The sequence below is a fragment of the Pseudomonas sp. KUIN-1 genome, from assembly GCF_009176725.1.
Taxonomy (GTDB): Bacteria; Pseudomonadota; Gammaproteobacteria; order Pseudomonadales; family Pseudomonadaceae; genus Aquipseudomonas; species Aquipseudomonas fragariae.
In genome coordinates, this window is sequence record NZ_AP020337.1 from 5,165,278 (window position 1) to 5,220,881 (window position 55,604).

The window sequence follows — 55,604 nt, forward strand, 5'->3', positions numbered from 1 at the left end:
TAGCTCCACTGGGTGGAAAGCCAGCCCACCTTCGAGAGCACTTCGTTGAATTTGTCATACCACTGATCGCCCTGGGTTTCAGAGCTGAACGCCTTGTTGGCCACGAGGGTGGCGAACAGAAAGGAATTCATGACGTCCTGCTTGCTCTGCGCCGAGATACCGCTGGCAAATGCCAGCAGACTGCCTGCGACCACCGCGCCTTCATTGCCGGAGTTTGCGTCAGTGACGTCACGTGCCTCAAGTAACCCGGGGGTTGCTGCGGCCGCATAGGCGGCCAACAAAGGAGGGCATTCAGCCAGCTCGCAGGCGGCGATGTAATCGAGGTTGTCAGTGCTGTTCATGGTTTTTTCCTGTGTCATTTCATTAGTCCTTTAATTCATGAGTCCTGATGGACTGAATCGAGACTAACGAAATAACTCAGGCCGTTTTTTCGGCGCTTTCCGGTTGTCCTCTGATGCCTTCCAGGCACCTGGCGGTTGCGCTCGATACGCAGAACAAAATTCGACCCGCCGCCTGCCTCCCGGTATACCGCAGGTGAGCGAACATTCCCGGGAGGTTTCTGGAATCGGACTACGGCCGACGCAGGTTGGAGAGCGCCGATTCGCTCAGGCCTGTGAGCCGATACACAGGCCCACAGGCTTGAAGTGACATCGACACTTCAGCACTTTCCCGCGATAGAGAGCTGCAGGTATGACACGCGGGCGCGGTCACGCTGTAGGCTTGTTGCCGTACCAACGCGGCGTATAGACCCAGTTGCCGCCTTCGTGGCGAGGAAAGGTGCACGTCAGGGAAGAGCCGATCAACACCATGGTGCGCATGTCCACCTGTTCCGGGGTCAATTCGCCCAGCGTGATAACCCTCAATGTCTGCCCGGGACGGCCGATATCGCGCCCCAGCGTCACGGGGGTTTCAGGGATGCGATGCTGGCGGACAATCTCCAGCGCACGCCCCAGTTGCCAGGGCCGGGAGCGGGATATCGGGTTGTAGAACGCCAGCGCCAGATCGGCCTGGCAGGCGAGGTCCAGACGCTTTTCGATGATGTCCCAGGGCTTGAGGTTGTCGGACAGCGACAGCACACAGAAATCATGCCCCAATGGCGCACCGGCCTGGGCTGCGGTGGCCAGAGAGGCCGAGACACCGGGCAGAATTTCCAGCTCGACCGCATGCCAGTGAGGATTATCCGACGCATGCAACGCTTCAAGCACCGCTGAAGCCATGGCGAAAACCCCCGGATCACCGGACGACACCACGACCACCGAGCGGCCTTGAGCAGCCAGTTCGAAGGCATGTCGGGCACGCTGCATTTCTTCACGATTGTCAGTGCAGTGCAGTACCTGATCAGCGCGAAACGGCCCCGCCATGCGCACGTAGGTTTCATAGCCCAGCACATCATTGGCACGTGCCAGTTCGGCCTTGACCGCAGGCACCATCAGGTCTGCTGCGCCAGGACCCAGACCAATGACTGCAACGCGGCCACGCCCGCGGCCGATGCTCTGCACCTCCAGCGGTTGCGCCGCGACGGCAATCGCGGTGTGGGCATCGACGCAGAGCGGTGGCAACAGCTGCGGCACAGCCTTCATGGCCATCTCGCCGGCCGCAGCGGCGCTGACGAATCGCACCGCAACGTCCAGCTCGGCGGCAGCCTTGTGCAGGTGCGGATTGGCCATCTGCTCCTCGGCCGCCAACATACAGGCCAAGGACTGCCCGGCGATACGTGCCTCACGCAGGGCCGAGCGCACGTGCTCAGCCAGTTCGTCGGTGAGCTCAGTCACCGCCACCAGCACGTTACGTGGGTAGATCAGCAATTCATGGGGCGAAGGATCGCGCAGGGCACTGCCGACATGAATGGCCAGCGCCGCCTGTGGATCTTCGGGCAGTTGCGCCTGAGCCAGCCAGGGGGCTTCACCCTCGATGCGCACGGGTTCGCCGGACAGCAGGTCGGAAACGAAACGCTTGCCCAGCTCCAGATCGCCCAGTGCATAGCCGCTTGGCGGGTTGAGCAGGCAGGTGCCGAAACGCAGCTCGCCGCTGGTGGTGATCGCCGGCGCAACGCCAAGCCCGCTGGCGATGCTGCGCGCCAGGACATTCACCCCGCCCAGACCGCCAAGCAGCGGCACCACCGCGCTGCCGTCTTCGGCCACGGCAAGCACCGGCGGTTCGGCGCCCTTCTCCAGCAACACGGCGGCCAGGGTGCGGATAACGATACCGGCCGCGCAAAGGGCGATAATCGGCGTGTTCTGTTGATACAACTGACGCAACGTCGCGCCGAAGTCGCTGTAAGCGCGGTCGGCTCCCTGCACGCGCTCGGCCAGGCCATGAATCAGCGCATCGGGAAACAGTTGTTGAATACGCCGCGCGGTAGCAAGGCTGCCATTGCCGAGAATGACGATGGCCGGAGTCATGGAGGTCATCAGCCTTGCCACCTGTCGCCCGGGACGATAATCAGCGAAAAATACGGCGAAGACATCGGGTCGACCTGATCCAGCGGGACGATTTTCTGGTTGCTCATCGTGGCGCGCTCGACATACAGCGCGCGCCCGGCCATCCCCAGTTCGGTCAGCACCTCGCGGACCTTGTGGAAGTTGCGCCCCAGTTTCATGATCACCGCCGCGTCGGCATCGGCCAGCTTGCGTTTCAGGTCATCGTGGGGCAGCACACCGGACAGCACCGACAGGCTCTGATTGCGATACACCAGCGGCGCGCCCAGCACCGAAGCGCCGCCGAGCATCGAGCACACGCCCGGAATCACTTCAGCGTCGTAGTGCTCGGCCAGACGATCGTGCAGGTACATGTAGGAGCCATAGAAAAACGGATCGCCTTCGCAGATCACCGCCACGTCGCGTCCGGCGTCCAGGTGTGCGGCGATGTGCCGGCTGGATTCGTCGTAGAAGTCGCTGATGAGCTTTTCGTAGGACAGTGTCGCCGGCAATGCCTCGGTAGTGACCGGGTAGACCAGCGGCATCAGGGTCTGAACGTCCTGCAGATGCGCTTCGATGATGCCGAAGGCGTTGCCCTTTTTGCCCTTGGCCACGAAATACGCCACCACCGGCGACTCGCGCAGCAGGCGCAGGGCCTTGACGGTGATCAGCTCCGGATCGCCAGGACCGACGCCCAGGCCAATCAATCGACCGCGTGCCTGCATCATTCGATCTCCGTGGCCAGTGCGTTGACAGCGGCCACGGCCATGGCGCTGCCGCCACGACGGCCCTGCATGATCACGAACGGCACGCCGCGGCTATCGGCGGCGAGCATCGACTTGGACTCGGCGGCGCCGACAAAGCCGACCGGAAAGCCGAGAATCAGTGCAGGTTTGGGCGCACCGGCATCGAGCATTTCCAACAGATAGAACAGCGCGGTCGGCGCGTTGCCGATGACCACCACGCTGCCTTCCAGGTGCGGACGCCACAGCTCAAGCGCCACCGCAGAACGCGTATTGCCCAACTCCAGGGCCATTTCCCGCACGCCTTCGTCATGCAGGGTGCAGATGATCGGGTTATTGGCGGGCAGCCGGGTGCGGGTGATGCCTTCGGAAACCATGCGCGCATCACACAGGATCGGCGCTCCGGCGGCCAGAGCGTTGCGCCCGGCGGTACCGGCACCCGGCGAGAAGCGCAGGTCTTCGATGACTTCGACCATCCCGCAGGCATGGATCACGCGCACGGCGAGTTTTTCCAGGTCGGCAGGGATCGTGTCAAGACGCGCTTCGGCGCGAATGATCGAGAAAGAGTTGCGATATATCTCCTGACCATCGCGGATGTAATCAATCATGCATGTTGCTCCGTGAGCCGGCGTTCAACTGCGCGCCGACTGCTTCAATAGTAAGGTTGCGCGCGCGCAGCACGCCGAAACCGGCATGCGCTGCATCGCGAAAATAAAGATCGTAACGGCCCGGCGCGACAGCCAGCAAGGTCACTGGCGCTACGTGGGCGGCGGCGCAGGAACGCGTGCAGCCGCTCAAGTGAATAGCCTGGCCGGTATCAAGTGCCGCAGCCAGTTGCAGGGCGTCGGCCTTGGTGTCGGCCAGCCCCTTGGCGCATCCGGCAGAACCGGTACAGGCGAGCATCTGCGCCAGCGGTTGCTCGGCAGAACCTGCGAAGCTGGATGCCTGCAACTCGTCCAGCACCGCTGCCGCGCGCTCGACCGGCACGTTGGGCAGCAACAGGCTTTGCCAGGGCGTCAGGCGCAGCGTGCCGTCGCCCTGATCCGCAGCCAGTTGCGCCACGCTGCAAAGCATCGCCGCATCGAGACGCCCCAACGGTACTGCAGCGCCCACCGCAACCTGATCAGGCTGGGCCTGTGGATAAACACCGATATGCCGAGTGCCCTGAATGGCCGGACGCTGCCAATCGGTGATCGCCTTATCGGTCCGCACTGTGCAGGCGGACCGGGCCGACAGCTCACGCAGCATATCGTCGGTCGATACCTCGGCCAGCAGGTGCCGCATCCGGGTGTACTCGGGACGGGCCAGGTCGAGAAACAGCTCCAGCAGTGCGACAACCAGCATTTTCCCTTCGGCTAGAGGGACAGCGGCCAGCGGTCGGTCATGGGCCGGGCAGCCGGCCAGGCCGAACGCCAGCAGCACTTCGTCGTCGAGTTTCAGCGCCGACAGCCACACGTCGTGCGGGTGTTCGAGCATGACCAGCGCTTCACCAGCATCCAGCGACAAGGCGAACTTGGGTGACAGCTCATGAAAACGCGGGTGATGTTCCAGCGCGTCGAGAATCTGCGCTGCCAGCGGCCGGGCATCGAAGAGCATCTGCGAGTCCAGCCCGGCCGTCGGGCTGAGCATCAGGTTGCGCACATCGTCGCTGGCCGGGTTGGCGGGGCCGAGCCCTGCCGCCATCAAGGCACCGATCAACCCGTCATGATCGGCACCAATGCCGCGAATCTGCAGGTTGCCGCGGTTGGTGGCTTCGATAACCCCCTGTGCGTACGTGCGCGCGGCCTCGGCAACGGCCATAGCCTGCGCACTGCTGATCACCCCGCCCGCCAGCTTGATCCGGCAGATCCCGCCGTCCAGTGCCGGGACGATACGCAGCAACCCCGGACAGGCCGAGGGGCGTAGCGTTGCAGAGGATGTGCGAGCGGACTGCTGCTCGTTCAATGGGTCACCCGATGTGAACTGGCTGGAAACGGACGTTGATTAGAGCACTTGTACCCCGTCGGGCGCGGTATTATGCCTGCTTTGTCCGCAGGCATGAAAAGGCGCTCTGTCGGAAGTTCGGATTGAGGTAGGTACATGTCGCCGTGGCTGACAGTCGTGGGAATCGGAGAAGACGGTTACAAGGGGCTCGGCAAGAACGCCAGACACGCGCTGCTGCATGCTGATCAGGTGTTCGGCGGCCCGCGCCAACTGGCGTTGCTGCCGCCGTGCATTCGCGCCGAGCGACGTGCGTGGCCCAGCCCTTTCTCGTTGAACCCTGTGCTCGAGCAGCGCGGTGCCGAGATCTGCGTGCTGGCCAGTGGCGACCCGATGATGTTCGGCGTCGGCGCCAGTCTTGCACGCGTGGTCAGCATTGACGAAATGCGTATTCTGCCTGCGCCCTCCTCTTATTCTCTGGCCGCCGCCCGCCTCGGCTGGCCCCTGCAGGACGTCGTCACCCTGTCGGTGGTTGCCCGGCCGGTGGCCGCGCTGAACGCGCACTTCCACCATGGCATGCGTCTGCTGGTGTTGAGCAACGACGGCAGCAGCCCCGCCGTGATTGCCGGTTTGTTGCGCGAGCGCGGCTTTGGTCCAAGCCGCATGACCGTCCTGGAGCATCTGGGTGGCGAAGCCGAACGGCGCGTCGAAGGGCTGGCCAGCGAGTGGGGCAACCCCGAGATCGCCGCGCTGAACCTGGTTGCCATCGATTGTCGCGCCGATGCCAGCGCCATCCGTCTGAGCCCCGTTTCAGGTCTGCCGGACAGCGCCTTCGAACATGACGGCCAGCTCACCAAGCGCGACGTACGCGCCATCACCCTCGCCCGCCTTGCACCGCTGCCGGGCGAACTGTTGTGGGATGTCGGCGCGGGCTGCGGCTCCATCGGCATCGAATGGATGCGCGCGCACCCGACCTGCCGGGCGATGGCCATCGAAGCCGATGAAGGCCGCCAGCAACTGATCGAATTCAACCGCGACGCACTCGGCGTACCCGGCCTGCAACTGGTGCGGGGCAGCGCGCCTCAGGCATTGAGCGGTCTGGAGCGCCCGGATGCGATTTTCATCGGCGGTGGCGTGACGCGTATCGGCGTGCTGGAAACCTGCTGGGAACAACTGCGTCCGGGTGGCCGACTGGTCGCCAATGCGGTCACCCTGCAAAGCGAAACGGCCTTGATGGCCTGGCGCGAACGGCATGGCGGCGAGCTGACCCGTATCCACGTCGCCCACGCGCAGCCCCTTGGCGAATTCGACACGTGGCGTCAGGCGTTGCCGATCACTCTGCTGGACGTAGTCAAACCCTGATGCGCGAGGAAACCGCCGAACAACCTGCGCCACTGCGCAGTGGCCTGACCACTGGCAGCTGTGCGACCGCGACCAGCCTCGCGGCGGCGCGGTTGTTGCTCTGCGGGCAAGTCAGCGATGCGGTGGACATCGTCCTGCCCAAGGGTAAGCAGGTGCAGATGCGTCTGGAATTCTGCCGGCTTGTGGATAACTTCGCGGAAGCCGCCACCCTCAAGGATGCCGGCGACGATCCGGATGTCACCCACGGCGCGCTGGTGTTTGCCCGCGTCAGGCTGCAAGCGGCAGCGGGCGTACGCTTCTTGGCAGGCGCAGGTGTCGGCACCGTGACCCGCCCCGGGCTGGTGCTGGCAGTGGGTGAGCCGGCCATCAACCCGGTGCCCCGGCGCATGATGACCGAGCATTTGCTGCAACTGGCCGAAGAACAAGGCTACAGCGGCGGATTCGAAGTAACGATCGGCATCGAGGGCGGCGAGGCGCTGGCGCTCAAGACCATGAACCCGCGCCTGGGCATTCTCGGCGGACTGTCGATTCTCGGCACCAGCGGGATTGTCCGGCCGTTCTCCTGCGCGGCTTATATCGCCTCGATCCACCAAGGTATCGATGTTGCTACCACCAACGGCTATCGGCATATCGCCGCCTGCACCGGCAATGCCAGCGAAGACACCATGCGCCGCGTGTACAAAATCCCCGATATCGCCCTGATCGAGATGGGCGACTTCGTCGGTGCCGTGCTCAAGCACTTGCGCAAGGTGTCTGTGGATAAGTTGAGCGTGTGCGGCGGCTTCGGCAAGATCAGCAAGCTGGCCGCCGGCCATATGGACCTGCACAGCCGCCATTCCAGCATCGACCTGCCACAGCTGGCGCACTGGGCTGCGGATGTCGGCGCGGATGCAGGTCTGCAACAGCAGATCCTTGCAGCCAACACCAGTCAGCAAGCGCTGGCGATGAGTGCTGCGGCGGGTGTGCCACTGGGTGACGAAGTGTGTCGCCACGCGCTGAATTTCGCGCGCAGCATCGTGCCTGCGAGCGTTCAGGTGGAGGTTTTCGCAATTGATCGTCAAGGCGGGCTGGTGGGTCAGGCTGGCGTTGACTCACAGAGAGAAGCGACATGAAACGTATCCTGCTGCTGGGCGGCATTACCGAGGCGCTGGCCATTGCGCGAAGGCTCGGGCCTGAGCACATCTACAGCCTGGCGGGCGTGGGCCGGGTGCCGTCGGATCTGGCCTGCCAATTGAAGGTCGGCGGTTATGGCGGCGCCGAGGGCATGGCGCAGTACATGGGCGAACAGGGCGTCGACCTGCTGCTGGACGCAACCCATCCCTACGCCGCGCAGATCAGCCACAACGCAGCGCGTGCGGCCAGGCTGGCGGGCATTCCCTGCTGGGCCTTGCGCCGCACCGCGTGGCAGGCAGGTCCGGGGGATGACTGGCGTGAAGTGGCTGACTGGTCAGAACTGGCCTCTGCCTTGCTCCCCTTCAAGCGCCCGCTGTTCACGCTGGGTCGTGAGCCCTTGCAGCACCTGAACGAAATCCCCCCGCACCAGTTCTGGACACTCCGGGCACTGGACGACTACCCCGGCAACGAACGCTGCGAAGTGATCGGCGCACGCGGCCCCTTCATGCTGGAAGACGAACGCCAGTTGTTCGAACAGCGCCGCATCGACGTACTGATCAGCAAAAACAGCGGCAGCAGCTCCACCGAACCCAAACTGGATGTCGCCCGCGAACGCGGCCTGCCCGTCCTGATCCTCAAACGCCCGCAGTTGCCTGACGTCGACCGGCTGTTCTGGGGCGTGGATGAGGTGCTGGAGGCCTTGGGGCTGGATTAATGAGCCGTCAGTCCTCATGAAAATTCTGAAAACACCCCGACCCTGTGGGAGTGAGCTTGCTCACGAAGAGGCCGGTGCAGTCGCTGAAAATCTATATATCCGTGACTACGCCTTCGCGAGCAAGCTCGCTCCCACAAGATCAGCGCTGCCGCATGAACATCTACATGACTTGAAACACCCCAGCCCTGCGGGAGTGATCAACATGGCTTGAAACACCCCGGCCCTGGACTGCCCCCAAGAAGTTGGACACCAATCCGACCTAATGGGGGTGTTCAAATGGCCAAGTATTCAGAGCAATTCAAACTCACCGTCGTCAAAGCGTACCTTGAAGGCAACATCGGCTTTCGTAAGGTGGCCAGTCAGTTCTCGATCGATTTCAGCCTGCTTCGACGCTGGGTCGCCAATTACAAGAGCCATGGGCACACAGGCCATCGCAAGCCTGGTCTTCGGTACAGTAAAGCCTTCAAACGCTCAGTGCTTGAGCACAAGCGCGAGCACGGGCTGTCGCTTCGCCAGACCGCAGCGCATTTTGGTATTGGTGATCCTGGCCAAATAGTCATTTGGGAACAGCAGCATTACAGTGACGGTCTAGCCCCGCGTGTTCCCACAAGAAGAAAGCCTGCTGCCATGCCCAAGAAGCCTTATCCCACCGAACCCGTAACCGCTGACGATACGCACAAGACACGCGACCAGTTAATGGCCGAGCTTGAATACCTGCGCATGGAGAACGCTTACCTAAAAAAGTTGGAAGAGTTGAAGGAGCAGCAACGACGGCAAAAGAAAAAGCCCTGATCGTCAAACAACTGAGGAACCGGTTTCCGATGTGCGCCCTTCTGACGCTGGCGGGCCTGGCGCGCAGCACGTTTTACTATCAGGCTCAGGTGCAATCCAGACCCGATCCAGATGCAGCTCTGAAGCAGGAGATAGAGCGTGTTTATCACGAGGAGAGAGGTCTTTATGGGGCTCGGCGTATCACGGCGGTCATTCGCAACTCAGGCACGTTGGTCAACAAGAAGGTTGTGGAGCGATTGATGGCTGAACTGGGCCTGAGATCAGTTGTGCGACCCAAGAAGTACCGCTCCTATAAGGGCACCGTCGGGAAAATTGCGCCGAATTTGCTGGAGCGCAAGTTCACGGCGCAACGCCCGAACCAGAAATGGGTGACCGATGTGACCGAGTTTAAAGTGGCCAATCGAAAGCTGTATCTCTCGCCCGTGATGGACCTGTACAACGGTGAGATCGTGGCGTACGAAGTGTCTACCAGGCCGTGCTTTGAGCTGGTCACCAATATGCTGGACAAGGCTCTCCAGCAGTTGCAGGACGAGCCGAAGCTTGTGATGCACTCGGATCAGGGCTGGCAGTATCAACACGCGCAGTACCGTCAGAAACTGGCGGTAAAGGGTGTAAAGCAAAGCATGTCTCGTAAGGGAAATTGCCTGGACAATGCCGCAATGGAAAGCTTCTTTGGTACGCTGAAGTCCGAGTTTTTCTATTTGAAACGATTTGAAAGCATAGAAGAGCTGAAGGCAGGTCTGGATGAGTACATCCGCTACTACAACCATGACCGCATCAAGCTGAAGCTAAACGGCTTGAGCCCCGTAAAATACAGGGCTCAGGCGGCGAGCTAAAGCTGTCCAACTTTCGGGGGGCAGTCCACCCTGTGGGAGTGAGCTTGCTCACGAAGAGGCCGGGGCAGTCGCTGAAAATCTATATATCCGTGACTCCCCCTTCGCGAGCAAGCTCGCTCCCACAAGATCAGCGCTGCTGCAGAACATCTACGTGGCTCGAAAACACCACCGACCTGCGGGAGTGATCAACATGGCTTGAAACACCCCGGCCCTGTGGGAGTGAGCTTGCTCACGAAGAGGCCGGGGCAGTCGCTGAAAATCTATATATCCGTGACTACGCCTTCGCGAGCAAGCTCGCTCCCACAAGGTCAGCGATGCCGCATGAACATCTACATGACTTGAAACACCCCAGCCCTGTGGGAGTTATCCACATTCCTCGAAAAAACTCTGGACCTGTGGGAGTGAGCTTGCTCACGAAAAGGCCGGGGCAGTCGCTGAAAATCTATATATCCGTGACTACGCCTTCGCGAGCAAGCTCGCTCCCACAAGATCAGCGCTGCTGCAGAACATTTACGTGGCTCGAAAACACCACCGACCTGCGGGAGTGACCCACAGGGCTTGAAAACACGCCGGACCTGTGGGAGTGAGCTTGCTCATGAAAAGGCCGGTGCAGTCGCTGAAAATCTGTTGATCTGCTAATCCGCCTTCGCGAGCAAGCTCCCACAAGATCAGCGCTGCTGCAGAACATCTACGTGGCTCGAAAACACCATCGACCTGCGGGAGTGATCCACAGGGCTTGAAAACACGCCGGACCTGTGGGAATGAGCTTGCTCACGAAGAGGCCAGGGCAGTCGCTGAAAATCTATATATCCGTGACTACGCCTTCGCGAGCAAGCTCGCTCCCACAAGGTCAGCGATGCCGCATGAACATCTACATGACTTGAAACACACCAGCCCTGTGGGAGTTATCCACATTCCTCGAAAAAACTCTGGACCTGTGGGAGTGAGCTTGCTCACGAAGAGGCCGGGGCAGTCGCTGAAAATCTATATATCCGTGACTACGCCTTCGCGAGCAAGCTCGCTCCCACAAGATCAGCGCTGCTGCAGAACATCTACGTGGCTCGAAAGCACCCCCGACCTGCGGGAGTGATCCACAGGGCTTGAAAACACGCCGGACCTGTGGGAGTGAGCTTGCTCACGAAGAGGCCGGGGCAGTCGCTGAAAATCTATATATCCGTGACTACGCCTTCGCGAGCAAGCTCGCTCCCAAAAGATCAGCGCTGCTGCAGAACATCTACGTGGCTCGAAAACACCACCGACCTGCGGGAGTGATCCACAGGGCTTGAAACACCCCGGCCCTGTGGGAGTGAGCTTGCTCACGAAGAGGCCGGGGCAGTCGCTGAAAATCTGTTGATCTGCTAATCCGCCTTCGCGAGCAAGCTCGCTCCCACAAGGTCAGCGATGCCGCATGAACATCTACATGACTTGAAACACACCAGCCCTGTGGGAGTTATCCACATTCCTCGAAAAAACTCTGGACCTGTGGGAGTGAGCTTGCTCACGAAGAGGCCGGTTTTTCACAGCCAAATTGCGTCCCATAAGGGATAATCGCGTACGCTTTTGACCAGGTTGGCTCGAACAGGATTGGCAACGATATAACGGGCAAAATCCAAAAGGCTTTCTTCAGTGCGGATGCTGACGTCGTGGAATCCGCTTTGCCAAAAAGGTCCACTGCAGCCTCTGGCTCTGTTGATGGCGATCGCGCTTTTCGATTTAACGCGCTGTACAACGCTGGATAATGAGTGGCTATTCAACTGCAGTAGCCAGTGAATGTGGTCGGGCATTACAACCCAGGCTAATGAATCGGCCAGTTGCTGCGCCTGAACATGTCGAAGCTCATCCACCAACAGACGCCCCATGCGCCAATCGGAAAAGACAGGAGTTCTCTGGAATGTTTTTGCGGTGACCAAATAAATCTGGCCGGTACCGGAGAATCGCCCCAAGCGTAAACGATGTGATTGTGATCTCTGATTCATCCTCATCACCTTATGGCTGCGTGCCGGGGAACGACTCTACGAAACGGGCTCACTCAGCGGCGCTCAAAGGTTTGCCCAGGTGTTTCGGACTTCCAGTTGAGCTACCTTTCACTCCTTCATCGAATCCCCCGGAGAATCCCTCATGCTCAAACAAGCACTGCTGCTGGCCGCACTGCTGCTGCCAGCCTGCCTCGTCCACGCCCATGAGTACAAGGCAGGGCCATTGCTGATCGGCCATCCGTGGTCAATGGAGCTGCCGCCCAATGCACCAACCGTGGCGGCCTATTTCACCCTCGAGAACAAGGGTGACAGCGCCGACCGCTTGATCGGCGTCGACACGCCCATCGCCGGACAGGCGCAGTTGCATGAGCATGTACACGCCGACGGGCTGATGAAGATGCAGCACGTGCAGGCGGTCGACATACCGCCTGGCGCGAAGGTGGTTTTCGCACCCATGGCCTGGCACGTGATGCTGCTGGACATCAAGGACCGTTCGAAGCTGGTGGTCGGCCAGCGCTTCCCGATGACCCTGCATTTCGAAAAGGCGGGGGATATCGAGGTGCAGGTCGTGGTACAAAAGCAGGCTTCGGAGCACCAGCACTGAGTAGCCTTCCCGAGTGAGCAGCGCATGCCGTCGCGACAGATCAGCCCCTCGTAATAACCGGGGAGCCTGGCTGAGTCTGTTTGCCATGTTGATGATCTTTATCGGTCCACTGGTTTCCCAGTCGATGCCGATGGATCATCACGCCGGCATGTCGATGTCCATGCCAGCCGGCATGGACATGCCGGCCGATGGTCACGCCCAGCATGGCAGCGAGCATGCGATGCCTGCCGACGCCGGTATGAGCGATCACGCGCTGTGGGCAAAATGTGGCTATTGCACACTGCTGTTCAGTTGCCCGGCATTGCCCCATGTCCTTCAACTGGTCGCCGCCCCGCCACCCGGACCCGCTGACTTTTTCGCCCTGCTGCCCTTGCCGGGGCATGCCCGCAACGCCATCTTCCCCAATGCTCGAAGCCGGGCACCACCAGCGCTCATCACCGCATAAGCCGAAAAAAAGATTTCACGAGGGCGCGCGGCTCACTGCTGCGCGCCGTTCGTGCTGTGTTGTCCCTATTGGGGAGCGTTTGACGTGTCCAAACCTGATGTCTCTTTTTACAACCTTGCCTGGCGATGGCATTTCTACGCGGGACTGTTCGTCGCGCCGTTCATGATCCTGTTGTCGCTGACCGGCATCATTTACCTGTTCAAGCCGCAACTGGATAACCTGATGTACAGCGATCTGCTGAACGTCGCGCCGGCCGAGCACCGCCTGACTGCCGACGTGTTGCAACAGCGCGTGCTGAGTACTTATCCACACGCCACGGTCGGCAAGTATTTCCCGCCGACCAGCACCGAGGGCAGTGCGCAGTTTGTCGTCAGCGAGCAGGGACGGGAGCTGAATGTCTTCATCGACCCCTATCGCGGCGACATTCTTGGCACCCAGGACGCCACAAAGAACCTGCAGGCGGTTGCCCGCGCACTGCACGGCGAGCTGATGATCGGCACGCTGGGCGACCGGCTTGTCGAGCTGGCGGCAGGCTGGGGCGTTGTGCTGGTGATTTCCGGCCTTTATCTATGGTGGCCACGCGGTCGCTCGGCGGCTGGGGTTTTCTGGCCGCGCCTGACGGCCAAAGGGCGCGTGCTGTGGCGTGATCTGCACGCGGTTACCGGCTTCTGGGGCGCTTTGCTGTTGCTGTTCATGCTGTTGAGCGGCATGACCTGGACCGGTCTGTGGGGCAAGCAATACGCGGCGGTGTGGAACACCTTCCCGGCCGCCATGTGGACCGACGTCCCCAAGTCCGACAGGCAGGCTGGCGAGCTGAACAATGCCAGCGTGCAGACCGTGCCGTGGGCAATGGAGAACACACCGATGCCGGTTTCGACCGGCGAACACGCCGAGCACATGGACCACATGCACATGTCCAGCGCACCGGCAGCGCCAACAGTGTCCTTGCAGAAAGTGGTCGACATCGCGCGGGCCAGAGACATCGTGCCGGGCTACAGCATCACCCGGCCCAAGACAGCTGACGGCGTGTTTACCGTGTCGGTGTTCGCCGACGACCCCCGTGATGATGCGACGCTGCATATCGACCAATACACCGGCAAGGTGCTGGCTGATGTGCGCTACGTCGATTACAGCACGGTGTCCAAGGCTACCGAGTTGGGCGTCATGCTGCATGAGGGCAAGTTTTTCGGCTGGATCAACCAGCTGCTTATCTTGCTGGTTTGCCTGATGGTGTTGCTCAGTTCGGTCAGCGGCCTGGTGATCTGGTGGAAACGTCGACCTCAGCGCGGGCTCGGTGTACCGCCCTTGCGCCACGACCTGCCACGCTGGAAAACAGCGACAGTGGTGATGATTGCCTTGGGCGCAGTGTTCCCTCTGGTGGGCATTTCGATGCTCATTGTCTGGGTGCTTGATCGAATAGTGCTTTCGCGCTTTGCCAAACAGGCGACAACAGCTTAGATTGCTCCCTGCGGGGCCTGAAACCACTGAGTGGCGTTGTGATGAATTCCTCCTCATACCCGGTTTCAGGCCTCGCCCTGCCTGAATTGCTCTTGCTCCCCCCTATACGTCCTACCCACCGGATAGCCGATGCCGCAGCCATCGACCATCGCTGGCTGATATCCCCGCAGCACCGACCGTGACTACATGACATGAACCGCCAGGCCATTGCCTCGAGCGGATCATCCATCATGCAGACGAATCGGCACCATGAACTTACCGCTCACGACATCACCCCCACCTCTACCCGCCTCGCTTGCCAGCGATAGCTATCCACCCGGTTTCAGCAAGACGACGCAAGAGCTCGCCCGTAGCCTGCTGCACCCGCTCAAACCCGACCTGGATGTCGAGACCACATGGCTGACCTACCGCGACAGCAAGGTCGCAGCGGACGACGGCGCCAACATACACAGCGTTCCGTTGATCTCCAGCCTGGTCGAGCATTTCACCGGCCTTTTGAACTGGACCGACAATGATGTGCAGGGTCTTTACCCGACCCCGTCGTCCACTTCGCAGACACCGGCCATCCAGCCGCTGGGTCGAGCGGCTATCGTGGATTTCTACACTCGGGTCAGCCAGCAGCTGGAGCAATTCTATAGCCAGAAACTTGCAGACTATTGGGCCATCGCAACGCCGGACGGTGAAACCCGGAGCAACCGGTATCTGGCCGAGCAGATCGAGTGTCTGAAATCCGAATGCGCGGTGCTGATCGCCTCGGGAAAAATGGCGACCGGGCACTACAGTCTGCTATCGGCAGCACTGGGGCCATGTGCCACACGCCCGGCCGGAAACATCGCGCAGATTCAACCCCACAGCATTTTCAGCCTCTCGACCCGTATCGGTGATGGCCCTGCAATTGCGATCTCCGGTGCGTTTGCCATCGCTCGACGTCTTCGTAAAGAACCGCTGTTAAAGCTTGACGAAGAGGAGCTTGAGGACGTCCTGCTGTTCACTCCTTATGACGGGCTGGAGGCATTTGCATCCCTGACACACATGAATGAGCGCCTTGCTCAACGCGCAACAGAGCCTGACTACAGGCGACGCCTGGGGATTGAGCCTGCGGCTGAACAGACAAGCCAGGCCGCCTCCGGTTTCATCGCGCTGCAATGGCAGTACACCTTGCTGGAAGGCAATTTTCTGAGCCTGTTGCACACCCGCCAGATCGCCCGACAGCAATCAATGTTCGCTCAGGCCGTACAGCTTGCTCGTGCTCAACGGATGGACGAGGTTTGTTTCGAGCAATTGATAACGCATTTGCTGAAGCCAGAGCTTTACTTTGACAACCATTGGCGCCTGGACAGGCTCGATAACGACCTGGTTCAGAGCCAGATGCCTGACTGGTGGAAAACCATGCAGGCGTCGCAACGCGAGGAATGGCTTGCGCAGGCACAACAGTTTGGTGAGTCGGTTGTCAGCATCCGGCAAGTCAGCAAGGCTAACTTCGACCCGCCGGACAATGATAGCCGTACCTATCTCACGCGCTATATCGACAAGCATCTGGATGAAGTATTGAAACAGGCATCTGTCGAAATAGCCGCGCAGCAGATTACCGTTTCGATTAATTACAGGCTTGGCACCGAAGTGCTGGAGATCCCCGGCGCACCTGTGCTGCCGACAACCGAAACTGAAAACATTTCGCTCTGGCAACTGGCGCATACCCATGCCCACCGTGCCAGGGCCGCAGATGCAGTGCTGATCCACGCTGTCGATGAGGCAGGCGCCGTCATCCAGAAACTGGACATGGCCACTATAAAGAGGCTGGTCACAGCCATAGAGAACCCTCAGCACCTTAGCGACTACCTCGATCTCAATCTGAAGACATCAGCGTATGCGCGACAACTCAAGCAGTTGCAGAAAGCCATGCTGGAAGCCCAGATGAAGATGGCCCTGCTGGAGATCGAACAGCAGGCTTTTGCACCGGCCGGTCTTGAGTGGATCGAGGCAGTGCTTGATTCGCCGGCACCGCAAGGGCGTCGGACCATCAAAGGGGAAGCCATCGAGGTCCGGTTTTTCAGCGTCAATCAATTCATGATGACCAATGTCATGCTGATTGCTCCAGCCGACAAATTCGAGCGGGGGCCACTGGTGCTGTGCACGCTGGATGCTGCCGACGGCGTCGTTTTCCGCTGGTTCAACAGCATGTATCACCTGACCACCGGTTTTTTGGAAAAAGCGCCATTCCAGCAGTATCTGATTGAGCAAATACCGGTTTCCAGGCGCCTGGAAACGTTGCGTGCCATGCAGTACGAAAAGCAGGCCAGGCACTGGCGCATGCCAGAGGTTTTTACCCAACTGTCGCTGATACCGATCCCGGCGAGGCTGCTGCACCCGGTGGTATTTGTCAGCCAAAGCAAAGACCTTTATGTGGAAATCCACGAGACCAGGATCAATCAGTTGATCAGCGAAGCCAAACGGCAAATGGGCCTGGCCAACGGCACGGGGCGATCAGGCCGAACCTTCGATCTGATCGCCAACATCGGAATTCTGTTTTTGCCTGACCCGATCATGATGCCTGTCGCACTGGGCGTGGGCCTGTACAAGACCTGGAGCGCCTTCTCGAAACTCGACGAAGGCGACCTCGAAGGTGCAGCCGAGGAATTTCTGAGCGCCGTAGGCTATCTTGCTACCGCTTTCATTGGCCGCCTGGCGCTGGCCCTGAAGCCGGCAATGCATGCCTCGAAGGTGGTAAGACGCCCGCACCTGATCCGCAGGGTCGGCCGCGACGGGCAGATCCAGATCGGCTACCTCCTGTCGCACTCCAGAGCCCCCCGCTTTGCAGACCCCAAATTGATCGTCGCTATGGACTCCCAACGCTTCATCGCCATCGATATAGAGGGCCAGACCTTTTTCGTAAGCCGACGTACCAATATGTTTGGTCACTCGCGCCTTTATCGGCGATCCCCGACTGACCCAACGCTACTGGTGCATGAGCAGGAATACGCATTGCGCACCACCAGCGGGGCCTGGAAAACCGTGGGCAAACAGATACCACGCATCAGTCAGTCCGCCATCCGTAATGCCCGATCACAACTGGCCAGCCTGACCACTGCCTGGCCTGTGTCCCTGGAAGAGACAGGCAGCGCCGAACGCTTGAAGTTCGAGGCCGACTACCTCGCCCTGGGCGCAGCGTCCAACGCCGAAAACCTTTCCGAAATAGCGGCTTATGCGGAAGGTGGCTCGACGGACATCAACCCTCTGTTACGAAGCGGTGTGCGCAATGCCACAACACGCAACTTTCTAAGCCAGTTCTATCAGCTCAAAGCATGGGATGGCACTGCTTTTCGCTCGACGTACGTATCAAGCGAAGGGATGGCCTGTCTGGAGAACGAAGCAGGTGCGGTGTTTACCGACAGTGGCGTGCAGTCCGCCTCGATATCGCGAGCCAATGCCTTCCTGTGGAGCCGGGATGGATTTGTGAGCAGTAACGCCAATGCAGAAAATCACCCGGTCTTTTTCATCTTTGCCCCGGGCATACCGAAAAAAAACATGTTTACCGGCTTCCTCGGTGATCACGTCGCCGTCGCACCGGGCACGCGCATGCAACTGGGGGCGACAACGCGAATCAACGGTCAGCTGTTTGCGTGGTTCGACGCTCCCGAGCAACTCACTGATCAGACGTTTGACCTGTACACCGGAGCAAAGGAGCTATGGGTCTGAAACACCTGGGAAATTGACCGCTCGCTAGCCTGAACACCCCTTTCGCACCATCGCAGAGCTTCATACGCACCAACGGCAGAGCGTTGTTCCACCTTGGTGCGACTCCTCGACTCAACGCGACAAAATCATTCCGTTTCGCGACGTTGCTGCGTTGGCCCAGACCTTGCTAAAGCCTGAAAGAGCAACGAAATGCACCGCCGCCAAACCTCAAACAATGTACTAAGGGAGCCAGTCAATGAAGCGTCGCAGCCTGATCAAAGCCTTTACCCTGTCCGCATCCATCGCCGCCATGGGGCTGACCTGGACCGTTCAGGCTGCCGAGACCATCAAGGTCGGCATTCTGCATTCGTTGTCCGGCACCATGGCCATCTCCGAGACGTCGCTCAAGGACATGGCCTTGATGACCATCGACGAGATCAACGCCAAAGGCGGCGTCAACGGCAAGATGCTGGAGCCGGTCGTTGTGGACCCGGCGTCCAACTGGCCGCTGTTCGCGGAAAAAGGCCGTCAGTTGCTGACCCAGGACAAGGTCGCCGTGGTGTTCGGCTGCTGGACATCGGTGTCGCGCAAATCGGTACTGCCGGTCTTCGAAGAACTCAACGGCCTGCTGTTCTACCCGGTGCAGTACGAAGGCGAAGAAATGTCGCCCAATGTTTTCTACACCGGCGCCGCGCCTAACCAACAGGCTATCCCGGCCGTCGACTATGTCATGAGTGAAGATGGCGGCGCTGCCAAGCGCTTCTTCCTGCTTGGCACCGACTATGTCTACCCGCGCACCACCAACAAGATTCTGCGCGCATTCCTGCATTCCAAAGGCGTGAAAGATACCGATATCGAAGAGGTTTACACGCCGTTCGGTCACTCCGATTATCAAACCATCGTGGCCAACATCAAGAAGTTCTCCGCGGGTGGCAAGACGGCCGTTATCTCCACCGTCAACGGCGACTCCAACGTGCCGTTCTACAAGGAACTGGCCAACCAGGGCCTGAACGCTACCGACGTACCGGTTGTGGCCTTCTCGGTAGGCGAAGAAGAACTGCGCGGCATCGACACCAAGCCATTGGTAGGCCATCTGGCCGCCTGGAACTACTTCCAGTCGGTGGAAAACCCGGTCAACAAGAAGTTCGTGGCTGACTGGAAAGCCTACGCCAAAAAGAAAAACCTGCCAGGCGCTGACAAGGCCGTGACCAACGACCCGATGGAAGCCACCTACGTCGGCATTCACATGTGGGCGCAGGCGGTCGAGAAAGCCAAATCCACCGACGTGGACAAGGTCCGTGAAGCCATGGCCGGCCAGACGTTCGCAGCGCCGTCGGGCTTTACCCTGACCATGGACAAGACCAACCACCACTTGCACAAGCCAGTGATGATCGGCGAAATCCAGGACGACGGTCAGTTCAACGTCGTCTGGCAGACCAAAGAGCCGATCCGCGCCCAGCCATGGAGCCCGTACATCCCTGGCAACGACAAGAAGCCGGACGCCCCGGCGAAGAGCAACTGACGGATCAACGCTGCTTGATCGTTCCCACGCTCCAGCGCCAAGCGTTATAGACAGGTCCTGAAGCCCGCGAAATACGGGGCTTCAAAGCTTCTGCCCACAGGGCGTAGGAGCGACCGGGGCGGCGATCCGCCTTGTTCGCGAAGACGGTAGTTCGAACGATACATTTTCGGAGAATGTACCGGCCCTTTCGCGAACAAGTTCGCTCCTACGGCCTTCGGCCAGAATCAAAAACAGCCCCCGCATGTGACGCTTGGCGAAGGGCGTGAAGGACCGTCTCAAGAGTAGACGACGCCATACTGAATCAAGGCCATATTGATATGCCTTCTTATTTTTACCGTTTGATCCTCGCCATCAGCCTGCTGCTGCCTTTGGCTGCCAAGGCCGGTGATGCCAGCGACTTTGTCGCAGCCAGTTCTTCGCAACAGGCAGAACTGCTGGAGGCCTGGGCCGCCAAGCCTGTGCCGGAACGCGTCGAGCTGCTTGAAGCCTTACGCGATGGCCGTGTGGGTGCCGACAGCAGCAAGCGCGCCTGGATCGAAAACAACGATCAATACGTGGCCGTCGATGCACAGGCACCAGCCGCCGCCGATGCGCCAACGCCTGACGAACCGCGTAAATTGCGCTTGAACAACCGGCTGCGCGGCCTGGTTGAAACGGCGTTGGCCAGCCACCAGTTGCTGGCAGCCGATACACGACTGCGCATGGCCGCCGCCCTGCAATTGCAAAAAAGCGCCCGCCCTGCACAACTGGAGTTGCTGACCGAACGCGTGGCCGGCGAAACAGATTCCAGCGTCAAAAGCGCACTGACCCTGGCGCTGGCCAACCTGCAAATGGTCGATTCCAGCCCGACAGTACGTCTGGCTGCCGTGCGACTGCTGGGCGAAACCGGTGATCCGCTGGCGCGTACCCGTCTTGAATCATTGCTGGCGCCCGGCGTGGAAACCGACGCTTCGGTACGCGTGGCGGCTGAAACCAGCCTGGCGCAGGTCAAGCGCAAGCTGATGATCGGTGAGATCCTCGGCCAGGCGTTTAGCGGCATGTCGCTGGGCTCTATCCTGTTGCTGGCGGCGCTGGGTCTGGCGATCACGTTCGGCCTGCTGGGCGTGATCAACATGGCCCATGGCGAGATGCTGATGCTGGGGGCCTACTCCACCTACGTCGTGCAACTGATGCTGCAGCGCTACGCACCGGGGGCCATCGAGTACTACCCGCTGATCGCGTTGCCGGTGGCGTTCTTTGTCACCGCCGCGATCGGCATGGCCCTGGAGCGTACGGTCATTCGTCATCTGTATGGCCGCCCACTGGAAACCCTGCTGGCGACCTGGGGCATCAGCCTGATGCTGATTCAGGCCGTGCGTCTGGCCTTCGGCGCGCAGAACGTCGAAGTCGCCAACCCGCAATGGCTGTCTGGCGGCATCCAGGTGCTGCCTAATCTGGTGCTGCCTTACAACCGCATCGTGATCATCGCGTTCGCGCTGTTCGTGGTGGTGCTGACCTGGCTGCTGCTGAACAAGACCCGCCTGGGCCTGAACGTGCGCGCCGTCACCCAGAACCGCAACATGGCCGCCTGCTGTGGCGTACCGACCGGGCGCATCGACATGATGGCCTTCGGTCTGGGTTCAGGTATCGCAGGTCTGGGGGGTGTAGCCCTGAGCCAGATCGGCAACGTGGGCCCTGATCTTGGCCAAAGCTACATCATCGATTCGTTCCTGGTGGTCGTGCTCGGCGGTGTCGGGCAACTGGCCGGTAGCGTCATGGCGGCCTTCGGGCTGGGCATCGCCAACAAGATTCTCGAACCGCAAATCGGCGCAGTGTTGGGCAAGATCCTGATCCTGGCGCTGATCATTCTGTTTATCCAGAAACGTCCGCAAGGCCTCTTCGCATTGAAAGGACGGGTGATCGACTGATGAGCCAGCCATTGATAGTAACTGCCGCGCAAAAAGTCGGGCCCAGAGGCACGCTGACCGCAGGCTGCGTAATCATTGCAGTGCTGCTGGCACTGCCGCTGCTGTCGCTGCTGCCTGCCGATAACAGCTTTCAGGTCTCGGCCTACACCCTGACCCTGGTGGGCAAGATCCTCTGCTACGCCATTGTCGCGCTGGCGCTGGACCTGGTCTGGGGCTACGCCGGGCTGCTGTCGCTGGGCCACGGCCTGTTCTTCGCCCTGGGCGGTTATGCCATGGGCATGTACCTGATGCGCCAGGCCGCTGGGGATGGGCTGCCGGCCTTCATGACCTTCCTGTCGTGGACCGAGCTGCCATGGTACTGGGCGGGCACCGACCATTTCCTCTGGGCGATGTGCCTGGTGGTATTGGCACCGGGACTGCTGGCGCTGATCTTCGGCTTCTTCGCCTTCCGCTCGCGGATCAAGGGCGTGTACTTCTCGATCATGACCCAGGCGCTGACCTTCGCCGGCATGCTGCTGTTCTTTCGCAACGAGACCGGCTTTGGCGGCAACAACGGCTTCACCAACTTCCGCAGCATTCTGGGCTTCAGCATCAGTGCACAAGGGACCAGAGCCGCGCTGTTTCTGGCCACGGTCGCACTGCTGGTGGCCAGTCTGTACATCGGCTGGCGCCTGGCGCAGAGCAAGTTCGGCCGCGTGCTGACCGCGCTGCGCGATGCGGAAAACCGCCTGATGTTCTGCGGTTACGATCCGCGCGGCTTCAAACTGTTCGTCTGGGTGCTGAGCGCCGTGCTGTGCGGTCTGGCTGGCGCCTTGTATGTGCCGCAGGTCGGCATTATCAACCCCAGCGAAATGTCACCGACCAACTCCATTGAAGCCGCTGTGTGGGTAGCCCTGGGTGGCCGTGGCACGCTGATCGGCCCGCTGCTGGGCGCAGGTCTGGTGAACGGCATGAAAAGCTGGTTCACCATGGCCTTCCCGGAATACTGGCTGTTCTTTCTCGGCGCGCTGTTCATCATCGTCACGCTGTATCTGCCCAAGGGCGTGATCGGCATGCTGAAGAAAAGGAGCGAGCAATGAAAACCACTCCGACCCCGTCTTTCATGCTCGAACCGATCCTGGCCCCGAACTCCGACGCCGGCACCAGCCGCGACGCGGTGGGGCTAGGCAAGAGCGCAGGCAAAGGCCTCAATACTCGCCACGGCACGATCCTGACGCTGGAAGACATCAGCGTCAGCTTCGACGGCTTCAAGGCCCTGAACGATCTGAATCTGTACATCGGCGTAGGCGAACTGCGCTGCATCATCGGCCCCAACGGCGCGGGCAAGACCACGCTGATGGACGTCATCACCGGCAAGACCCGCCCCAGCCACGGCAAGGCCTGGTTCGGTGAAACGCTGGACCTGACGAAGATGACCGAAGTGCAGATCGCTCAGGCCGGCATCGGCCGCAAGTTCCAGAAACCCACGGTATTCGAGGCCTTGAGCGTGTTCGAAAACCTCGAGCTGGCACAGAAGACCGACAAATCGGTGTGGGCCAGTTTGCGTGCGCGGTTGAGCGGCGAACAACAGGACCGGATCGCTGAGGTGCTGGAAACGATCCGCCTGACCAGCTCGATGCACCGTCCTGCAGGCTTGCTGTCCCACGGCCAGAAGCAGTTTCTGGAGATCGGCATGCTGCTGGTTCAGGACCCGCAATTACTGCTGCTCGACGAGCCCGTCGCGGGCATGACCGATGCCGAAACCGAATTCACCGCCGAGCTGTTCAAGAGCCTGGCCGGCAAGCATTCGCTGATGGTGGTTGAGCACGACATGGGTTTTGTCGGCTCGATTGCCGACCATGTCACCGTGCTGCACCAGGGCAGCGTGCTGGCTGAAGGCTCGCTGAACGACGTACAGGCCGACGAACGCGTGATCGAAGTTTACTTGGGGCGCTAGCGCGACCAGCTGCAAGCTTTTAGCTGCAAGCGGCAAGCTAGAAGCAAAAACAACGTGCTGCTCTTTACTTGCAGCTTGAAGCTTGAAGCTTATAACTCATGAGGCCCTCATGCTCACTGTTAGCCAGCTCCACCAATATTACGGCGGCAGCCACATTCTTCGCGGTCTGTCGTTTGATGTGAAGGTTGGTGAGGTCACCTGCCTGCTGGGCCGCAACGGCGTGGGCAAGACCACGCTCCTGCGTGTGCTGATGGGCCTGCTGCCATCCAAGGAAGGTTCGGTGCAATGGGAAGGCAAGACCATCACCCAGCTCAAGACACACCAACGGGTGCATGCCGGGATTGCTTACGTGCCGCAGGGCCGGGAAATATTCGGCCGGCTGACGGTCGAGGAAAATCTGCTGATGGGCCTGTCGCGTTTTCCGGGCGCCGAGGCCAAGGAAGTGCCGGCCTTCATTTACGAGTTGTTCCCGGTGCTGCTGCAAATGAAGCACCGCCGCGGCGGCGATCTGTCCGGTGGTCAGCAGCAGCAACTGGCGATAGGCCGGGCGCTGGCGAGCCGTCCACGCCTGCTGATTCTCGACGAGCCCACCGAAGGTATTCAGCCCTCGGTGATCAAGGAAATCGGCGCGGTCATCAAAAAGCTCGCCGAGCGTGGCGACATGGCGATTCTGCTGGTCGAGCAGTTCTACGACTTCGCCGCGGAACTGGCCGATCAGTACCTGGTGATGTCGCGGGGCGAGATCGTCCAGCAGGGCCGTGGCGAGAACATGGAGAGCGACGGCGTTCGTGGTCTGGTGACCATTTGATGCGTCAATCCGTTATCGTGCAGCACTCGACAAGCCAATGAAGACACCATGACCCTGCCTGCCAACACCGCCCTCTTCACCCCCAGCTGGCACGCCGAGCTGGAATTGGGTTACGGCCGTTTTGATGACAGCACACGCCCGACGCTGCGGCGCCACAAAGGACCGCTGCGCGTGCAAAAGCATCTGTACGCCGAAGGCCCGGAGGTGTGCCAGCACATCATCGTTCATCCACCGGGCGGTATCGCCGGGGGAGACCGGCTGGATATCTCGGCCACCGTGGGTGCCGATGCCTGGGCACAGTTGACCAGCCCCGGCGCGGCAAAATGGTATCGCGCCGCCAGCCCGGCCTTTCAGCAACTGGAACTGCACGTCCAGCCCGGCGCGACACTGGAATGGCTGCCGCAGGAAAGCATTGTCTTCAGCAACGCCCAGGCAGAACTGAGCACCCGCATAGAGCTGCACGGTGATGCGAAGCTATGCTACTGGGATGTGGTGGCGCTGGGCCGGCCGGCCAGTGGCGAGCGGTTCGAGCACGGGCATTTTCAATCGCATCTGGATATCCGTCGCGACGGCACATTGCTCTGGCATGAGCGACAACGCATTATCGGTGGCGACGGGCTGCTGGACTCGCCCATCGGCCTGGACGGCAGAACGGTGTTCGCCACCCTGCTGATGACCGGCGAAGTCGGCAGCGAGCTGCTCGAGGCCTGCCGTTCGCTGTCGATGCCCAACCCGGTACGCGGCGATCTGACGCAACTGCCCGGCCTGCTGGTCGCTCGCTGCCTGGCAGACGAAGCACTGCACGCACGTGCCTGGCTGATACAAATCTGGAAATGCCTGCGCCCTGCCCTGCTGGGACGCGAGGCGGTAACGCCAAGAATCTGGAACACCTGATTGATGACTGGACGCTCTACATTCCATGCTACACCGTCAGCGCTGATGCACTCAGCGTGATACATAAGTCCTGAAAAGCCCGAAAATCGGGGCTTTTAGCGCTTCTGCCAGCAGGGCGTGGGAGCGAACTTGTTCGCGAAGACAATGTTTTAGGCGCTGCATTTTCGGCGACTACACCGGCCCCTTCGCGAACAAGTTCGCTCCCACGGCCTTCGGCCGGAACCCAAAACAGACTTATACATAACGATGAGAGCTCAAGCCTGGGAACGATCAACCAACGAATTTGAACAAACGGAAGCCCCATGGACCTGACACCACGCGAAAAAGACAAGCTGCTGATCTTCACCGCCGGACTGGTCGCCGAACGGCGTCTGGCGCGCGGCGTGAAGCTCAATTACCCGGAAGCCATGGCCTACATCTCTGCGGCGCTGCTCGAAGGTGCGCGTGACGGGCAGACCGTCGCTGAGCTCATGCACTACGGCACGACCCTGCTGAGCCGCGATCAGGTCATGGAAGGTATCGCGGAAATGATCCCGGAGATCCAGGTGGAAGCCACCTTCCCGGACGGCACCAAACTCGTCACCGTGCATCAGCCGATTGCCTGAAGGAGTGATCATGCAGGACGTGATTCGCGATGCCCTGCCGGACGATCTGCCGGGCATTCTGGACATCTACAACGATGCAGTGCTCAACACCACGGCTATCTGGAACGAGCAGCCGGTTGATCTGGCCAACCGCCAGGCCTGGTACGCAGCTCGCCAGAGTCAGGGTTATCCGATTCTGGTGGCGGTCAACAACGCCGGCGAAGTGCTCGGCTATTCGTCGTTTGGCGACTGGCGGCCGTTCGAAGGCTTTCGCCATACGGTCGAGCATTCGGTCTACGTGCGCGCCGACCAGCGCGGCAAAGGCCTGGGCCCGCGCCTGATGGACGCCTTGATCGAGCGCGCCCGCGACTGTGACAAGCACATGATGGTCGCGGCCATCGAAAGCGGTAACGCTGCGTCCATCGCCCTGCATGATCGCCTGGGCTTCAAGATTACCGGGCAAATGCCGCAGGTCGGCACCAAGTTCGGCCGCTGGCTGGACCTGACGTTCATGCAGCTCGACCTGTCGCCCGGTGCGCCTGCGCCCGCTTCACAGGCACCCAAGCCCCTCTCACCCAAGCCCCTCTAGAGAGCACGCCATGAACCATGCACAACTGCGACGTGTTACCGCTGAAAGCTTCGCGCATTATCGCCATGGCCTGGCGCAACTGCTGTTCGACACGGTTCACGGCGGCGCATCGGTCGGGTTCATGGCGGATCTGGATATGCAGCAGGCGTATGCCTGGTGCGATAGCCTGAAGGCCGATATCGCCGCAGGCGATCTGCTGCTGTGGGTGGTGGCCGAGGACAGTCATGTGCTGGCCAGCGCGCAGTTGTCGCTGTGTCAGAAGCCCAACGGCCTGAACCGCGCCGAAGTGCAAAAACTGATGGTACTGCCGCAAGCCCGAGGTCGCGGCCTGGGCAGGCAACTGATGGAGGAGATCGAACAGACTGCGGTGAAACACAAGCGTGGGCTGCTGCACCTGGACACCGAAGCAGGCTCGACGGCTGAAGCCTTCTACAGCGCGCTGGCCTACAACCGTGTCGGTGAGCTGCCGGATTATTGCGCGACACCGGACGGTCGCTATCGGCCGAACGCCATTTATTTCAAAACCTTGGGGCAACCGACATGATCCCTGGTCAATACCAGATCCAGCCCGGCGACATCGAACTCAACGCCGGACGCCGCACCCTCAGCCTGACCGTCGCCAACAGCGGCGACCGGCCGATTCAGGTGGGCTCGCATTTCCACTTTTTCGAAACCAACGACGCACTGACCTTCGACCGCGCCGCCAGCCGGGGCATGCGCCTGAACATTCCGGCAGGCACCGCCGTGCGCTTCGAACCGGGCCAGTCCCGCGAAGTCGAGCTGGTCGACCTGGCCGGCTTGCGCAAGGTTTACGGGTTTGCCGGGCGAGTGATGGGGGAGCTTTAGCTTCAAGCTTCAAGCTTCAAGCTTCAAGCTTCAAGCTTCAAGAGAAAAGCATATGACGACTAAAGACTTGCAGCTTGCAGCTTGCAGCTTGCATCTTTCAGCTTGTCGCTTTGAACACATTACAGTGTGCGGCCTGCAGCTTGCCGCTCTGAATCCGAGGTACGAGAGATGAAGATAAGCCGACAAGCCTACGCAGACATGTTCGGCCCCACCGTCGGCGACAAGGTTCGCCTGGCCGACACCGAGCTGTGGATCGAGGTCGAGAAGGACTTCACCACCTATGGCGAAGAAGTGAAGTTCGGCGGTGGCAAGGTCATTCGTGACGGCATGGGCCAGGGCCAGTTGCTGGCCGCTGAAGTAGTCGACACGCTGATCACCAATGCCCTGATCATCGATCACTGGGGCATCGTCAAGGCGGACGTCGGCATCAAGAACGGGCGTATCGCGGCCATTGGCAAGGCGGGCAACCCGGACATCCAGCCGGACGTGACCATTGCCGTCGGCGCTGCCACCGAGGTCATTGCCGGCGAAGGCATGATCCTCACCGCGGGTGGCGTCGACACGCACATCCACTTCATCTGCCCGCAGCAGATCGAAGAGGCCCTGATGAGCGGCGTGACGACGATGATCGGCGGCGGCACCGGCCCGGCCACGGGCACCAACGCCACCACCGTCACACCCGGCCCGTGGCACATGGCGCGCATGCTCCAGGCCTCGGACTCGTTCCCGATGAACATCGGCTTCACCGGCAAGGGCAACGTCAGCCTGCCCGGCCCGCTGATCGAACAGGTCAAGGCGGGGGCCATCGGTCTGAAGCTGCACGAAGACTGGGGTACCACGCCTGCGGCCATCGACAATTGCCTGAGCGTGGCCGACGAATACGACGTGCAGGTCGCGATCCACACCGACACCCTCAACGAGTCGGGTTTTGTCGAGACCACCCTGGCCGCGTTCAAGAACCGCACGATTCACACTTATCACACCGAAGGTGCCGGTGGCGGTCACGCGCCGGACATCATCAAGGCCTGTGGTTCGCCGAACGTGCTGCCGAGCTCGACCAACCCGACGCGCCCGTTCACCCGCAACACCATCGACGAGCACCTGGACATGCTCATGGTCTGCCACCACCTGGACCCGAGCATCGCCGAAGACGTGGCTTTCGCGGAAAGCCGCATCCGCCGCGAGACCATCGCCGCCGAGGATATCCTTCACGACCTGGGCGCCTTTTCCATGCTCAGTTCCGACAGCCAGGCCATGGGCCGGGTTGGCGAAGTGATCATGCGCACCTGGCAAACCGCCGACAAGATGAAGAAACAGCGTGGGCCACTGCCGCAGGATGGCCCGGGCAACGACAACTTCCGCGCCAAGCGTTACATCGCCAAATACACCATCAATCCGGCGATCACCCACGGCATCAGCCATGAAGTGGGCTCGATCGAAGTCGGCAAGTGGGCGGATCTGGTGCTGTGGCGGCCAGCGTTCTTTGGCGTCAAACCGACCCTGATCCTCAAGGGCGGGGCCATCGCCGCCAGCCTGATGGGCGACGCCAACGCTTCGATCCCGACCCCGCAACCGGTTCATTACCGCCCCATGTTCGCAAGCTTCGGCAGCTCGCTGCACGCCACCAGCCTGACCTTCATCAGCCAGGCAGCGTTCGACGCCGGCGTACCGGAGTCACTGGGCCTGAAGAAGCAGATCGGTGTCGTCAAAGGCTGTCGCACTGTGCAGAAGAAAGACCTGATCCACAACGATTACCTGCCGGACATCGAAGTCGACCCGCAGACCTATCAGGTCAAGGCCGACGGTGTGCTGCTATGGTGCGAACCTGCCGATGTGCTGCCGATGGCGCAGCGGTATTTTCTGTTTTGAATCAGCAAGGGCCTTCGCTTTCAGAAGGCCCTTCAATATTTATTGCTCGGTTTATTCTTTGAGGCTAAGCAACTCGTTGAGTTTGGCTCTGAACCAGGACTTCAGATGAAAATCAGCGGTTTCCTCAATCTTTTTACCGCTCTTGAAAAAGATGACGGTTGGTGTAACGGTGACATTGTAGTTTTGGGCGGTCGCTGGGCTAGTGTCCACAGGCACACGAAGCATGACGACCCTCCCGGCAAACTCAGGCGCTAGCTCATCGAGAATTGCCCCAGTCCGTGTACTGTTGTTCGCTTCACCGTGGTCATTAACGCCGGGGTTGCTGAATTCCAACACCACCAACGGGCTGATTGCAGTCCATTGGGAACTGAAGTCCGCATCGTTCTTAACGACCCGGGCCCGGGCCGCTTTGTTCTGGTAATTCAGAAGTGTTTCTTTAGATTCCAATATTTTCAGCGACTGCAGCGTATCGTTGATAGCGTCCAGTACCCCCAGATCCTGGGGGGTGCCGGTGCCCTGCAATGCTCGCTGCAATGGGAGAAAAACGCTCAGTTTTCCTGTCGCTACGTCGTCGAGCTTGCTGACTTTTCCATCGGCCAGTGTCTGCTGGGCACGCGTTACACGCTCTTCGACAAAAGCTGTGAGTTCTGTGTTCGACATGGTCATTCTCCCATTACGAAGCGGGTAGCAATTCATCCAGGATTTGCGTCATCCGTTCTTTGGTTTGCTGGCCGACAAGGTCTTCCCTTGCTCTTGCGCCAGCCTTGAAGAAAACCATCGTCGGACCATGATTTATCTGATATTGAGTCGAAGTCACCGGGTTCGAAGAGTCATTGAGATCCGAATCCAGTTTGATTTCGACCCTGACCAAGCTGACCTTTCCGGCATATTTCTCTTCCAGCGCGTTAAAAATGGTATCCATTCTGGCGCTGGCGTTTTCCTCGCCTCGCTTGCTTACCTTCCCTTTCGTCGAGAATTCCACCACCACAAGCCTTTGGTTGCTCGCCTCAATGACATCCTTCTGAAAGGTCGAATCAGTAACTGTCATGACACTCATGCTCAGGGCCTCCATTTCAATTAACCTGCCGAATGAACATAGGCCCCATAGAAATCAGCGTCTACTGACAGAAATGACAGTAAACACTCTGTTTGTCGTGCTCTGTAAAGGCGATAATATGCGCCATCTTTCGTCACGCTCCTCCAAAGGTAACCGGCCATGCGCCTTTCCGAATTCATCGTTATTCATGTGGATCGCATCGTCGATGAATGGGAAGACTTCGCCAGAACCCTGAAACCGGCGGCAGAAACGATGACCAAGGCCGAGCTGCGGGATCATGCCAGGTCGATTTTGCTCGCCGCCGCACGGGACATGAAGACCGCGCAGAGCAAAAGCGAGGAGATTGCCAAGGCCAGAGGCGAAGAGCTGAACAAGACGCCAAGCCTGGATGAAGCAGCCAGCAGCCATGGCGAGTTGCGCCATGAGGTCGGTTTTGATCTGGTGCAGATGACTTCGGAGTTTCGCCATCTGCGCGCCAGCGTCATCCGCCTCTGGGTAGAAAGCCTGGCAGCGCCGCAACTGGCTGATTTTCAGGACGTGATTCGCTTCAACGAAGCCATCGACGAGGCGCTTGCCGAATCCACCGCGGCCTATGCGGAACGGGTTGGCCGCTCACGGGATATCTTTCTTGCCATTCTCGGTCACGATCTGCGCGCACCGCTGCAGGCCGTCAGCATGTCCACCGAGTTGCTGGCACGCAAAATAACGCTGGACGAAAAAACCCAGTCCTATGTTTCACGTATCCAGACCAGCACCCGCCATATGGGCTCGATGGTCAGCGATCTGCTGGAGTTCGTACGCAGTCGTCTGGGCGCCGGGCTGCCGGTGGAACGCAAATACATGGACCTGGCCAGCGCCTGCCGCGAGGCGATCGAAGAAGCCTGTGCAGGGCGACCGGACTCTGCTCCGGTGCTGAACGTAGAAGGCAACACCAAGGGCCACTGGGACGCCGGGCGGATCAGCCAGATGCTGCAAAACCTGATCGGCAATGCCCTGCAGCATGGTGCGGCCAGTCACGAGATAACGGTGACAGTCACGGGCGCCGAGAAAGCCGTGATATTGGTGGTACACAACGAAGGCAAACCGATTGCCGAAGACGCTATCGGGACGATTTTCGATCCGCTGGTGCGCAGCACCGAGGAAAACAGCGAAACACGCGGCACGTCGACCAGCCTGGGCCTGGGCCTGTTCATCGTCAAGGAAGTGGTCAACGCCCACGGCGGCAGCATCACTGTGACCTCGACCATTGGTGAGGGCACGACCTTCAATGTGGTGCTGCCGAAAAACTGACCGGGGCTGACTGCCTGCTGATACGGGTGCCGCATCAGCCCAGGCAGAAAAGACCGAGTCGCAAGACTGCTCCGCTCAACCCTTCCACTGCGCACGGGGATCGAACGAAGAACTGTCGGCCAGTTTCTGCCAGAGCGCCCGCGTAGCCTCGTCGGTGTGCTTGGGCACGACGATTTTCAACTGCGCATAAAGATCGCCGCGTTCGCCACTCTTGTTCATCAAGCCGTTACCCTTGATCCGCAGACGCTGACCGTTCTGACTGTCCGGGCGGATGGTCAGGTTGAGCCTGCTGGTCAGCGTCGGCACGGCGACCTTGGTGCCCAGCACGGCTTCCCAGGGAGCCAGCGGCACGGTGATGACCAGATCATGGCCTTCGACCTCGAACAGCGGGTGCGGGGCCAGGCGAATGATCAGGTACAAATCGCCATTGGCACCACCGCCTACGCCCGGCGCGCCCTGCCCCTTGAGGCGAATACGCTCGCCATCGACGACGCCCGCGGGAATCTTCACGTTCAGGGTCTTGGTGATATCACTCATGCGCTGCCCGTTGGGGCTGTGCTGCGGCACCTTGAAGCTGACCTGCTTGGATTCCCCCGACAGGGTTTCTTCGAGAAACACCGCCAGTTCCATCTCCACGTCCTGCCCGGTACGCCCCGGGTTGCGGGTACGCCCGCCCTGCTGCGGCCGGCCACCGAAAATGGAGCTGAAAAACTCCGAGAAGTCTGCCGTTTCCTCGAACCCGCCTGCCCCGGCGCCTGCGCGGCTTTGCCAGCCCGGCGGAGTCTGGAACGGGCGGCCCTGACGACCGTATTTGCGCAGCTCATCATACTCGGCGCGCTTTTCAGGGCTGCTGAGTACCTCATAGGCTTCGGAAGCTTCCTTGAACTTGTCTTCGGCGCCTGCCTCCTTGCTGACGTCCGGGTGATACTTGCGCGCGAGTTTGCGATAGGCGGTCTTGATCGCCTTGTCGTCCGCAGTCGGCTCCACGGCAAGTATCTTGTAGTAGTCTTTGAAATCCATGTAACGATCACCCATCCGAATTATCCGGCAAAGCCAGATACGCTGGCGTCACGCGCCCAGCTCCCTCTGTCACGAGGCATCTGGATTACCTAACGTCGAAAAATATACAGATAGACCAGCCGCCTTTGCCGGCGGGTCGATAGCTCGACAACATAGTGTCCGACAACAGGGTCTACCGAGAATTTCTACAAGATTGGGGGTAACGGGCCTCAGTTCAAGCCTTGGCCGCAAATACAGCCAGGTAAATATAAGCGACGTGTCGCGCTACGCAATTTGCCCGCGCTGACATAAACTGCGCGGCCGTTTTTTGACTGGAACGTAAAAGACATGAATGACCAATCCCCGGCCCGTGCCTGCGGTATCGATTTCGGCACGTCCAACTCCACTGTCGGCTGGCAACGACCCGGCATGGAATCGTTGATCGCGCTGGAGGACGACAAGATTACCCTGCCTTCGGTGGTGTTCTTCAATATGGAAGAGCGCCGCCCGGTGTATGGCCGCCTGGCGCTGCACGAGTATCTGGAAGGCTATGAAGGCCGCCTGATGCGCTCGCTCAAAAGCCTGCTGGGCTCCAAGCTGATCAAGCATGACACCAGCGTGCTGGGCACAGCGATGCCGTTCAAGGATTTGCTGGCCCTGTTTATCGGCGAGCTGAAAAAGCGCGCGGAGCAAACGGCCGGCCGCGAATTCGAGCAGGTCGTGCTGGGCCGTCCGGTGCATTTTGTCGATGACGACGCACAGGCCGATCAGGAAGCCGAAGACACGCTGGCTGAAGTGGCGCGCAAGATCGGCTTCAAGGACGTGTCCTTCCAGTTCGAGCCCATCGCGGCGGCCTTCGATTACGAGTCCACCATCCAGGACGAAGAACTGGTGCTGATCGTCGACATTGGCGGCGGTACCTCGGACTTTTCGCTGGTGCGTCTGTCGCCCGAGCGACGCCAGCACGATGATCGCCAGCAGGACATCCTCGCCACCGGTGGCGTGCACATCGGCGGGACCGACTTCGACAAGCAGTTGAGCCTGCAAGGCGTGATGCCGCTGTTCGGTTATGGCAGCCGCATGAAAAGCGGTGCGTACATGCCGACCAGCCACCATATGAACCTGGCGACCTGGCACACCATCAACGCCGTGTACTCGCAAAAGTCGCAACTGGCCCTGGGCAGCATGCGCTACGACATCGAAGACACCGGCGGCATCGATCGCCTGTTCAAACTGATCGAACAGCGCGCCGGGCACTGGCTGGCCATGGAAGTGGAAGAAACCAAGATCCAGCTGACCCACGCCGACAGCCGTCACCTGCTCATGGATCGAGTGGAAGCCGGACTGAGCGTGGACCTGAGCCGGGTGATGTTCGAAGCAGCGATCGACGCCCAGCTTGAGCGCGTGCGCAACAGCGTGACGAACTTGCTGAACGATGCGGGAGTGAGTGTCGAACAGGTCAGCACGGTGTTCTTCACCGGCGGTTCAAGCGGCATCCCGGCCCTGCGCAACAGCGTCTCGGACATGCTGCCCAACGCACGCCACGTCGAAGGCAACATCTTCGGCAGCATCGGCAGCGGCCTGGCCATCGAAGCGAAGAAGCGTTACGGCTAGTCATGTGCCTATCGTGGGAATGCCCTTCGTGATGCTCCGCGTCACAGATCGCTGATCTTGTGGGAGCGAGCTTGCTCGCGAAGACGGATTACCTGATCAATGGATGTCCAGCGGCTGCACGGGCCTCTTCGTGAGCAAGCTCACTCCCACGGGCGGGAGTGTTTCGAGCCATGTGGATGCTCTGCAGCACCGCAGACGTAGAGCGTCCAGAACTGCATGCCAACACGGTGAACTGGCACGATAGGCGTTCTTTCGGACGCCTATCTACGCAAGCGCCCTAGACCAACCCTTCCTTCTGCAACTCGCTCTTCAGGTACGCATAGTAAATCGGCCCTGCGACCACACCCGGCAGGCCGAATGCGGCTTCGAACAGCAGCATCGCCAGCAGCAACTCCCACGACTTGGCATTGATCTGCCCGCCCACGATGCGCGCATTGAGGAAGTACTCGACCTTGTGGATCACGATCAGGTAGCCCAGCGCAGCCAGTGCGACCCAGATCGAGATGGACATGCCGACGATGAAGATCAGGGTGTTGGACATCAGGTTACCCACCACCGGCAACAGGCCGAGCAGGAAGGTCATGATGATCAGGGTCTTGGTCAGCGGCAGGTGAATCCCGCACAGCGGCAGCACGACGGCCAGAAATACCGACGTAAACGCGGTGTTGAGCAGGGAAATCTTGATCTGGGCGAAAACGATGTTGCGAAACGCCCGGCTGACCAGGTACAGCCGATCGAACAGCGCGGCTGCCAGCGGCTTGCGCGCATGCACATCGGAGATACGCTGCAAGGCAATGATCGCGCCCAGCACCATGCCGATCAGCATGGTGACGAACATGTGCGCCGCGCCCTTGCCGATCAATTGCAACTCGCCGACGTGTTTCTGCAGCCACTGCCCGAGCGAAACCTGAAACTCCGCGGCGCTGGCAGGCAGATAGGCATCGATGAACGGTGGCAACTGACCACGCGCGCGATCGACCAGGGTCATGAACTTGTCGAGCGAGGCTCCGGGGTTTTCGGCTTCATGCAGCACAAAACTGATGGCCCCGGCAAAAATCAGCGTCAGCAGGCTGACCACCAGCGTGCCAAGCAGCGCGACAGCCAGCCAGCGCGCCCGTTCGCCGGAGATCAGACGTTGCAGCTTGGGGGTCAACATGTTGACCAGCTCGAACACCAACAGTCCGGCCAGCAGGCTGGGCAATAACTTGAATGGCAACACCAATAACAGACCGCCAAATACAAGAATCCAGCTGGCTATTAACACCTGACGCGCAGAAAACGTTGGCATAGACCCTCAACGGGCAACACAAGGAAGGTGGGCAGTCTGCCAGCCTTCGCAGTCCAGAACCAGTGATCCGAAAGCGCTAAAAAACAAGCCGCAACCATCTGCCCGATGATCGGCTCGAGAACGGCGCGAAAGTGCAGTGTTTACTGCACCCGCGCCGGTTACCTGCAGCAAGGAGGCCGGCTGAAAAATTATTTCTTCTTGAGACAATCGCTCATGAAACTCTTGCGCGCGTCACCCTTGAGCGCCTGAGTGCTGGCAGTCGCGTTGCAGGTTTTCATCTTCTCCTGCTGGGTGGCCGCCGGCGGCGGTGCCGCTTTCAGGCAAGTGCTCATGAACGTCTTGCGCTCATCGCCCTTCAGCGACTTCGCGCTGGCGTCGGCATTGCAGGTGGTCATTTTGTTCTGCTGCGCGGTCGCAGCGAAACCCTGGGCAGACAACATCAAGCCTACGAGCAACACAGGAATACCGAGCTTGTTCATCGATCCACTCTCCAGATCCACTGCACCGGGCGGCACAGGCTGAGAGTCAGTGTAGTCAGCGTCTGCGCTCTGTGACGGGACACCGGACATCGCCGCTGGCATTCTCGACAAACAGGCGGATAATTACGCCTCGCTTTAACGATGATCCCCTCATGCAATACGCTTTCCCGCTGATTACCGTCCTTATCTGGGCGATCAACACAGCTGTCACCAAGGCGTCTGCCGGGGTGATCTTTCCGGCTGAAATAGGCTTTTATCGCTGGGCGCTGGCAGGCTTGCTGTTCACGCCGTTCATGCTCGGGCCGGTGTGGGCGAACCGCGCGGCGATCAAACCGGTACTGGGCAAGATCTTCATTCTGGCCGTGCTTGGCACAGCGCTGTATCAGAGCCTGGCGTACTTCGCGGCCAGCCTGACGACGGCCACCAACATGGGGATCATTCAGTCGATGGTGCCGATGATGGCGCTGGGGCTGTCGATAGCCTGCCTCGGCACTCGCCTGACCTCGGGCGCGCTGCTGGGGGCAGTGCTGTCATTCACGGGGGTGCTGGTTGTGGTCTCGGCGGGCAATCCGGCCGGTCTGATCGAGCAGGGTGTCAATCGGGGCGATGCGATGGTGCTGGTGGCCGCCGCGTCGTATGCGGTCTATAGCACGCTGCTGAAGAAGTGGCAGTTGCGCCTGCCGCCCCTGCAGCTGCTTTACGTACAGATCCTGCTGGCGATTATGGTTTTGCTGCCGCCGTTCATGCTGTCGGCGAAAACCGGCCTGAATGCGAGCAACCTCCCGATGGTGCTGTATGCAGCGATTCCAACGTCGATGCTCGCGCCGTGGTTGTGGATGACCTCGATCATGCGCCTGGGTCCCAGCCGCACAACACTGTTCTTCAACCTGATGCCCATCGCCACGGCCTTGATTGCCGCGGCGACACTGGGCGAGCAACTGGCGCTCTATCACCTGTTCGGCGGAGCGCTGACCCTGTGCGGCGTCATCCTCGCGGAACGCTGGACGACGCCGCTGCGGTCAGGTGCGGATTAGACAGTCGCGCTGCCTTCGCTGCCCTCCAGGCTGTGAATCGACACGTCGGTGATGCCGGCGGCAAGCGGCAGGCCGGCTTCACCCATTGGAAGCTCGTCCAGTTCTACGTGATGCTTGAGCGCCAGTTCGTGCACCACTTCAATGATAGGCACGTCCAGATTCTCGATAATGTCTACGTGGTGCTCGCCGAGCAGGGTGTACTCGATCTCATACAGTTCTTTATCGCTCATCGCATCTTCCTGGCCGTCACAGAGGAGCGGCTGATTAACGAACTACGGTCCGACAACCGATGACCGAGCCCAAGGCTGAGCAAAACGCTCAACCATGCCATCAGATTGACCTCGGCCTTTGGGGAACGTGCGAGGAATATTCAAAGCGCTTTTCATGCCCGAGCGTCATGGCGTTCGGGCGTTCAGCAGCGGCATCAGGGTGGATGCAAGGTACTGCCTCATCGCCATCTTTTTTTCGAACTCTTGGACCCCTCCCGGCTCCAAGGCATACCGGGCCAAAACCGGCTCTGACATGTGGAGCAACAACGATGTACAAAAAACTCTTCGCGGCGACCTTTGTATTGGCGACGATGGCTGGCTGCAGCAACACAACCGTGCAGAACCCGGTGGACTACGTCACTTATCGCAACGAGCCGCTGGTCAAGCAGGTCGAGAACGGCATGACGCGCCAGCAGGTCCTGACCATCGGCGGTGAACCGTCGAGCACCATCGAGCGCAAGGTCAACCCGGGCACTTGCAACAACTACGTCATGAACAAGGACGGCCACAAACAGGTTTACCACGTCAGCTTCAACAGCGACGGGCGTGTGACCAACAAAGGTTTCATGACTTGCGAACAACGCGAGAAGAACGAAAAAGCGATGTAATCAAAACGCAGGCACAAACAAAAAGCCCGAGGCATGAATGCCTCGGGCTTTTTGTTGAATGCTTTTTTAGGATCTGTACGAAAAGTGGCTGCGCTCGGTGATGCTTCGTTAAAAACAGGCTCGGAATGCTCATTTACAACACGTAGACTCCGCTTCCTCGCCTGTTTTTGCCTCGCCTGACCTTCGCTCGCCGACTTTTCGTACAGAGCCTAGAAAACCAGCTTGAACAGGGCGATAACCACGACCAGGCCGATCAGAAAGATGATGCCAACGGTGCTTCCCAGGAACTTGAGCATTGTGTATCTCCACGATTTATTTGGGTCTCAAGGTTGGGACCGCGAGGCTCAGCACTCGTTTCTTATATTTTTACATTCAGTCACAACCTTGCGCACCTGCGAAAATCCGATAAAACTTTTTCCCTTCTCCAGCACTCACAACCCTTGCTGATCCTGCCGGGCAATACACAGAGCGAGACAGCAAAACCTGATGAGTCCTGGAGATAAATGATGAATTCTGCACCGCAATCACAGCTTTCCGATGTAAATACTCTGCGCCAGCGCGCACGCCAGAACGTTGAGGATGGTGCTGTGACTCAAGGCTACAGCGCTGACCGCGAAACGGTCCTGCGCCTGCTCAATGAATCGCTGGCTACCGAGCTGGTCTGTGTGCTGCGCTACAAGCGCCACTACTACATGGCGTCGGGCCTCAAAGCGAGCGTCGCGGCAGCCGAGTTTCTGGAGCACGCAGAACAGGAAGCGCAGCACGCTGACAAACTGGCCGAGCGTATCGTGCAACTGGGCGGCGAGCCGGAGTTCAACCCGGACACGCTGTCGAAAAACTCCCACGCGCAGTACGTGGCTGGCAACACGCTGAAGGAAATGGTCTACGAAGATCTGGTTGCCGAGCGCATCGCCGTCGACAGCTACCGCGAAATCATTCAATACCTCGGCGACAACGATCCGACGACCCGCCGCATCTTCGAAGAAATCCTTGCTCAGGAAGAAGAGCACGCCGATGACATGGCAGACATTCTGAACGATCTGTAACGCGCGGCAGCAAATGAAAAGCCAGGACCTGTGTCCTGGCTTTTTTGTGGGAGATATTGTCTCAAGCCAGATGCGTGAACATCGTTCTGCATGCTCCAGCATGGGAATGCATGTCTGAACGCTCTGCGTCCAGCCACGTGCGCGCCAACGCGGAGCGCTGGCACGAGAGATGGAGGGTTACTTCACCGTCTTCGGCGCCTTGCCGGTGCGCATCTGCTCCAGCAGCGGGCCACACTGATTGGGCTCGCTGTCACCAGTGGCGACCAGCGCCAGCAAACCGGCAACAGGACCTACGGTTGCACCGAGCAGGACCATGCCGGCTCCGCGCAGCAATAACGGGCCGGACTGCACGCCTGCGTTGGGCCTGGCGAACGGGCCGTTGACGTACAGCGGCGAACGCAGCGAGAACACGCGGAAGCCCTTGGACTCAGGGTTGATCTGCAGGTCCAGTTGCTCGGTCTTCAGATTCGCGGTGCCGTTGATGTAGATAATGGCGTTCTCGGTATCGAAGACAAACAGCCGACTGGTCGCCAGCCCGTCCTTGATGCCGAAGTCCGAGGCCGCGCAATTGATCTTCACGTCCTTGTCGCCGAACAGCTTGCCGACCACGTAATTGCCCACGTTGAGCCCGGCAATTTCCATCAGGCCACGACTGATCGCGCCGTCGTTCACCAGCATCTTCATTTCGCCGTTGGCAGTCCCCAGCAAGGCTGCGACCGAGTTGCCGCGCCCACTGATGTCGGCATCGCCGTTCAGCTCACCGAAGCTGGTTTTCATCGGTTCGAAGGTCGGGAACAGCTGCTTGAGCTTGAAATTACGCGCCGACAGTTTTGCCCGGCCCTGCATCGGTTTGTTTTGCCCGTTCAGGCGAATATCCGCGTCCAGCTTGCCGCCTGCCACACCAAAACGCAGCGGCTCGAGGCTCAGCTGACCATCGTCGAGAACCAGATGGGTGTAGAGGTCGGTGAACGGCAGGTCCGGGCTCTGCACGATGCGCTTGCCGGTGAACTCCACGTCGGCGTCCATCGCCCGCCAGCGATCAGTCTGAAACTCTTCTACCGGCAGAACCTTGCCCGAAGGCTGTTTGCTCTCGCCACCACGCTTTTTCTGCGCGGCATTGGAGTCCGCACCGATCAGCGGCGCGAGGTCACTGAACAGCAATTGGTTGGAGACCAGCACGCCACTCAGCTTGGGCCGGGGCTGACTGGCGACGAAGCCCAGATCACCATGGATATCGCTGTTGCCGATCTTGCCGTTGAAGCCTTCGTAACGGAAGCTGGCGCCGGCCGGATCATGCAGTTTGGCGATCAGGCGGCCATCGGTGGAGTACGCCGGAGAATCCGGCAGGGTCACACCCGTCAGCGGGTACAGATTGCTCAGGCTCGCGCCGGAAAGCTTGAGGCGTAGATCCAGCGCGCCCAGGTTTTGTGGGTCGGTCAGGGTCCCGGCGATCACCGCATGGGTGTCACCGACTTTCACGTCAGCCTGTACCGGAAACGGCTGACTGGCGTCCTTGAGCGCGAGCAGACCGCCCACCTTGCCGGTGCCGCTCAGTTTCTGACCGTGGTACTGGCCGGTGACCGCCAGACCGAATGCGTAGTCCTGCGGCACTGCGCCCTTTTCCTGAGCCTTTTGCGCTTCCTTGCTGCCGACGATTTCACTGAACGGGACCGGCTTGCCGAGCAGGTCGATCACGACGTCCAGATTGGCGTTGAGTTTCTGGTCGTTGAAGCTCACCAGCCCCTTGTCGAACTTGATCGCACCGATGTCCATCACCCATTTGGAGGGCTCGGCATTCGGGTCGGACTTGGGCAGATCGAACACCCAGTTGGCGCGACCATCGGCCAGGCGCTCCAGCCGGGCCTCGGGGCCGGTCAGGTCGATGCGCGGGATAACCACTTGCTGCGCCAGCAGCGGCAGCAGCGAGAGACGAAATTCGACGTGCTTGAGGGTCACCATCTGCGGGGTCTTCGACCACTCGGGGTTACCCAGGCTCAGGTCGTCGGCGACAAAGTGCGGCGACGGCACCCAGGCGCGCCAGCCACCGAGTTCGGGCTCACGCGTCCAGCGCACATCCAGATCACCATTGATGGCGAACGGACGATGCAGCGCTTCGCTGACTTTCGCGTTGAGGGTGGGTTTGATGCGGTTCCAGTCGAAAGTGACAATCACAATGACCAATATAGCCAGCACCACCAGCAACGTGGCACCTGTCCAGGCGAAAATCTTGCGGCTGCGCGTCATGCGTGACTCTCCAGAAAACAGCGCCCCGACCCTGGCGCGCTGAATACGACATGAATATTCGACTGACAAACGCGCCGAGGGTTTGATTTGAATACGAAAATGCATCGAAGGCCAGCACTCATGCACTATTACTGGTCAAGGAGCCTGACTGAAAACCCTTTCGACGCAGGTAAAGCGCATTTGCTAAAGTGCATCCCAGCCTAATCCAAGAATCGTTTGAGCCATGCTGCCCCGCGCCGAACAGAAACAACAGACCCGAAGAGCCCTGCTCGATGCTGCCCATCAACTGATGGAGAGCGGGCGCGGCTTTGGCAGCCTGAGCCTGCGCGAAGTGGCGCGCACGGCAGGTATCGTACCGACCGGTTTCTACCGGCACTTTGAAGATATGGACCAGTTGGGGTTGGCGCTGGTCAGCGAGGTCGGCCAGACCTTTCGCGAGACCATCCGGCTGGTGCGCCACAACGAATTCGCCATGGGCGGGCTGATTCGTGCGTCGGTGAAGATATTCCTCGAACGCGTGGCGGCCAACCGCTCGCAGTTCCTGTTTCTGGCGCGCGAACAATACGGCGGCTCCTTGAAGGTGCGCCAGGCGCTCGGAGCACTGCGCGAAGGCATCAGCGCCGACCTTACGGCCGATCTGGCAAAGATGCCCAAATGGCAGCATCTGAATGCCGATGCACTATCGATCATCGCCGATCTGGTGGTGAAAAGCGTGTTTGCGATGCTGCCGGAACTGATCGACCCGCCCCCCGCCTCACTCGCCCCGCACCTGACCCCTCAGGCGAAGATCACCCAGCAACTGCGCTTCATCTTCATCGGCGCACGGCACTGGCGGGGGCTGGGCAGTCATGATTGAGCGTCAGCACGCTGTACTCCGTCCTGCGGCGTTAACCGTCTCATTATTAACGTTATCTTGACCACCACACTACGCACCAACTTAAAGCACGAACTTGATTGCGCACCATAAAAGATCACTGATAAGCCCGCCAATGCTCGCATCACCTGCCTCTGTCAGCCTTTTCCCTATAAGCTGCACTGTTGGCAAGCCCCTTGCTCTGATTTGAAGCATCGCAATTGGCTGGAAGCTATCTGATGCTGGTGATTCACGACCGAATCGAACCTCAGGCCGAATGGGCCGCCGAGCTGCATTTGAATTTCGAGGCACGCAGCAAAAGTCGACTGCGCTGCTTCAGTGCGGAAAACGAAGACGTTGGCCTGTTTCTGCAACGCGGCCAGTCGCCCCTGCGCGATGGCGAGTTTCTGCAGGCCAAGGACGGCCGTGTCGTGCGTGTCTGCGCACGTCCTGAAAAACTCATGCATGTCACGTGCAGCAGCACCTTCGAACTGACCCGCGCGGCTTATCACCTTGGCAATCGTCACGTGGCCCTGCAAGTCGGCGACGGCTGGCTGCGCCTGCTCGACGATTACGTGCTCAAGGCGATGCTCGACCAACTGGGCGCCACTGTCGAAACCATCGAAGCGCCGTTCCAACCGGAACATGGCGCCTACGGCGGCGGGCATCATCACTCGCGCGCAGGCGAGGAGGATTTCAACTATCCGCCGCGCATGCACCAGTTCGGCGTGCGCAAGTGAACAGCGCCTGGGCGCTGTTGCGCCTGGCCAGTCCGCAGTTGCCTATCGGTGGCTACAGCTATTCGCAAGGGCTGGAAATGGCAGTGGAGCAATCCATTGTGGTGGACCCGCAGACAGCGGGCCGCTGGATCGGCGATCAACTGCTGCTCAACCTCGCGCGTTTCGAGGCCCCGCTGCTGCTGGCTCATTGCGAAGCCGCAGCAGCCGGTGACTGGGGCCAGTTGCTGCAAGTCAGCGAGCAGCATCGCGCCAGCCGCGAGACTCGCGAGCTGCATCTGGAAAGCCGGCAAATGGGGTATTCCTTGAAGCAGTTGCTCGATGGCCTGCCTGAACTGGATCGTGATGCACGGCATTTTCTGCAGCAGACTGCCGAGCCGCACCTGGCCCTTGGCTGGGCGCTGGCCGCACGCGCCTGGCAGATCAGCCCGCAGGATGCGCTGGCCGCCTGGCTATGGAGCTGGCTTGAAAACCAGCTGGCCGTGCTGATGAAAACCCTGCCGCTGGGCCAGCAAGCCGCCCAGCGCCTGACCAGCGAACTGTTGCCTTTATTGCAGCAGGCGCAGGTCAGTGCCAGCGCACAAGAACCCGGCCATGCCGGCAGCGCAGCCTTCGGCCTGTCCCTGGCGAGCATGGCGCATGAACGTCAATACAGCCGGTTATTCCGGTCCTGATCAGCCCTTATGGAGAACTCAATGAACAGCCAACCTCTGCGTGTCGGAATCGGTGGCCCGGTCGGATCCGGCAAGACGGCGCTGACCCTGGCGCTGTGCCTGGCATTGCGCGACCGCTATAACCTGGCCGTCGTGACCAACGATATCTATACCCGCGAAGACGCTGACTTTCTGGTGCGTAACGAGGCACTGGCACCAGAGCGCATCATCGGCGTTGAAACCGGCGGCTGCCCGCATACCGCCATTCGTGAGGATGCTTCGATCAACCTGGAAGCGGTCGACCAACTCAATCGCCGCTTCGAAGGCCTGGACCTGATCATCGTCGAGTCCGGTGGCGACAACCTTTCCGCGACCTTCAGCCCGGAGCTTTCCGACCTGACCATCTATGTGATCGACGTGTCGGCCGGCGACAAGCTGCCGCGCAAGGGCGGTCCGGGCATCTGCAAGTCCGACCTGCTGGTGATCAACAAGATCGACCTCGCCCCTTTGGTGGGCGCGTCACTGGAGATGATGGACAGCGACACGCGCAGGATGCGTGGCGAAAAGCCGTTCGTGTTCAGCAATCAGAAAACCGGTCAGGGTCTGGAACAGATCATTGCCTTCATTGAGCGCCAGGGCCTGCTGACTGCGGCCGCCTGAATTCACAACCAAAAGGAACCCGTCGATGAATTACAAAAAAGCCCTTGGCGCCCTCGCGCTGTTGCTGGTCCCTACTCTGGCGCTGGCTCACCCCGGTCATGGCGATAACGGCCTGATCGCCGGTATCAGCCACCCGATCGGCGGGCTGGATCATTTGCTGGCAATGCTTGCCGTCGGCTTGTGGGCTGCGCAGCAACAAGGTTCGGCACGCTGGGCGCTGCCGTGCACCTTCGTCGGCACCATGCTGGTCGGCGGCATGCTGGGCTTTGAAGGTCTGAACCTGCCAGCGCTGGAAAGCGGCATTGCCGCATCGGTACTGGCTCTGGGCCTGGCCGTGGCATTGGCAGTACGTCCGCCGCTGGCGCTGGCGGTAGCCGCAACAGCCCTGTTCGCCTTGTTCCACGGCGTGGCGCATGGCCTTGAACTGCCGGAAATGTCCAGCCCATGGGCCTACGCAGCAGGTTTCGTTGCAGCAACTGCGGCCTTGCATGCGCTGGGTTATGCGGTGGTTCGCGTGTTGCCTCAAGCGGCCGCACCGCTGGTGCGTATCGCCGGTGCGGCCTCTGCGGCAGCGGGTGTGTGGTTGCTGGCAGCCTGATCGAGCTTCGCGCTGATCGTGTCCGCTTCAGTTGCGGATGATCAGCGCGAAGGCGCAGGAATGCGGTACAGGTAGAGCAGCACTGCGCTGGCAAACGCCAGCAGGCAGACCGGCAACGGATGCAGACCGAACAGCACCGCGATGGCGGCGATCCAGGCAGGCAACCCGGCGGCCAGAAAGGCCAGGCGGCGGATGGCAGCGAGTTTCAGCCATGCTGCCGGCTCCTCGGGGGTATCGAGTGCAGCCTGGGTGACGGCCAACGCGCGCTTGTACGCGCCGAAGGGTTTCAGGCTGACGAACATCGAGCCTATCCCGGCGATGAACAGCGGGAGCGCCAACACCGGAATGAGCGGCTCGCTGGCACCGAAAAAGACACAGACCACAAGCAATGGCGCCAGGGTCAGGCCCAGTTGACGCCACCATTGCATCTCCAGCTTTTGACGAACCTCGCTGCGTGTCACGCGGGACCGACCTCGCTTTGATGTTCGTTACCCATCATGTGCCCCAGCTTGCCCGCCTTGGTCGCCAGATAAAGGCGGTTGTGCGGGTTTTGCCCGGTGTGCAGAGGCACGCGCTCAGCGACCCTGATGCCCATCTCGGTCAAGGCTTTGACCTTGCGCGGGTTGTTGGTCATAAGCCGTAGCGACTGCACGCCCAGATGCTGAAGCATCGGCAGGCAGATCGCGTAGTCACGCTGATCGGCAGCAAAGCCCAGACGCTCGTTGGCTTCAACCGTATCGGCACCGCCATCCTGCAACTCGTAAGCGCGGATCTTGTTCATCAGACCGATACCGCGCCCTTCCTGGCGCAAATACAACAGTACGCCCCGCCCTTCGGTGGCGATGGCGCGCAGGGCAGCCTCCAGTTGAGAGCCGCAATCGCAACGCTGACTGAACAGGGCGTCGCCGGTCAGGCATTCGGAATGTACGCGACCCAGAACCGGCTCACCGTCCGCCACATCGCCCAGACTCAGGACGACATGTTCACGGCCAGTTGCCGACTCGATAAAGCCGTGCATGGCAAACTCTGCAAAGGGAGTGGGCAGTTTGGAAGCGGCGACAAAGACGACGGGCACCGTGTGCTCCTGATCAGTATGAAGACTGGAAATTCGCAAGATTTGCATTGTAACAGCAGGTTCCTGCAGACGCTCAGGGTGAATTCTCGGGCATTTAGATCATAAAGTTCGATAGATAGAAGTGCTCATCCGCTCACTGCTCACCGCCAAAATGCTGGTAGCCACGCGTGTCGGGTGTGACGTCTTGCCCGGTGTCGTCGACAAGCACGACGCCTTGCCCCTGCTCTACCCGGCCAATGACATGCACCGGCCAGCCTTCTTTCAGCAACGCCGACAAGTGTTCGGAAGGCAGGGTGAAGGCCAGGATGTAATCATCACCACCGCTCAGCGCGGCCTGTCGGGCTGAGGGCAGATCGAACAAGGCCAGCAATGGGTCGGACATCGGCAGGCGGTCCCGCTCGACAACCAGACGCACACCCGACGCACGGGCGATGTGTCCGCAGTCGGCCAGCAGCCCGTCGGAGATGTCCAGCGCCGACGTCGCCCTGCCGCGCAAGGCCTGGCCCAGCGCCAGTTGCGGTTGGGGCGACCAGTAGCGGGCCAGCAATGCTTCGGCGATCGAGGGTTCGGCGCTGCGCTGCTTCAATACCAGCGGCAATGCACCTGCGCCATCACCCAGCGTGCCGCCGACACACAGCAGGTCACCCGCCTCGGCACCCGCGCGGGTCAGGGCTGATCCGGCCGGCACAGCGCCAAACACTGTCAGGGTCAGGCTCAAGGGACCGCGCGTGGTATCACCACCGATCAGACGCAGCGAACAGCCTTGCGCCATCTGGTTCAGGCCGCGAGCGAAGGTCTGCAGCCAGTCGGCATCGACCTGCGGCAGGGTCAGGGCAAGGGTGAACGCGACAGGCCTGGCGCCCATGGCCGCCAGGTCACTGGCAGACACTGCCAGCGCACGCTGGCCAAGCAGAAAGGGGTCGCAGACATCAGGAAAATGCACCCCGGCAACCAGGGTGTCGGTCGAGATCGCCAACTGCTCGCCGGGCGTCAACGCCAGCAGCGCGCAGTCATCGCCGATCCCCAGGGCAACTTCCTCGCCCGCCTGCGCACAGGGCGCGGCGGCGAAGTAATTGCGGATCAGCTCGAACTCTCCCATGAAGGTCAGGCGCGAATCAGCGCTTGTGGGCCTTCACTTCGACTTCACGCAGGCGCGGCGCCAGCTTGTCCAGCACGCCATTGACGAACTTGTGGCCGTCAGTGGAGCCGTAGACTTTCGCCAGCTCGATGCTTTCGTTGATCACCACGCGATAAGGCACGTCGATGCGCTTGAGCAGTTCGAAGGTGGACAGGCGCAATATCGCCAGCTCAATCGGATCGAGTTCTTCGATGGTCAGGTCAAGGCAAGGCTTCAGAGCGGTGTCGATCTCGGTCTGGTTGGTTGCCACGCCGTGTAACAACTCACGGAAGTAGGTGCCGTCAACGTTACTGAAGTCATTATCGACACGGAACTGGGCTTCGATTTCGTTCAGCGCGTGGCCAGCCATGTGCCGTTGGTACAGGGCCTGAGTTGCCATCTGACGCGCTTCGCGACGTTTGGCGCTCTTGCCCTTGGCGATTTCCGGCGATTTGGCGTCGCGCGGGTTGAACTGGTCGGTATCGTCGGAAATCACTTGGCCTCCAGCTGCGACAGCAGGCTGACCATTTCGATGGCGGACAGGGCAGCTTCAGCGCCCTTGTTGCCAGCCTTGGTGCCGGAACGCTCGATGGCCTGTTCGATGGAGTCGACGGTCAACACGCCGAAAGCGACCGGCACGCCGAATTCCATGGACACCTGGGACAAGCCCTTGACGCACTCGCCTGCCACGTATTCGAAGTGCGGAGTACCGCCACGGATCACTGCACCCAGTGCGACGATGGCCGCGAACTCGCTGCGTTGGGCAACTTTCTGCACAACCAGTGGAATCTCGAACGCACCCGGCGCACGGATGATGGTGATGTCGCTTTCGCTCACACCATGGCGTACCAGCGCATCAACGGCACCGCTAACCAGGCTTTCCACGACGAAGCTGTTGAAACGGCCAACTACCAAGGCATAGCGGCCTTGGGGGGCGATGAAGGTACCTTCGATGGTCTTCAAGGTCATTCGGTGAGTCTCGTATTAAAGAGCAAGCCCGCCTTGGGGCGGACTTTGAGGGATATTAGGCCACGAATCATGCCTGTCAGGCCAAAACCTGCGAAAAACCATCTTTCACACGCCCCGACCTGCCAGTATTTATTCGGAGGGCACGTATTCTACAACTTCCAGATCGAAACCGGATATCGCATTGAACTTCATCGGCGAACTCATCAGGCGCATTTTGCGCACGCCAAGGTCACGAAGGATCTGCGAACCGGCACCGACCGTGCTGTACGTAGTCGGCGTCTTGATCGGTTGCTGACCGGCGGTTTCGCGAATATGAGCCAGCAAGACATCGCCATCCAGCGGGTGACCGAGCAGCAGCACCACACCGCTGCCCGCCTCGTTAACCGCGCGCATGGCGGCGCGCAGGCTCCAGCGGCCGGGCTGGTTGACCATCAACAGGTCACGCAGCGGGTCCATGTTATGCACGCGAACCAGCGTGGGCTCTTCGGCACAGATGGTGCCCAGGGTCAGCGCCAGATGCACGTCGCCCTCGACCGAATCGCGGTAGGTCACCAGGTTGAAACTGCCCAGTTCGCTGTCCATCGGCTGCTCGGCAATCCGCTGAACGGTACGTTCGTGGATCATCCGGTAGTGAATCAGGTCGGCGATGGTGCCGATCTTGATGTCATGTTGCAGGGCAAATGCTTCGAGTTCGGCGCGACGCGACATGGTGCCGTCGTCGTTCATGACTTCGCAGATCAGGCCCGTCGGCTCGAAACCGGCCATGCGCGCCAGGTCGCAGGCCGCTTCGGTATGACCGGCGCGCGCCAGGGTGCCGCCCGCCTGAGCCATGAGCGGGAAGATATGCCCAGGGCTGACGATGTCTTCGGCCTTGGCGTCCTTGGCAGCGGCGGCCTGCACCGTGCGTGCACGGTCGGCTGCCGAGATGCCGGTGGTCACGCCTTCGGCGGCTTCGATGGAAACGGTGAACTTGGTGCCGAAACCCGAACCGTTGCGCGCTGCCATCAGCGGCAGCTTGAGGGTTTCGCAGCGCTCGCGAGTCATCGGCATGCAGATCAGACCACGGGCGAAACGCGCCATGAAGTTGATGTGCTCGGGCTTCACGCATTCGGCGGCCATGATCAGGTCGCCTTCGTTTTCGCGGTCTTCGTCATCCATGAGGATGACCATCTTGCCCTGGCGAATGTCTTCGACCAGTTCTTCGATACTGTTGAGCGCCACGCGGCACCCCCTTCAATCAATTCAGGATTTGAGGTAGCCGTTCTCGGCCAGGAAGCTTTCGGTGATCGTACCGTGGCCCGGCTCGGCGGCCTTGTCACCCAGCAGCAGGCGCTCCAGATAACGCGCCAGCAGATCGACTTCCAGGTTGACCTTACGGCCGGGCTGGTAGTCGGCCATGATCGTTTCGCTCCAGGTATGGGGCACGATGGTCAGTTCAAACTCCGCGCCGTTGACCGAATTGACGGTCAGGCTGGTGCCGTCGACCGTGATCGAGCCTTTGTGGGCGATGTATTTGGCCAGTTCACGTGGCGCACGCACCGTGAACTGAATGGCACGGGCGTTATCCGCACGGGCAACGATTTCGCCGACGCCGTCGACATGGCCGCTGACCAGATGGCCGCCCAGACGTGTGGTCGGGGTCAGGGCCTTTTCCAGGTTGACCCGGCTGCCGCTCTTCAGGTCGACAAAGGCGGTGACGGTCAGGGTCTCGCGGCTGACGTCAGCCCAAAAGCCATCACCGGGCAATTCGACGGCGGTCAGGCATACGCCATTGACGGCAATGCTGTCGCCGAGTTTGACGTCGGTCAGGTCAAGCTTGCCGGTTTCCACGTAAACGCGGACGTCGCCGCCTTTGGGAGTCAGGGCGCGGATGCTGCCAATGGATTCGATAATGCCGGTAAACATGGGTCCTCCGGGAGAACAAGGGCTGCGCGCAAGGCGAAAGCCGGGAATTATACGCCGGGTGTGCGCACAGGGAGAGCGATGACTCGCCAGTCATTACCGACAGCACGCATTTCCACAATGTTCAGTTCCAGCGCTTCGCTCATCTGCGCCAGTGGCAGATCGAGCAGCGGACGGGCCGATGAGCCGAGAAACTTGCCAGCAATGAAGAGCTGAAACTCGTCGACCAGCCCGAGCCGCGCAAAAGCCCCCGCCAGTCGCGGACCGGCCTCGACCAGCACTTCATTGACGCCCCGCGCTGCGAGTTCGCCCATCAACCTGCGCAGGTCCACATGACCGGCGCTGTCGGCCAGCGCGAGCATTTCGTGGCCCTCCTCCTGATAGCGACCTCGCGCCGACGCAGCAGCGCAGGTCACGACCAGCGCACTGCCTGCCTGGAAGAACGGTGCATCGAGCGGCACACGCAAACGGCCGTCGATCAACACGCGCAACGGCGCGCGTGCCGCGGCCAGCGCGGTCAATTCGGCATCGAGCCCCAGTTCATCAGGGCGTACGGTGAGACGAGCCTTGTCGGCCAGCACCGTGTCGGCACCGCTGAGCACCACGCTCGACTGGGCGCGCAGGCGCTGTACGGCAGAGCGCGCCTCGGGGCCGGTGATCCACTGGCTTTCCCCGCTGGCCATCGCCGTTCGGCCATCCAGGCTCATGGCCATTTTGACCCGCACATACGGCAGGCCGGTCTCCATGCGCTTGAGAAAGCCTTTGTTCAGCGCTCGCGCTTCGCTTTCCAGCACACCACACTGAACGCCGATGCCGGCATTCATGAGGCGCAACAGGCCGCGACCGGAAACTTCGGGGTTGGGGTCCTGCATCGCTGCGACAACCCGCGTCAGCCCGGCTTCGATCAGTGCATCGGCACAGGGCGGTGTGCGCCCCTGGTGACTGCACGGCTCGAGGGTGACGTAGGCGGTCGCGCATCTGGCCAGCTCGCCGGCCTGGCGCAAGGCATGCACTTCGGCATGCGGTTCACCGGCGCGCGCATGCCAGCCTTCGCCAACGATCCGGCCTTCACGCACGATCACGCAGCCGACTCGCGGGTTGGGATGCGTGGAGTACAGCCCCTTGCGCGCCAGCTCGAGTGCTCGCGCCATGTAATGAACGTCGAGAGCCGCCTGTTCAGTCAGCAATGCATTTATTCCTTGCCCGGCTCGCGGGCCAGACGATCGATTTCTTCACGGAATTCGTTGAGGTCCTGAAAGCGGCGGTACACCGAAGCGAAGCGGATATAGGCCACTTCGTCGAGCTTCTGCAGCTCGGTCATCACCAGCTCACCCACCACCAGCGATTTGACTTCGCGTTCGCCGGTTGCGCGCAGCTTGTGTTTGATGTGAACCAGGGCCGCTTCCAGGCGCTCGACACTCACCGGACGCTTTTCGAGCGCCCGCTGCATACCGGCGCGCAGTTTTTCTTCATCGAAAGGCTGGCGGCTGCCGTCCTGCTTGATCAGACGCGGCAAGACCAGCTCGGCCGTTTCGAACGTGGTGAAGCGCTCGCCGCAGGCCAGGCACTCGCGTCGGCGGCGTACTTGCTCGCCTTCGGCGACGAGGCGGGAGTCGATGACTTTGGTGTCATTGGCACCGCAGAAGGGACAGTGCATGGTGGCTGGCAACAAAAGAATGAGGAGCGCCATGTTAGCGCATCCTGCTGGCAAGACAAGGCTGAGGGTTTACGGTATATAGACGCACATTAAAGCGGTGTGAAATTGTCCGGGCTCGGTAATACTGCACGCTTGGCGTCCCCCAGCCTTTCGAATTTTGTCTTGTGGAGCTTTTGATGACGTTACGCCCCGCTTTTCTACTCTGCTTCATCGGCTTGCTGGCCGCGTGCAGCAGTAATGACGCGCCGAAACCGGCTGCGCCGCCACCGGTCGCACCCTCGATCAAGCTGCCCGCCGGGCCAGGGCCACTGCAACCGTACCAACGTGAACTCAGCGGGCAATTGCTGGGCGTGCCGGCCGGCGCCGAGGTCGAGCTGGCAATGCTGGTCATCGACGAGCGCGGACGTCCACAGAAGCTGCTGACCAACACCCTGCTCAAGGGCAACGGTCAATCATTGCCGTTCCAGCTGCGCTTCAACCCGGAAGCCTTTCCGGTCGGCGGACGTGTCGAGTTGCGTGGCCGCGCCAGCAAGTCCGGGCAATTGATCCTGCACCTGCCGTCAATGCGTATCGATCAGCCGGTGACTCAGGCCCTGGGGCAGTTGCAGTTCGTCAAGGCGCCATGATCGCTCCGCAGCATCTGCAACACGCGCTGAGCGAACTGCTTGGCGACGCCCGGTTGGTAGTCACTGCGCTGCCGGGCACCGAGCTGAAGCTGTGGCTGATCGACGATGTCAACATGGACCGCGCCTTCAGCCCGGAGGAAACGCGGCGCATTCTGGAAGAACCACCGTACTGGAGCTTCTGCTGGGCGAGCGGCCTGGGCCTGGCGCGTTTTCTGGCTGAAAACCCGCACTGGGTGGCCGGCAAGCGGGTACTGGACTTCGGTGCAGGCTCGGGTGTAGCGGGCATTGCCGCGCTCAGGGCCGGGGCGCTTGAGGTGGTGGCCTGTGATCTCGACCCTCTGGCGCTCGCTGCCTGCCGGGCCAATGCCGAACTCAATCAGGTGCCATTGAGTTACTCGACGGATTTCTTTGCCGAGGCGGACCGCTTCGATCTGATTCTGGTCGCCGACGTGCTCTACGACCGCGCCAACCTGCCGTTGCTTGATCAGTTTCTCTCCCGGGGCCGCGAGGCACTGGTGGCAGATTCCCGCGTGCGCGACTTCAAACACGCTGCCTACCAGCGTCTGACGATGCTGCATGCCCACACCCTGCCGGACCTGGCCGAACCGCACGAGTTTCGCGACGTGAGCCTCTATCACGCGGCGCGGTGAGCGCTAAATAACAGTCCGGGATTTCTCAGCTAAACGGCTTTTGTAGGAGCGAACTTGTTCGCGAAGACGGTCGTTCAAACGATAAATTTCCAGAGAGCTTTCCACCCCTTTCGCGAACAAGCGAAGCGTCGCCCGGTTCGCTCCCACGGCCTTCGGCCAGCATCAATAGCAATGAGTGTGGGCACGATCATGTCCAATAGACGACACCGCTTTCAGCATTGCCCTGCGGGCTTTATAGTTGGCAGCATTCAGATTCTTCGAGACGTGCAATGAGCCAGGAAACTGCTTACATCTTCGACGCAACCGCCGCGAACTTCGATCAATTGGTGATCGACAAGTCCTTCGACCAGCCAGTGCTGGTGGATTTCTGGGCCGAGTGGTGTGCGCCCTGCAAGGTCTTGATGCCGCTGCTGCAGCAAATTACCGAGAGCTATCAGGGCGAGCTGCTGCTGGCCAAGGTCAATTGCGACATCGAGCAGGACATCGTGGCGCGCTTCGGCATTCGCAGCCTGCCGACTGTGGTGCTGTTCAAGGACGGCCAGCCGGTGGATGGCTTTGCCGGTGCCCAGCCGGAGTCGGAAATCCGCAAGATTCTCGACCAGCATGTGGTCATGCCGCCACCGCCAGCCGCCGATCCGCTCAAGCAGGCACAGGCGCTGTTTGCGGAAAGTCGTTTCGCCGAGGCCGAAGCACAGCTCAAGGTGCTGCTGGGCGAAGACAACACCAATGGCGCCGCGCTGATTCTGTATGCGCGCTGCCTGGCCGAACGTGGCGAACTGAGCGAGGCCAAGGCTGTGCTGGATGCGGTCACCGGTGATGCGCACAAGGCCGAACTCGCCGGCGCCAAGGCCCAGCTGACGTTCCTCGCGCAAGCCGCGACCCTGCCGGACGCTGCCGAACTGAAAAGCCGCCTTGCACAAAACCCGCAGGACGATGAAGCGGCACTGCAACTGGCGATTCAGCAGTTGTCGCGTCAACAGTACGAAGCGGCGCTCGAGGGCTTGCTCAAGCTGTTCATCCGCAATCGCAATTACGCCGAGGGCCTGCCGCACAAGACGCTGCTGCAGGTATTCGACCTGCTGGGCAACGAGCACCCGCTGGTCACGGCCTACCGCCGCAAACTGTTTGCCGCGCTGTACTGAGGTAAAAAGCAACAGGCACCGCTCGGGTGCCTGTTGTTATTGAAAGCCGTCAGGTCACGTCGCTTCGACCCAGCTGTACAGCGGCGCATCCCCGCCGCTCTCGACTTTCACGTTCGCCGAGTGACGCAAGCGCACCAGCAGATGCTTGCCCGCAGCGGTACTGCCCGCCAACCCTTCCAGTTGCCCCAACAGATCCGGCCCACTCATCTGCCCGGCCTTGCGCAGCAATTCCTGAGCGACTTGCCAGAGCCTGTCGTCCTGGTTGAGCGGCGTGCTCTCGGCCACGGCGGCGGGGACCTCCGGGGCCGCCGCCTTGAGCTGCGCGCCCAGTTGCGCCCAGTCTCCCTCGTCCAGTTCAAGGGTCAAATCCACCGGCCACTGGCCTACGGTTCCACGAATACGCAACATGATGTGCACCTGCTGACAGTCAGGCGTACATGCTCCCACAGGCTGGCGCGCATTCCCATGATCAACCGTAACGCCACTGGTTGAGGAGCGGCTCCTTGCCGTTCATGAAATTGCCAAGCGCCCGCACGTCGTAGACGTTTTCCCAGCACTCGATAATTCGTCCATCGCGAAACCGCCACAGGCCGCAAAACGGCATGATGATTTTCCGGCCCTCGCAACTGGCGCGCATCTCGCCCAGCACCGAGCCGAAGTGATCGTTGGCGACGATGTCGTGGACATCCATGTACAGGGTCTGATGCGTGCGTCTGATCAGATTGATCTGGTGGGAAAGCACGGCCTCCTTGCCAACGGCTATGGACAAGCCACCGCCAGCGCCTTGATCCGCCTTGTGCAGCACGATGTCAGCGTCGGCGAATTCGGTGATGCGTGTCATATCCTTGTACACCGCACGCAGGACTTCTCTGTTCGAATGGAGCTTGTTCATGAGTATCTTCCCTGATGTCGCGCTCGGCCCAGGTCGAGCGCAGGTCCCGGCTGGCGATGAAAATCTTTCCTGCGCATCCGGCGCAGGTGTAGCGATTTTCATCTTCCAGAGTAGGACTTGATGACGCGAAGTGTGAGACTACTTAGGCATAAGCACTGCACGGGGTATTCCCGATAACGTCGTCGATAGCGCTTTGCTGCAGCCCGGTCACCCGGCGCCTGGATAAAAACACGTCCACGCAGATCGCTACTTGTTATAAGATCACATAACAGTTTTTCTCGATTATTGTTCTGGAGCCCGCTATGCGCCGTCTGCTACTCGCCCTGCCTTTCGCCCTGTTGCCACTCGTTGCTGCGCACGCTGCTGAAGAGCACGACCACGATCATGATCATGGCGATGAACATGGCAGCCTGGGTGCCCACGAGCATGGCGTAGGACATCTCGATGTGGTGCTGGAAGGCAAGACGCTGGAATTCGAATTCGACAGTCCGGCCATGAACATCGTCGGTTTCGAACACGTTGCGACCTCGGATGAAGACAAGGCCAAAGTCGCCAAGGCCCGCGAATTGCTGCTCAAGCCCAACGCGTTGTTCAGCATTGCCGATGCCGCCAATTGCTCGGCCACTTCGGTGAAGCTGGAAAGCCCGCTGTTTGGTGACAAGGATGACGATCACGACGCGCATGCCGACGCTGGCGATGCCGAGCATCACGAGCACAGTGAAATCCACGGTCACTACAAGTTCGTCTGTGACGCACCGGCCATTCTGAAGAAGCTCGACCTGTCGCAAATCTTCAAAACCTTTCCCGACACCAAGAAGCTTCAGGTACAACTGATTTCGCCAGGCGGCCAGTCGGGCGCAGAAGTGATCGCAGCCAACCCGACGCTGAAATTCTGATCGCACCCTGCGGCACAACGACCGGGCCTGGCCCGGTCTTTTAATTTCCAACCGAGCGTGAGTCAGCCCATGACCCAAGCACTGATCGAACTGTCGGACCTGCGCTTCAACTGGCCCGGCCACCCGCAACTGCTGGACATCCCCGAGTTCCGCCTGCAAAGCGGTGAAACCGTGTTCCTCAAAGGCCCGAGTGGCAGCGGTAAAACCACGCTGCTGGGCCTGCTGGGCGGTGTGCAAA

The 55,604-nt window shown here is 60.4% G+C and carries 59 protein-coding genes and 1 pseudogene (2 of these 60 only partly in view); 34 read left to right on the plus strand and 26 right to left on the minus strand.

Annotation, left to right across the window (positions count from 1 at the left end; translation table 11 throughout):
• The 5 genes from KUIN1_RS23165 to cobG form a co-directional block, all read right to left on the minus strand.
• On the minus strand, positions 1-359 hold the 5' end (the start) of the coding sequence (locus KUIN1_RS23165) for a hypothetical protein (protein ID WP_011269013.1). It extends 457 nt beyond the left edge of the window; the window shows 359 of its 816 coding nt (coding positions 1-359); its start codon is at positions 357-359; its stop codon lies off the left edge, out of view.
• Positions 360-707: 348 nt separating this feature from the next.
• Positions 708-2,411 (minus strand): precorrin-3B C(17)-methyltransferase, encoded by a 1,704-nt coding sequence (gene cobJ, locus KUIN1_RS23170; RefSeq protein WP_103713571.1) that lies wholly within the window; start codon positions 2,409-2,411, stop codon positions 708-710.
• Entirely contained in the window at positions 2,411-3,142 is a 732-nt protein-coding gene (locus tag KUIN1_RS23175) for a precorrin-2 C(20)-methyltransferase (protein ID WP_003399679.1), read from the minus strand. Before KUIN1_RS23175 ends, cobJ begins: the two co-directional genes overlap by 1 nt.
• The gene (locus tag KUIN1_RS23180) at positions 3,142-3,768 is read right to left on the minus strand and encodes a precorrin-8X methylmutase (RefSeq protein ID WP_054091971.1); all 627 of its coding nucleotides are present in this window, start codon (positions 3,766-3,768) and stop codon (positions 3,142-3,144) included. The genes KUIN1_RS23175 and KUIN1_RS23180 overlap by 1 nt, the downstream gene beginning before the upstream one ends.
• Positions 3,761-5,104: a precorrin-3B synthase gene (gene cobG / locus KUIN1_RS23185; protein WP_152092314.1), complete on the minus strand. Its 1,344-nt coding sequence runs from the start codon at positions 5,102-5,104 to the stop codon at positions 3,761-3,763. The genes KUIN1_RS23180 and cobG overlap by 8 nt, the downstream gene beginning before the upstream one ends.
• 135 nt (positions 5,105-5,239) lie before the next feature.
• Here cobG and KUIN1_RS23190 point away from each other — a divergent pair, with 135 nt between their 5' ends.
• The 4 genes from KUIN1_RS23190 (at position 5,240) to KUIN1_RS23210 (ending at position 9,898) form a co-directional block, all read left to right on the plus strand.
• Entirely contained in the window at positions 5,240-6,442 is a 1,203-nt protein-coding gene (locus KUIN1_RS23190) for a bifunctional cobalt-precorrin-7 (C(5))-methyltransferase/cobalt-precorrin-6B (C(15))-methyltransferase (protein ID WP_003399675.1), read from the plus strand.
• Complete coding sequence (locus KUIN1_RS23195) at positions 6,442-7,554, plus strand: cobalt-precorrin-5B (C(1))-methyltransferase (protein ID WP_116886177.1); 1,113 nt, start codon at positions 6,442-6,444, stop codon at positions 7,552-7,554. Before KUIN1_RS23190 ends, KUIN1_RS23195 begins: the two co-directional genes overlap by 1 nt.
• The gene (locus KUIN1_RS23200; protein ID WP_116886176.1) at positions 7,551-8,270 is read left to right on the plus strand and encodes a cobalt-precorrin-6A reductase; all 720 of its coding nucleotides are present in this window, start codon (positions 7,551-7,553) and stop codon (positions 8,268-8,270) included. The genes KUIN1_RS23195 and KUIN1_RS23200 overlap by 4 nt, the downstream gene beginning before the upstream one ends.
• A gap of 276 nt (positions 8,271-8,546) precedes the next feature.
• A protein-coding gene (locus KUIN1_RS23210) for an IS3 family transposase (RefSeq protein WP_116892774.1) occupies positions 8,547-9,898 on the plus strand; the annotation gives its coding sequence in 2 pieces (ribosomal slippage) (positions 8,547-9,006 and positions 9,006-9,898; 1,353 coding nt in all).
• 1,517 nt (positions 9,899-11,415) lie between these two features.
• On the opposite strand, the gene KUIN1_RS23225 is transcribed toward KUIN1_RS23210, so the two are convergent.
• The gene (locus KUIN1_RS23225) at positions 11,416-11,874 is read right to left on the minus strand and encodes an REP-associated tyrosine transposase (RefSeq protein WP_003400255.1); all 459 of its coding nucleotides are present in this window, start codon (positions 11,872-11,874) and stop codon (positions 11,416-11,418) included.
• A gap of 142 nt (positions 11,875-12,016) precedes the next feature.
• Here KUIN1_RS23225 and KUIN1_RS23230 point away from each other — a divergent pair, with 142 nt between their 5' ends.
• The 15 genes from KUIN1_RS23230 (at position 12,017) to ureC (ending at position 29,011) form a co-directional block, all read left to right on the plus strand.
• Positions 12,017-12,478, plus strand: a complete 462-nt coding sequence (locus KUIN1_RS23230) for a copper chaperone PCu(A)C (RefSeq protein ID WP_058399220.1) — start codon at positions 12,017-12,019, stop codon at positions 12,476-12,478.
• Between the two features lie 70 nt (positions 12,479-12,548).
• Positions 12,549-12,923, plus strand: a complete 375-nt coding sequence (locus KUIN1_RS23235; protein WP_218961543.1) for a DUF2946 domain-containing protein — start codon at positions 12,549-12,551, stop codon at positions 12,921-12,923.
• Between the two features lie 84 nt (positions 12,924-13,007).
• Positions 13,008-14,381, plus strand: coding sequence for a PepSY-associated TM helix domain-containing protein (locus KUIN1_RS23240; RefSeq protein WP_103713569.1), 1,374 nt, complete (start codon positions 13,008-13,010; stop codon positions 14,379-14,381).
• A gap of 249 nt (positions 14,382-14,630) precedes the next feature.
• The gene (locus KUIN1_RS23245) at positions 14,631-18,077 is read left to right on the plus strand and encodes a dermonecrotic toxin domain-containing protein (RefSeq protein WP_116887056.1); all 3,447 of its coding nucleotides are present in this window, start codon (positions 14,631-14,633) and stop codon (positions 18,075-18,077) included.
• Between the two features lie 235 nt (positions 18,078-18,312).
• A complete protein-coding gene (urtA, locus tag KUIN1_RS23250; RefSeq protein WP_011269025.1) occupies positions 18,313-19,578 on the plus strand; it encodes an urea ABC transporter substrate-binding protein in 1,266 nt (421 codons plus the stop codon).
• Between the two features lie 317 nt (positions 19,579-19,895).
• Positions 19,896-21,485: an urea ABC transporter permease subunit UrtB gene (urtB, locus tag KUIN1_RS23255; RefSeq protein WP_024651862.1), complete on the plus strand. Its 1,590-nt coding sequence runs from the start codon at positions 19,896-19,898 to the stop codon at positions 21,483-21,485.
• Positions 21,485-22,564, plus strand: a complete 1,080-nt coding sequence (urtC, locus tag KUIN1_RS23260; RefSeq protein ID WP_058399224.1) for an urea ABC transporter permease subunit UrtC — start codon at positions 21,485-21,487, stop codon at positions 22,562-22,564. The genes urtB and urtC overlap by 1 nt, the downstream gene beginning before the upstream one ends.
• Positions 22,561-23,421, plus strand: coding sequence for an urea ABC transporter ATP-binding protein UrtD (urtD, locus tag KUIN1_RS23265; RefSeq protein ID WP_024638231.1), 861 nt, complete (start codon positions 22,561-22,563; stop codon positions 23,419-23,421). Before urtC ends, urtD begins: the two co-directional genes overlap by 4 nt.
• A gap of 109 nt (positions 23,422-23,530) precedes the next feature.
• Positions 23,531-24,229 (plus strand): urea ABC transporter ATP-binding subunit UrtE, encoded by a 699-nt coding sequence (gene urtE / locus KUIN1_RS23270; protein WP_011269029.1) that lies wholly within the window; start codon positions 23,531-23,533, stop codon positions 24,227-24,229.
• 48 nt (positions 24,230-24,277) lie between these two features.
• Positions 24,278-25,123 carry an urease accessory protein UreD gene (locus KUIN1_RS23275; protein ID WP_152092316.1) on the plus strand — a complete coding sequence of 282 codons (846 nt, stop codon included), beginning with the start codon at positions 24,278-24,280 and terminating at the stop codon, positions 25,121-25,123.
• A 302-nt stretch (positions 25,124-25,425) separates the two neighbouring features.
• Positions 25,426-25,728, plus strand: coding sequence for an urease subunit gamma (gene ureA, locus KUIN1_RS23280; RefSeq protein WP_003317023.1), 303 nt, complete (start codon positions 25,426-25,428; stop codon positions 25,726-25,728).
• 10 nt (positions 25,729-25,738) lie between these two features.
• Positions 25,739-26,296: a GNAT family N-acetyltransferase gene (locus KUIN1_RS23285; protein ID WP_024638228.1), complete on the plus strand. Its 558-nt coding sequence runs from the start codon at positions 25,739-25,741 to the stop codon at positions 26,294-26,296.
• Positions 26,297-26,306: 10 nt separating this feature from the next.
• Complete coding sequence (locus KUIN1_RS23290) at positions 26,307-26,840, plus strand: GNAT family N-acetyltransferase (RefSeq protein ID WP_116886967.1); 534 nt, start codon at positions 26,307-26,309, stop codon at positions 26,838-26,840.
• Positions 26,837-27,142 (plus strand): urease subunit beta, encoded by a 306-nt coding sequence (locus tag KUIN1_RS23295; protein ID WP_003391866.1) that lies wholly within the window; start codon positions 26,837-26,839, stop codon positions 27,140-27,142. Before KUIN1_RS23290 ends, KUIN1_RS23295 begins: the two co-directional genes overlap by 4 nt.
• A 168-nt stretch (positions 27,143-27,310) precedes the next feature.
• Positions 27,311-29,011, plus strand: a complete 1,701-nt coding sequence (gene ureC, locus KUIN1_RS23300; RefSeq protein WP_011269033.1) for an urease subunit alpha — start codon at positions 27,311-27,313, stop codon at positions 29,009-29,011.
• Between the two features lie 51 nt (positions 29,012-29,062).
• Here ureC and KUIN1_RS28395 read toward each other — a convergent pair whose 3' ends face one another.
• The 3 genes and pseudogenes from KUIN1_RS28395 to KUIN1_RS23310 form a co-directional block, all read right to left on the minus strand.
• Entirely contained in the window at positions 29,063-29,236 is a 174-nt protein-coding gene (locus KUIN1_RS28395) for a thioredoxin family protein (RefSeq protein ID WP_308455320.1), read from the minus strand.
• A 198-nt stretch (positions 29,237-29,434) separates the two neighbouring features.
• A pseudogene (locus KUIN1_RS28400) lies at positions 29,435-29,671 on the minus strand (thioredoxin); the annotation flags it as partial.
• A 13-nt stretch (positions 29,672-29,684) separates the two neighbouring features.
• A complete protein-coding gene (locus KUIN1_RS23310; RefSeq protein ID WP_054092625.1) occupies positions 29,685-30,068 on the minus strand; it encodes a thioredoxin family protein in 384 nt (127 codons plus the stop codon).
• A gap of 159 nt (positions 30,069-30,227) precedes the next feature.
• On the opposite strand from KUIN1_RS23310, the gene KUIN1_RS23315 reads away from it, so the two are divergent.
• A complete protein-coding gene (locus KUIN1_RS23315; protein ID WP_024651867.1) occupies positions 30,228-31,358 on the plus strand; it encodes a sensor histidine kinase in 1,131 nt (376 codons plus the stop codon).
• A gap of 75 nt (positions 31,359-31,433) precedes the next feature.
• On the opposite strand, the gene cbpA is transcribed toward KUIN1_RS23315, so the two are convergent.
• Entirely contained in the window at positions 31,434-32,378 is a 945-nt protein-coding gene (gene cbpA / locus KUIN1_RS23320; RefSeq protein ID WP_024641205.1) for a curved DNA-binding protein, read from the minus strand.
• Positions 32,379-32,705: 327 nt separating this feature from the next.
• Here cbpA and KUIN1_RS23325 point away from each other — a divergent pair, with 327 nt between their 5' ends.
• On the plus strand, positions 32,706-33,971 hold the full coding sequence (locus KUIN1_RS23325; RefSeq protein ID WP_003400303.1) for an Hsp70 family protein: 1,266 nt from the start codon (positions 32,706-32,708) through the stop codon (positions 33,969-33,971).
• A gap of 277 nt (positions 33,972-34,248) precedes the next feature.
• Here KUIN1_RS23325 and KUIN1_RS23330 read toward each other — a convergent pair whose 3' ends face one another.
• Positions 34,249-35,259, minus strand: coding sequence for an AI-2E family transporter (locus tag KUIN1_RS23330; protein WP_003419507.1), 1,011 nt, complete (start codon positions 35,257-35,259; stop codon positions 34,249-34,251).
• Positions 35,260-35,447: 188 nt separating this feature from the next.
• Complete coding sequence (locus KUIN1_RS23335) at positions 35,448-35,738, minus strand: PsiF family protein (protein WP_003368898.1); 291 nt, start codon at positions 35,736-35,738, stop codon at positions 35,448-35,450.
• Positions 35,739-35,890: 152 nt separating this feature from the next.
• Between KUIN1_RS23335 and KUIN1_RS23340 the strand changes: the two genes are divergently transcribed.
• On the plus strand, positions 35,891-36,772 hold the full coding sequence (locus KUIN1_RS23340; protein WP_011269039.1) for a DMT family transporter: 882 nt from the start codon (positions 35,891-35,893) through the stop codon (positions 36,770-36,772).
• Here KUIN1_RS23340 and KUIN1_RS23345 read toward each other — a convergent pair.
• Positions 36,769-37,002, minus strand: coding sequence for a hypothetical protein (locus KUIN1_RS23345; protein ID WP_003317034.1), 234 nt, complete (start codon positions 37,000-37,002; stop codon positions 36,769-36,771). The two genes, KUIN1_RS23340 and KUIN1_RS23345, sit on opposite strands and share 4 nt — an antisense overlap.
• Before the next feature lie 308 nt (positions 37,003-37,310).
• Between KUIN1_RS23345 and osmE the strand changes: the two genes are divergently transcribed.
• Positions 37,311-37,649, plus strand: coding sequence for an osmotically-inducible lipoprotein OsmE (gene osmE, locus KUIN1_RS23355; RefSeq protein WP_003431761.1), 339 nt, complete (start codon positions 37,311-37,313; stop codon positions 37,647-37,649).
• 209 nt (positions 37,650-37,858) lie between these two features.
• On the opposite strand, the gene KUIN1_RS28825 is transcribed toward osmE, so the two are convergent.
• Complete coding sequence (locus KUIN1_RS28825) at positions 37,859-37,945, minus strand: hypothetical protein (protein WP_441344152.1); 87 nt, start codon at positions 37,943-37,945, stop codon at positions 37,859-37,861.
• Positions 37,946-38,155: 210 nt separating this feature from the next.
• Between KUIN1_RS28825 and KUIN1_RS23365 the strand changes: the two genes are divergently transcribed.
• Positions 38,156-38,695, plus strand: coding sequence for a ferritin-like domain-containing protein (locus KUIN1_RS23365; RefSeq protein ID WP_003400308.1), 540 nt, complete (start codon positions 38,156-38,158; stop codon positions 38,693-38,695).
• A gap of 177 nt (positions 38,696-38,872) precedes the next feature.
• Here the strand turns inward: KUIN1_RS23365 and KUIN1_RS23370 are convergent, their stop codons facing one another.
• Entirely contained in the window at positions 38,873-40,939 is a 2,067-nt protein-coding gene (locus KUIN1_RS23370; RefSeq protein WP_003400310.1) for an AsmA family protein, read from the minus strand.
• A 223-nt stretch (positions 40,940-41,162) separates the two neighbouring features.
• Here KUIN1_RS23370 and KUIN1_RS23375 point away from each other — a divergent pair, with 223 nt between their 5' ends.
• The 5 genes from KUIN1_RS23375 (at position 41,163) to KUIN1_RS23395 (ending at position 44,440) form a co-directional block, all read left to right on the plus strand.
• A complete protein-coding gene (locus KUIN1_RS23375; protein WP_002555418.1) occupies positions 41,163-41,795 on the plus strand; it encodes a TetR family transcriptional regulator in 633 nt (210 codons plus the stop codon).
• Between the two features lie 236 nt (positions 41,796-42,031).
• Positions 42,032-42,532: an urease accessory protein UreE gene (gene ureE / locus KUIN1_RS23380; protein ID WP_024640909.1), complete on the plus strand. Its 501-nt coding sequence runs from the start codon at positions 42,032-42,034 to the stop codon at positions 42,530-42,532.
• Positions 42,529-43,203: an urease accessory protein UreF gene (locus KUIN1_RS23385; RefSeq protein WP_103713564.1), complete on the plus strand. Its 675-nt coding sequence runs from the start codon at positions 42,529-42,531 to the stop codon at positions 43,201-43,203. Before ureE ends, KUIN1_RS23385 begins: the two co-directional genes overlap by 4 nt.
• A 21-nt stretch (positions 43,204-43,224) precedes the next feature.
• Positions 43,225-43,842 (plus strand): urease accessory protein UreG, encoded by a 618-nt coding sequence (gene ureG / locus KUIN1_RS23390; protein ID WP_003368915.1) that lies wholly within the window; start codon positions 43,225-43,227, stop codon positions 43,840-43,842.
• 25 nt (positions 43,843-43,867) lie between these two features.
• The gene (locus KUIN1_RS23395; protein ID WP_003400315.1) at positions 43,868-44,440 is read left to right on the plus strand and encodes a HupE/UreJ family protein; all 573 of its coding nucleotides are present in this window, start codon (positions 43,868-43,870) and stop codon (positions 44,438-44,440) included.
• A gap of 41 nt (positions 44,441-44,481) precedes the next feature.
• Here the strand turns inward: KUIN1_RS23395 and KUIN1_RS23400 are convergent, their stop codons facing one another.
• From KUIN1_RS23400 to nrdR, 9 genes are all read right to left on the minus strand, one after another.
• Positions 44,482-44,901 (minus strand): MFS transporter, encoded by a 420-nt coding sequence (locus KUIN1_RS23400; protein ID WP_110393056.1) that lies wholly within the window; start codon positions 44,899-44,901, stop codon positions 44,482-44,484.
• Positions 44,898-45,515 (minus strand): GTP cyclohydrolase II, encoded by a 618-nt coding sequence (gene ribA / locus KUIN1_RS23405; RefSeq protein WP_003419520.1) that lies wholly within the window; start codon positions 45,513-45,515, stop codon positions 44,898-44,900. The genes KUIN1_RS23400 and ribA overlap by 4 nt, the downstream gene beginning before the upstream one ends.
• 133 nt (positions 45,516-45,648) lie before the next feature.
• Complete coding sequence (thiL, locus tag KUIN1_RS23410) at positions 45,649-46,614, minus strand: thiamine-phosphate kinase (protein ID WP_152092317.1); 966 nt, start codon at positions 46,612-46,614, stop codon at positions 45,649-45,651.
• A gap of 16 nt (positions 46,615-46,630) precedes the next feature.
• Positions 46,631-47,128, minus strand: a complete 498-nt coding sequence (gene nusB / locus KUIN1_RS23415; RefSeq protein ID WP_116886969.1) for a transcription antitermination factor NusB — start codon at positions 47,126-47,128, stop codon at positions 46,631-46,633.
• The gene (ribH, locus tag KUIN1_RS23420) at positions 47,125-47,601 is read right to left on the minus strand and encodes a 6,7-dimethyl-8-ribityllumazine synthase (RefSeq protein WP_002555427.1); all 477 of its coding nucleotides are present in this window, start codon (positions 47,599-47,601) and stop codon (positions 47,125-47,127) included. Before ribH ends, nusB begins: the two co-directional genes overlap by 4 nt.
• A gap of 129 nt (positions 47,602-47,730) precedes the next feature.
• Positions 47,731-48,822, minus strand: a complete 1,092-nt coding sequence (gene ribBA, locus KUIN1_RS23425) for a bifunctional 3,4-dihydroxy-2-butanone-4-phosphate synthase/GTP cyclohydrolase II (protein ID WP_003400327.1) — start codon at positions 48,820-48,822, stop codon at positions 47,731-47,733.
• Positions 48,823-48,843: 21 nt separating this feature from the next.
• Positions 48,844-49,506 carry a riboflavin synthase gene (locus KUIN1_RS23430; RefSeq protein WP_003317049.1) on the minus strand — a complete coding sequence of 221 codons (663 nt, stop codon included), beginning with the start codon at positions 49,504-49,506 and terminating at the stop codon, positions 48,844-48,846.
• Positions 49,507-49,553: 47 nt separating this feature from the next.
• Positions 49,554-50,654: a bifunctional diaminohydroxyphosphoribosylaminopyrimidine deaminase/5-amino-6-(5-phosphoribosylamino)uracil reductase RibD gene (gene ribD / locus KUIN1_RS23435; protein ID WP_162886038.1), complete on the minus strand. Its 1,101-nt coding sequence runs from the start codon at positions 50,652-50,654 to the stop codon at positions 49,554-49,556.
• Between the two features lie 41 nt (positions 50,655-50,695).
• The gene (gene nrdR, locus KUIN1_RS23440; protein WP_003317051.1) at positions 50,696-51,160 is read right to left on the minus strand and encodes a transcriptional regulator NrdR; all 465 of its coding nucleotides are present in this window, start codon (positions 51,158-51,160) and stop codon (positions 50,696-50,698) included.
• Between the two features lie 176 nt (positions 51,161-51,336).
• On the opposite strand from nrdR, the gene KUIN1_RS23445 reads away from it, so the two are divergent.
• The 3 genes from KUIN1_RS23445 (at position 51,337) to trxA (ending at position 53,578) form a co-directional block, all read left to right on the plus strand.
• On the plus strand, positions 51,337-51,786 hold the full coding sequence (locus KUIN1_RS23445; protein WP_003419544.1) for a lipoprotein: 450 nt from the start codon (positions 51,337-51,339) through the stop codon (positions 51,784-51,786).
• Positions 51,783-52,436, plus strand: a complete 654-nt coding sequence (locus KUIN1_RS23450) for a class I SAM-dependent methyltransferase (RefSeq protein WP_058399418.1) — start codon at positions 51,783-51,785, stop codon at positions 52,434-52,436. The genes KUIN1_RS23445 and KUIN1_RS23450 overlap by 4 nt, the downstream gene beginning before the upstream one ends.
• Positions 52,437-52,705: 269 nt before the next feature.
• Positions 52,706-53,578: a thioredoxin gene (gene trxA, locus KUIN1_RS23455; protein ID WP_024638220.1), complete on the plus strand. Its 873-nt coding sequence runs from the start codon at positions 52,706-52,708 to the stop codon at positions 53,576-53,578.
• A gap of 54 nt (positions 53,579-53,632) precedes the next feature.
• Here trxA and KUIN1_RS23460 read toward each other — a convergent pair whose 3' ends face one another.
• Positions 53,633-53,986: a hypothetical protein gene (locus KUIN1_RS23460; RefSeq protein ID WP_011269049.1), complete on the minus strand. Its 354-nt coding sequence runs from the start codon at positions 53,984-53,986 to the stop codon at positions 53,633-53,635.
• A 61-nt stretch (positions 53,987-54,047) separates the two neighbouring features.
• Positions 54,048-54,470, minus strand: coding sequence for a nuclear transport factor 2 family protein (locus tag KUIN1_RS23465; RefSeq protein WP_011269050.1), 423 nt, complete (start codon positions 54,468-54,470; stop codon positions 54,048-54,050).
• Positions 54,471-54,772: 302 nt separating this feature from the next.
• Between KUIN1_RS23465 and KUIN1_RS23470 the strand changes: the two genes are divergently transcribed.
• Positions 54,773-55,366: a DUF2796 domain-containing protein gene (locus KUIN1_RS23470; protein ID WP_024638218.1), complete on the plus strand. Its 594-nt coding sequence runs from the start codon at positions 54,773-54,775 to the stop codon at positions 55,364-55,366.
• A gap of 69 nt (positions 55,367-55,435) precedes the next feature.
• Positions 55,436-55,604, plus strand: partial view of an ABC transporter ATP-binding protein gene (locus KUIN1_RS23475; protein ID WP_032654143.1) — the 5' portion only. 542 nt of this gene lie beyond the right edge of the window; 169 of the gene's 711 nt are visible here — the first part of the coding sequence; the start codon lies at positions 55,436-55,438; its stop codon lies beyond the right edge, outside the window.

Excerpts from the sequence above, each read along its gene's own strand:
- ureA (WP_003317023.1), top strand. The coding sequence starts at position 25,426 with ATGGACCTGACACCACGCGAAAAAGACAAGCTGCTGATCTTCACCGCC.
- KUIN1_RS23175 (WP_003399679.1), bottom strand. The coding sequence starts at position 3,142 with ATGCAGGCACGCGGTCGATTGATTGGCCTGGGCGTCGGTCCTGGCGAT.
- osmE (WP_003431761.1), top strand. The coding sequence starts at position 37,311 with ATGTACAAAAAACTCTTCGCGGCGACCTTTGTATTGGCGACGATGGCT.
- ribD (WP_162886038.1), bottom strand. The coding sequence starts at position 50,654 with ATGGCGCGAGCACTCGAGCTGGCGCGCAAGGGGCTGTACTCCACGCAT.
- urtB (WP_024651862.1), top strand. The coding sequence starts at position 19,896 with ATGCCTTCTTATTTTTACCGTTTGATCCTCGCCATCAGCCTGCTGCTG.
- ureE (WP_024640909.1), top strand. The coding sequence starts at position 42,032 with ATGCTGGTGATTCACGACCGAATCGAACCTCAGGCCGAATGGGCCGCC.
- KUIN1_RS23365 (WP_003400308.1), top strand. The coding sequence starts at position 38,156 with ATGAATTCTGCACCGCAATCACAGCTTTCCGATGTAAATACTCTGCGC.
- KUIN1_RS28825 (WP_441344152.1), bottom strand. The coding sequence starts at position 37,945 with ATGCTCAAGTTCCTGGGAAGCACCGTTGGCATCATCTTTCTGATCGGC.
- KUIN1_RS23450 (WP_058399418.1), top strand. The coding sequence starts at position 51,783 with ATGATCGCTCCGCAGCATCTGCAACACGCGCTGAGCGAACTGCTTGGC.
- KUIN1_RS23290 (WP_116886967.1), top strand. The coding sequence starts at position 26,307 with ATGAACCATGCACAACTGCGACGTGTTACCGCTGAAAGCTTCGCGCAT.
- KUIN1_RS23345 (WP_003317034.1), bottom strand. The coding sequence starts at position 37,002 with ATGAGCGATAAAGAACTGTATGAGATCGAGTACACCCTGCTCGGCGAG.
- KUIN1_RS23315 (WP_024651867.1), top strand. The coding sequence starts at position 30,228 with ATGCGCCTTTCCGAATTCATCGTTATTCATGTGGATCGCATCGTCGAT.
- KUIN1_RS23445 (WP_003419544.1), top strand. The coding sequence starts at position 51,337 with ATGACGTTACGCCCCGCTTTTCTACTCTGCTTCATCGGCTTGCTGGCC.
- KUIN1_RS23200 (WP_116886176.1), top strand. The coding sequence starts at position 7,551 with ATGAAACGTATCCTGCTGCTGGGCGGCATTACCGAGGCGCTGGCCATT.
- KUIN1_RS23275 (WP_152092316.1), top strand. The coding sequence starts at position 24,278 with ATGACCCTGCCTGCCAACACCGCCCTCTTCACCCCCAGCTGGCACGCC.
- KUIN1_RS23470 (WP_024638218.1), top strand. The coding sequence starts at position 54,773 with ATGCGCCGTCTGCTACTCGCCCTGCCTTTCGCCCTGTTGCCACTCGTT.
- urtA (WP_011269025.1), top strand. The coding sequence starts at position 18,313 with ATGAAGCGTCGCAGCCTGATCAAAGCCTTTACCCTGTCCGCATCCATC.
- cbpA (WP_024641205.1), bottom strand. The coding sequence starts at position 32,378 with ATGGATTTCAAAGACTACTACAAGATACTTGCCGTGGAGCCGACTGCG.
- KUIN1_RS28395 (WP_308455320.1), bottom strand. The coding sequence starts at position 29,236 with ATGCTTCGTGTGCCTGTGGACACTAGCCCAGCGACCGCCCAAAACTAC.
- KUIN1_RS23225 (WP_003400255.1), bottom strand. The coding sequence starts at position 11,874 with ATGAATCAGAGATCACAATCACATCGTTTACGCTTGGGGCGATTCTCC.
- KUIN1_RS23370 (WP_003400310.1), bottom strand. The coding sequence starts at position 40,939 with ATGACGCGCAGCCGCAAGATTTTCGCCTGGACAGGTGCCACGTTGCTG.
- KUIN1_RS23335 (WP_003368898.1), bottom strand. The coding sequence starts at position 35,738 with ATGAACAAGCTCGGTATTCCTGTGTTGCTCGTAGGCTTGATGTTGTCT.
- KUIN1_RS23180 (WP_054091971.1), bottom strand. The coding sequence starts at position 3,768 with ATGATTGATTACATCCGCGATGGTCAGGAGATATATCGCAACTCTTTC.
- KUIN1_RS23460 (WP_011269049.1), bottom strand. The coding sequence starts at position 53,986 with ATGTTGCGTATTCGTGGAACCGTAGGCCAGTGGCCGGTGGATTTGACC.
- KUIN1_RS23465 (WP_011269050.1), bottom strand. The coding sequence starts at position 54,470 with ATGAACAAGCTCCATTCGAACAGAGAAGTCCTGCGTGCGGTGTACAAG.
- ureC (WP_011269033.1), top strand. The coding sequence starts at position 27,311 with ATGAAGATAAGCCGACAAGCCTACGCAGACATGTTCGGCCCCACCGTC.
- KUIN1_RS23375 (WP_002555418.1), top strand. The coding sequence starts at position 41,163 with ATGCTGCCCCGCGCCGAACAGAAACAACAGACCCGAAGAGCCCTGCTC.
- urtD (WP_024638231.1), top strand. The coding sequence starts at position 22,561 with ATGAAAACCACTCCGACCCCGTCTTTCATGCTCGAACCGATCCTGGCC.
- urtC (WP_058399224.1), top strand. The coding sequence starts at position 21,485 with ATGAGCCAGCCATTGATAGTAACTGCCGCGCAAAAAGTCGGGCCCAGA.
- KUIN1_RS23295 (WP_003391866.1), top strand. The coding sequence starts at position 26,837 with ATGATCCCTGGTCAATACCAGATCCAGCCCGGCGACATCGAACTCAAC.
- ribH (WP_002555427.1), bottom strand. The coding sequence starts at position 47,601 with ATGACCTTGAAGACCATCGAAGGTACCTTCATCGCCCCCCAAGGCCGC.
- KUIN1_RS23330 (WP_003419507.1), bottom strand. The coding sequence starts at position 35,259 with ATGCCAACGTTTTCTGCGCGTCAGGTGTTAATAGCCAGCTGGATTCTT.
- ureG (WP_003368915.1), top strand. The coding sequence starts at position 43,225 with ATGAACAGCCAACCTCTGCGTGTCGGAATCGGTGGCCCGGTCGGATCC.
- KUIN1_RS23430 (WP_003317049.1), bottom strand. The coding sequence starts at position 49,506 with ATGTTTACCGGCATTATCGAATCCATTGGCAGCATCCGCGCCCTGACT.
- KUIN1_RS23310 (WP_054092625.1), bottom strand. The coding sequence starts at position 30,068 with ATGAGTGTCATGACAGTTACTGATTCGACCTTTCAGAAGGATGTCATT.
- cobJ (WP_103713571.1), bottom strand. The coding sequence starts at position 2,411 with ATGACCTCCATGACTCCGGCCATCGTCATTCTCGGCAATGGCAGCCTT.
- KUIN1_RS23195 (WP_116886177.1), top strand. The coding sequence starts at position 6,442 with ATGCGCGAGGAAACCGCCGAACAACCTGCGCCACTGCGCAGTGGCCTG.
- KUIN1_RS23340 (WP_011269039.1), top strand. The coding sequence starts at position 35,891 with ATGCAATACGCTTTCCCGCTGATTACCGTCCTTATCTGGGCGATCAAC.
- KUIN1_RS23245 (WP_116887056.1), top strand. The coding sequence starts at position 14,631 with ATGAACTTACCGCTCACGACATCACCCCCACCTCTACCCGCCTCGCTT.
- trxA (WP_024638220.1), top strand. The coding sequence starts at position 52,706 with ATGAGCCAGGAAACTGCTTACATCTTCGACGCAACCGCCGCGAACTTC.
- KUIN1_RS23325 (WP_003400303.1), top strand. The coding sequence starts at position 32,706 with ATGAATGACCAATCCCCGGCCCGTGCCTGCGGTATCGATTTCGGCACG.
- thiL (WP_152092317.1), bottom strand. The coding sequence starts at position 46,614 with ATGGGAGAGTTCGAGCTGATCCGCAATTACTTCGCCGCCGCGCCCTGT.
- KUIN1_RS23230 (WP_058399220.1), top strand. The coding sequence starts at position 12,017 with ATGCTCAAACAAGCACTGCTGCTGGCCGCACTGCTGCTGCCAGCCTGC.
- nrdR (WP_003317051.1), bottom strand. The coding sequence starts at position 51,160 with ATGCACTGTCCCTTCTGCGGTGCCAATGACACCAAAGTCATCGACTCC.
- urtE (WP_011269029.1), top strand. The coding sequence starts at position 23,531 with ATGCTCACTGTTAGCCAGCTCCACCAATATTACGGCGGCAGCCACATT.
- KUIN1_RS23395 (WP_003400315.1), top strand. The coding sequence starts at position 43,868 with ATGAATTACAAAAAAGCCCTTGGCGCCCTCGCGCTGTTGCTGGTCCCT.
- KUIN1_RS23190 (WP_003399675.1), top strand. The coding sequence starts at position 5,240 with ATGTCGCCGTGGCTGACAGTCGTGGGAATCGGAGAAGACGGTTACAAG.
- KUIN1_RS23285 (WP_024638228.1), top strand. The coding sequence starts at position 25,739 with ATGCAGGACGTGATTCGCGATGCCCTGCCGGACGATCTGCCGGGCATT.